Below are 53,598 nucleotides of genomic sequence, written 5' to 3'. Positions count from 1 at the left end.
AAGAACATGACGCCAACTTCGCCCTTTTCTACCGGCTTCCGGTGAAAGGGCTCACTATCGGTGGATTTTATACCGATCTGGCTATGGAAACGAACCCTGAAATTGAGGGGTGCGAAGACGCGTCAAGGTACGGTATCGGTCTCGACTTCGAAGCGGACGGGATAGCGGTAAGAACAGAGGTTGTAAATGTAAAAGGTATAATGCCGGGAATGCGTCCGCAGGGCTGCACGGATACAGGTGAAAACGTGGAGAACAAGTGTCTGCTCGCCCAGGCCGGTTACAGCTTCAATACCGGATCGGAAGAGATTCCTTCAATTACACCGTATCTCAGTTACCAGAGCTGGGATCGCTGGAGCAATGCCGATTCAGGAGATTACGAGTTTTCATGGCTTACAGGTGGAGTGAAAACCTGCATAGGCAGTCCGGACACCTACATCACTCTGGATTACCGCATTCCGTCCGCCACTCCGGACGGATCAAGTGAAGATGCCTCTGTATTAACCGCAAGGTTCGGCCTGGCGTACTGAAAGGATACAAAATGAAATATATAGCAGTTGTTCTTTTAATTCTTTCCGGATCCGGTTTAAGCGATACGTTCGACCTGTTGCCGGTAGCGGATACGTACACACTCCCTTCCGGCGGCTGCTACGGGGCTCTGAACTACATGCAAATCGCGAATAAACCCGCCAGCGGGCATCCCGACGAGAGAGCAATGATGCTTTGGGATCTCTCTGAATACATGGGAGCGACGTCGACCAGTGCTACACTCTTCATAAACATCTTCTTCCAGTGTCCTTCAGCTGCCGGAACGTACACTGAATTCTATCATGCGACGGAATCCTGGGACGAGAACTGGAGCGGGGCCCATGTTCAGCACGGTTCAACATCCTGGCTGTCGTATCACTATTCCAATCCTGGATGGGTCGGAGTCGATGTTTCTGATCTGGTTCAGGCATGGCTGGACGGGACAATCGAGAACCACGGCATTGTCCTGCAGGTGGCAGGTGTGTATCCATGGACCAAGTTCCACTCGCGGGAAACCTCAGCCAACAGCCCGTATCTCAGACTTGTATTTCCCCAGGCACTGAATCCGGATACATGGGGAGCGATAAAAGCAGCGTTCTGATGTTCATCGTGATAACTTCCCGGTGAAAAATCAGGGAAGGTGAGATTGAAAGATGATATTTAAAAGCATATTCACGATTCTATGGCCGGGCAATGGATTCGTTAGAACGCCAACGGCTGTTACTATCAAATTGGATTGTTGGAACAGTTGAAGACTTAGCCTGGACAATACTATATATTATTAATACCTAATAGAGGAAAAAATGATGGTTGAGCACTTCGATCTGTAGTATGAGGATTATATTAAGAGAACGATGAGAATAATCCCCGGGGTTTACTGAGAATACGAGCCCTTCACCGATCACGCATCGGACTATTCAACTGAGGTGGTACGAAGGAAAAGGGAAAGGTAAAGTTGATGAAAAAAATCTATCTAAAAACGTTCCTGATTACATTGGCTGCATTCGGAGCAACCTATATGCTTCTTGTGTTCTCCTCAAGGATATCATCCGAATTCTATTCCGTCGTTGGGGTCCTGTTCGCGATTATGGCTCCTGCCGCTCTTGTCCTTTCGGGAAGAAGGAAATTCAACACCTTTACCCGAAATATGTTCGGGATAATATCAGGGCTGTTCCTCTGGGGATTTATCGGCGAATTCCTTGAAGTGAGAAGCCACCTGGTAATTGCTGATTCAAGCTATCTGCCCATACTGCTTGTACTGGTTTCAATGCTTGTTGTAATACTCCTTCAGAACGGCATTCGGAAGTCATACGGTTTCGCGTTCGGGCACTTTGCCGGTATCTGGGGGCTGCACATGTGGATGATTTACCAGTACGAACATCTCTCGAGAACCCACTGGAGTACATATGCGTCGGCAGGCGCCGCGCTTACCCTTGGGATACTGGCAGTGCTTCTCTCCGGAAAAACTCATAGAACAAGCCGGAAGATGGCTCTGTCTGTTGCTTCTCTTCTTCTATTCTGGACTGTTCTGGAGTACGTATGGGGATGGAGGCTCATTCCGGGACCATACTCTATCTGATAAACGAACTATTCCTTCACTCACCCGCTATTTCAAATGAAAGCATATCTTCCCTGCTGGAACAGGAACAGCCTTTGCACGAACCGGACGCGGAGCATTCTGCGGATACAGCCCGGATCCTTCCCTTCCGCATAAGAACATCAAGAATCGGCTCCAGCGCGGCCGATTCTATTACAAAGTAACCTGCCAGTTCACGGAGGGAGAGCCTTCCGTGCTTCTCGAGCAATTCAAGTACTTCTGTCAGCATTACGCGGAAACTACCATTCTTCTGGACATGAATTTCAGACTGACGTAAATCAGTCCGAGGGTTCCAATGGCTATCGATATCCACATCGCGGAACCGGCCGGATTGTCAGTAAACGTTCCTATCTGGTAGAAAAGAGTGCTTACCACCCATGCGAGAATACTGAGGTAGACCGTGGAGAACATCGCCCAGCGGAGATTCGTCTCGCGGTAGATAGCCGCAATAGCTGCCACGCACGGCGCGTAGATAAGTATGAACAGAAGGTAAGCGTAAGCTCCCACTTTTCCGTTGAAGTGCTCCTGTATGGCGGCAAGAGTACCGGTTTCAATCTCTATTTCTTCCGCGGCTTCTTCCGTATTGCTCAGATCATCGCTTATCTCAACACCCATCGGATCTCTCAGCGCTCCTCCGAAATTCCTGAAACCGTCCGGTATCGCGGCAAAGGATTCAGCGATTCCAGCCCAGAAATCGAAAGGTTCTTCTTTCTTCATTGACGGCGGAGGAGTTCGAGTAGTATGGTCAGTTTTGTATAGTGAAATTGGTTGATATTGGGTCGGATATGCTGTTTTGTGTGATTTTTGTGAAATGGTGATAATCCAGTATCCTTATGTTTATGCAGGAGTATCGGCAGAGTAAGGATTGTGAGGTTATTTATATCAAGGTTGATGCTGAATGAAAAAGTATTCAATGGATGCATTAGTTTATTTTAATATTTGCTGTTCAGTTCTCATCCAATCAATCTTGAATTCTTAGTAAAGAGGTTTAGAAAATCTATGGCATACTACAACAATCAGAATGATGCGTACGAAAGGATATTTGATATTGTCGATAATGCTCTACCTGAGCTAGAAGGAGCACTACTAAAACTCGCTCTAATAAGAAAAGAAGATGGATCAATCTATATTTCCAATGGTAGGATTGTGTTTCAACAAGAAGTTGAGAGCAAAGAACAAATTTTTGAATATCCCAAGATGATATTGTACAGCAAGTGGTTAACCATTCCGGAGATCAAGAAGACTCTTCGATCAATTCTAACTGGGAAATGGCAATTTCTAGATCAAATTATTTCTAGAGAGTACGCTTTATGGGATGATAATGTGAGACTTCCGGACCAGAATTCTGTTTCTGGATGGAGAGAATTCGCCTTCGTAGGAAGATCACAAAACAGGGAGAATTCAGATTATAATTATCAACCGCTAGTTGCATTTGGAAAACCTGCATATGCATCTGAACTCCTTGCGGTAGCAGAATGGATTTATGGTGACTCAAACAAAGAACAATTCGTTCGGGGTATGGATCAGCTTGAAATTGTGATACCGGACAAGCGAGGGAGGATAGAGGCTGCGATGTGGGGACCAGACTCATTAACTGTTGACGTAAATACAATTCTCTCCACAGGGGATTTATCGCTACAGATTATTGAGAAATCAGGTAGTGGCCTTCGAAGGAACGAGGGTGAACTCAGTAATAGTAATGATACACTATCAAAAAAAAAGTTTTTTGCCGAAATTGATGACTCAACTGATTCGGTTGAACTCTACCTTATTCATCGGGATAATTCGCTTTTAGATTTTGCCAAGATGCAAGTGAAGGGCAAGGATTACGAAGCTGTGGATGGAGAAAGAACTATCGAGGATATTGCCATAGATGATTTTGAGAATGGCGAGGGAGATACAGTTGAATTCAAGTCGTGGATCGAAAAGGGTCATAAGAAGGAAAACGAGTTACTGAGAACTGTTGTCGCATTCTCAAATACATTGGGAGGAAGAATTTACATTGGTGTGAGAGATGATGGAAGTGTGCAGAATGGAACCATGCTAAAAAATGCATTCAAATGTGCCTACCAGGATGCATTGAATCTTGCGGTGAAGAGGGTAAAAAAGCTTATTACTGAGAGTCTTAAACCCTTACCTGAATTCCAAGTTCTCATTTTGCCAATGGCTGGAGAGAATGTAATTGTAATCGAAGTTCAGGAAGGATACAACACACCTTATGCTTTACATGACAATTCCATACTTGTAAGACGGGGTGCAACAATCAAAAAACCGGAGCCTTCGAAGGAACTACTTTATTTGATTCAAAAGAATCCAACCAATCGAGGTATCTTTGTTTAGAACTGTACATATTTAGGAATACAGATTGTGTTTGTTTGATTGGAGGAGTTCTTTAGGGATAACGTGAAGAACTGGATTGAAATAGCGTGTTATAAGAAAGGAGTTGCATTATTATGGTTTTTAACTGGGAGAGCATTTCAACAGAAAGAAAGATAATTAAAGGTATCAGGCGTCTGGTCGATGTTTTTGATTTTGAGTTAGAAAGATCGCCTATGTTTAAGGTGAAGATATTTGAGTATCCAGGTTCAAGGTTTCTTGCTTCTTCAAACTGCAAGATATGGGGACCTGATCAAGGTTCTCCTTACAGCCATTGTTCTTTGTATGGAACGATTGAGGAAACTGTTTCTGCTCTATTAACTGGATACGAGAACTACTACAGCCCAGAGTGTCCCGATGAGTTACTATTTTGGGTATTCCCTAACGAAAGTCATGATATAGCAACATTTTTGTACATTGACGGATCAGGCGAGTCTGTACCGTATGAGGAAGTACTGAGAAGAAGAGCGTTGAGAAAATAGCGATTAACCTTCATCTATAACCTTAGAGAATGAATGCAGGGAATAGCAACCGGCAGTGTAAGGCTTTTAAGGTGATATATATTAGAGCAGGCAATGAAGGGGGTGTAAATGAGTAATGCATTAGACCGGCTGACCATCAGAGGTTTCAAATCAATAAGAGAACTGAATGATTTCAAGCTAGGAAATTTGAATGTCTTTATCGGGGGAAATGGTGCTGGTAAAAGTAATCTCATCGAATTCTTCCGAATGCTGCAGAAAGTAATGACTGGCAACTTGAACGAGTACATTCGATCAGGTGGTGGTATTAGTGATTTTCTATTTAATGGTCCTAAAATAACCTCAGAAATGCATTTTGAAACTCGTTTTGGCATACGAGGTTATCGCTTCAATATTAAACCAGGTCTCTCTGAGAATTTTGCTATCGAGGATGAGGCTCGTTATTACGAACCTGGAAGAACTGGTTGGTGGGAATTAGGTAGCAGTGCTGACGGTAGCTCTTTGCTTGTTGATGAGGCTCTGAGCGATTCACGAGACAGTAAATACAGCAAACCTGTATATGAGGCAGTAACTTCGTGGAAGATCTACCACTTTCACGATACAAGCGTTACAGCAGGAATGAGACGTCTCGAGATTGTTCAGGATAAAAAGTATCTGCGTTTTGATGCATCCAACATTGCTCCTTATTTGCTTCGGCTAAAGAAGCAGCATGCAGGCATATATCAGGAAATTGTAAATTCTGTACGATTGGTTATGCCTTTCTTCGATAAGTTTCTATTAGATGTTGAGATTTTTGGAGAAAAGCAGAAAGTGAACTTATCCTGGTTGCAGAAGGGATCTGATTATCCAATGCAACCACATCTTTTTTCTGATGGTTCAATTAGATTCATTTGTTTAGCCACTGCACTTCTTCAGCCTAATCCTCCAGCGGCTATTATTATCGACGAACCCGAGCTTGGGCTGCATCCATCTGCTATTTCTGTACTGGCTGAGTTGATTCAGGATGCTTCTCGCCGCACACAAATTATTGTTGCTACACAATCTCCAGCTCTGGTAGATCATTTTGAAGTAGAAGATGTTGTCGTGGTTAATAGAGAAGACGGTGCATCCACTTTTAAAAGGCTGCGACTCTCTGACTTCAGCTCATGGCTGGAAACCTATTCTGTTGGTGAGCTATGGAGCAAGAATGTCATTTCCGGTGGACCTGTGTATGAATAAATCAGCGGAGATCATCGCCATCGTCGAGGGAAAAACAGAGCAAATATTCATACAGAGTATGGTTAGCCCGTATCTTTATACTAAAGGCGTTTACATTACGCCAATTATTGCTTCCAAGCCGGGACAAAAAGGTGGAGACATTAAATTCTCCAGAATAAGAAAAGACATTGAACTCCATCTCAAACAGCGTAGTGATACTTATCTGACTTTGTTTTTGGATTACTATGGTCTTAAACGTGATTGGCCTGGTTACTTGGAATCAAGAGAAAAAAGGACTTCAATTGAGAAAGCAAATGTAATCAATTTTGCAACAATGGATGCGGCAAAGAAAATGTTTGGTGAATACGTCACCGGGAAACGCTTCGTCCCGTACATATCCATACATGAATTTGAAGCTCTGTTGTTTAGTGATCCTTCAGTACTTTCTTCTCATCTCAATGTATCCGAGTCTCAAGTTACTGATATTGTTACGGCTTGCGGGTCACCGGAAGAAATTAATGATTCTCAGCAAACTGCTCCTTCCAAGAGATTGCTCAATCTTTCAAAGCGATTCAAGAAAACCACTACCGGAATCACTGTTGCCAATGAGATTGGTTTAAAAAAGATCAGGGAATGTTGTCCGATTTTCAATGAGTGGCTTACTGTTATTGAGAGTATTGGAGAGGGCTGATGATCCGGTTAGCAGTTTTGTTTTTTTACATCAATGCCAACTGATAATAACATTGGAGTGATTTAATCAGTGTAGTGTTAATTGATACAGTCCGATACTGATGTAAAATGTTTAGTAAACTTATTTACCTGATGTTTTACAACAAATTCAAATTCAGATGAAAAAAGTTCGGTGACTGAGAGGTTCATCATCAACAGGTAGAATTGATGATTAACCGGATATGTTGTTTTACATAACTACTCCGCTATCTCGAATGAAAGCATATCTTCCCTGCTGGAACAGGAACAGCCTTTGCACGAACCGGACGCGGAGCATTCTGCGGATACAGCCCGGATCCTTCCCTTCCGCATAAGAACATCAAGAATCGGCTCCAGCGCGGCCGATTCTATTACAAAGTAACCTGCCAGTTCACGGAGGGAGAGCCTTCCGTGCTTCTCGAGCAATTCAAGTACTTCTGTCAGCATTACGCGGAAACTACCATTCTTCTGGACATGAATTTCAGACTGACGTAAATCAGTCCGAGGGTTCCAATGGCTATCGATATCCACATCGCGGAACCGGCCGGATTGTCAGTAAACGTTCCTATCTGGTAGAAAAGAGTGCTTACCACCCATGCGAGAATACTGAGGTAGACCGTGGAGAACATCGCCCAGCGGAGATTCGTCTCGCGGTAGATAGCCGCAATAGCTGCCACGCACGGCGCGTAGATAAGTATGAACAGAAGGTAAGCGTAAGCTCCCACTTTTCCGTTGAAGTGCTCCTGTATGGCGGCAAGAGTACCGGTTTCAATCTCTATTTCTTCCGCGGCTTCTTCCGTATTGCTCAGATCATCGCTTATCTCAACACCCATCGGATCTCTCAGCGCTCCTCCGAAATTCCTGAAACCGTCCGGTATCGCGGCAAAGGATTCAGCGATTCCAGCCCAGAAATCGAAAGGTTCTTCTTCTACTTCGGAACCCCTCTCCCGCGAGTTCATTCCACTGTACAGTGTATCGAGTGTACCGACAACGGCTTCCTTCGCGAAAATGCCCGTGAACAGACCGACGGCCGCCGGCCAGTTTTCAGAGGTAAGTCCCATCGGGTAGAATATGGGAGCTATTGTTTTACTGATCGCGGATAGAACAGAATTTTCTGAATCCTGGTTGCCGAAGCTGCCGTCCGTTCCAATTGAGCCGAGGAAGCTGAGTACAATCACAACAATGATGATAACTCTTCCTGCTCTCAGTATGAAACTCTTCAAACGGTAGATCGTATGGTACATTATTCCCTTGAATGTCGGGAGATGATACGGTGGCAGCTCCATAACAAAGGTTGATGTCTCGCCCTGAAGGATCGTTCTCTTGAAGAGAAGCCCCGTTCCCACGGCCAGAAGGATTCCCACCATGTACAGACTGAAGAGCACAGAACCTCCGTTTCGCGGGAAGAACGCCGCTACGAAAAGAGTGTAGACCGGCAATCTGGCTCCGCAGGACATGAATGGATTCATCATTATCGCGAGAATCCTGTCCCGATTGTTCTCGAGTGTACGGGTTGCCATTATCGCAGGTACATTGCACCCGAATCCCACAAGCATTGGAATGAACGCTTTACCCGGAAGACCTATCACCCTGAGAGACCGATCCATTACGAATGCGGCTCTCGCCATATAACCTGAATCCTCAAGGAGAGAAAGGCAGAAGAAAATAAGGAAAATGGGTGGAATGAAGGTCGCGACTGTCTGAATACCGCCGCCTATGCCATCTGACAGAAAAGTTACAAGGATTTCCGGCAGTTTGAATATTTCAAGAAGAACCCTGAATCCGTCCACAAAAATGGTTCCCGTTAAACCGTCGAAAAAATCAATGAAAGGAGCGCCTACATGTATCGTGATGACGAACATCATGTACATAACCCCGAGAAATATGGGTATCCCCAGAATTCTGTTGAGAATAACCATATCGATTCTATCGGATACGTTTCTCCGGACTTCACTTGTCCGATGCACCACATCCTTTGAGAGGCCGTGTATGAAACCGTATCTTCCATCAGCCATGATGATATCCATATCATCACCAACATGCTTTTCAACCTGTTCTATCTCGGATTTAAGAGAGTCACAGGGAACGGAATCACCGCACAATTCAATCGCGTACTCATCGTCTTCGAGTAACTTGATAGCAAGCCATCTGGGATCTACTTCGTTCTCTTTCGATATCTGTTGCACTCTGTTCTGAATGATATGTATTGCCTTTTCAAGTACCGAGTCGTAAGCAACCTTCGTTTCAGGAATGGAGCGATTCACACTTTCCCTGTTAATCATATCCTTCAGTTCATCGATTCCCTTGTTTCTGGAAGCAACGATAGGAATAACAGGACAGTCGAGATGCCTGGATAGATGTTCAATCTCGATCTTTATTTTCCGTTTTGCCGCCAGATCCGTCATGTTGAGCGCGACAATCATTGGAACTTTCATCTCAAGCAGCTGGGTTGTCAGGAAGAGATTGCGTTCCAGATTGGTAGCATCAAGAATATTTACTATAAGGTCCGGGTGTTCTTTGAGAATGTACTTCCTTGCAATTGATTCATCTATTGAGAACGCGGTAAAGGAATAGATACCGGGCAGGTCTGTTACGTCAACTTCCACATCATCATGTTTATAGCTTCCTTCAATTCGATCCACTGTTACGCCGGGCCAGTTGCCGACTCTCTGTCGGGATCCGGTTAAAGCGTTCAGAAGCGTTGTTTTGCCGACATTCGGATTACCTGCTATCGCGATTTTAATATTTCTCATTTTTCTCTCCGTGTATTCAGTCTACGGTGTCGATGATAAGAACGTCAGCTTCGCTTTTTCTCAGCGTGATCTTCTGGCCTTTCAATTCGATTTCAACAGGATCCCCCATGGGCGCTTTCCTTAGAAGCCTGAGCCTGCTGCCTTTCACGAGTCCCATTCTCAGCAGTTTATGACGGTATTCCCTGCTGCCCTGTTCGTATCCCGTGATCTTCGCTTCTGAACCGATATCAAGATCGCCGATTTTCACAATGTTTCCCTTCGGTGTTCAAATCAGAATATTTAGTTAAATCTAAATCCTGTGTTAAAAAAATTCCGATCATTCAAGTCGCAAGAGTATCTTATGTGCCATTCCATGTCCTATCATCAATCGTGTATCGCCGGTTTTGATTAGAATCATTCCATTAGTTCCGGTTGACTGGAGCACTTCCATTTCACTTCCTATATGCAACCCCATTCCGCTGAACCGCTCACGGAATCCTCTGCCGCCCCTTACCGCGATTATCCTGGCTTTCTGACCCTGGCGCAGTTCATTCAAGCTAACAGAATGGCTGTGTGCTCTACTTCTTCGTCCGTGCATCTTTTTCCTGTTTCTCTTTACATTCCTCGCATGGATCAATCTCATCGGGTATTTCTTTGTGTATGAATCCGATTCCTTCAACCCACTTTTTTCCACCATATTTGCATTCTCTCTCGAAATCGAGGTACTGGACGAATCTCTTAACAACCTCGTCCGGAATAATATGCTCTATGCTGCATGCGCATTTGTTGGCAATATCACAATCTATCGAGAGTACGGTAGTGAAGAAGTCACGGAACACCTCATGCTTCCATGCGATTTGCTTCGCTATTTCCCTGCCTTCGGGCGTCAATGTGATTATATCGTACGGAGCATGATTAATAAGACCTTTATTAACAAGTATCTGAAGGGCATTTGTAACCGAGGAATTAGCTACATCGAGTACCTTCGCGATGTCGGTAGCTCTTGCCGCAGTTTTTACTTTAATCACATTGTAGATAGCCTCAAGATAATCTTCAAGACTGGAACTGAGTTCCATTTTAATCAATACCTTTCGAATTAGTTTTATGTAATATCTTTAGCCTAATCTAACTTACTGAATCAACGGAAAATGTCAAGCTGTCTCTTTGGGGTCGGACGTAACTTCTGGTCACTCACCAGCTCTAAATTGATCGCAAAGGGGCCAAGAAGTACCTACTATGGGTCGAACAGCCAGGTCGAGCGAAGGCAGGTGTTTTACCTACAGAACCGATAGCACAGAAGCCTGTTGCTTCCACGATAGTTCGACCGTCAAGCGTCCGTTTCGGGAGACATCAGAAAATCTTGACTGCTATTGAGAATTTGCAAAACGGAGTGCTATTCTGTTTCTGGAATCTTTGTCCATATCGTTGCCATAGAATCTCAAAAACAATTCTTTTCTAAGGTCATCAGGAGAAATATCACTGTTTCTCTGCAGAATCGAGGCTCTGACTATAGTTCTGGCGAAGGTAAACATTGAGCACCCTATTACTAATCTTTCTTCCCGGGGCTTCTCCATCATCATAGCTCTTGTCTTTGCTTCCATCACCGGATTTGTATCAAGCATCAATTGCCTTTCGGTAAATGTCCTGCAGGTTCATCTCCTCTACCCAGTGGTCTATATAAGGAATATCAAGATTGTCTACAGAGGACAATATGTTTTTTACATCACCTATCTGCAGCTCTGATTGGGTATCCTTTGCCCACCAGAGTTTTGACAAAATCAAATCCTCGGGGCTCACAATCCGCATTGACATTCCCTCAATAACAACCTGCTGTCTTCTTTGAAACTCTGTGAGTCGATATGGAGACGGTTTTTTTACTATGAAATCAAGTTTCACCACATATTTATTATGGATGATATTAAACATCTCGTGATTGATTATGGCTTCCTTTATTGAATCGGGATAAAGGAAAAAATCATTTTCAAAAAGATCAATAAACACGGAAAGATCTTTTCGATGAAGTTCAATCACGATATCAATATCTCTGGTCATCCTTGGGAAAGCATAGTAGTTCATGGCAACGGATCCTGTAATCATGTATGCGATTCCCGCCCCATTCAGAGCATGCGTAACAATACTCAGTACCTCTAACTCCTCATTCATATAATCCTCATTGAGCAACGGGATAATTGATTTTCCGCAATTCCATGACCTGCTCACAAAGCAGCCCAGTCGTCCCAATAAATCTCCAATTCCTGCCTGAAACTGAGCATACCACCTGAGAAACCACCAGTCAAATATCGTCCTGCCATGGAATGTAATCCGCTTCGGGCTTTTCCAAATCAAATAATTTTGAAAAATATCTCAGACGATGCTAGGCAATCCATGTAATTCTCTGGATGGATCCGGACAATACCTGATTATACTTTACATCTCTGCCGATTCCTGGATAAATATCCAGTGAAATTATTTATACTTCGGAACTTTGCTTACTGAATCAATTTTACAGGTAATATATACTTGACATTTTGTATGAAATATATTACATTCGTCTTTGTGTTACCGCACTCTAGAAAAACGGAGGTCTAAGATGTTGAACAGGCACGAAAAACTTGCGATTTTTAATCTCTCTATTCTTGCAGTCGCCATTCTGCTTTTCTTCCTTATCTGGCAAAACATGGGAATCAGCCGGGCATATGCTGGGTTCGCGGTATTTGGTTTTCTGGGCATTGGTCATCTGATCTTCCTGCGAAAGAAGAGTCCTTCGGAGGTAATAGAAGATGAACGCGATGCCTCTATAAAGCTAATGTCTCTAAAAGGTGCGCTTTCCTTTGTCTTTGGGTATTTCGTTATCACATCCTTGGTGATTTACTACAGCCATCTTGATGCTGGAGTTGTCTCCATTGATTATTTCCCTTTGTTTGTATGGATTGGTTGGGCTTTACTGGTTCTGGTATCTTCTATTATTACCCTAACACAGTATCGACGAGGCACAAACTGTGGAATCTGCTAAACTACAAAATCAAATCCGACGTTTACGTTTTGAGCACGGTGAAATGACACAGCAGAAACTGGCTGATCTCGCTCATGTTACACGACAGACCATCATTGCCCTTGAGGCATCCAGGTATAACCCATCTCTCCTGCTTGCCCTGAGGATTTCAAAAGTGTTTGGAGTGTCTGTTGATGATGTGTTCCAGTATCACGAATAGGCAGTTGTATCGAAAAAACCCTTGTGATTGAAGGCATGGAATACTATCATCTTCGTGGTAAGCTTGAAATTAGAACATAAAGCAATACAAAACAATTGGCTGTAGAAGAATTTCGAAAGAATACTGGCTTTAGTGATGCAATCTGCAAAGCCCAAGTGTTAGTTTAATGGAATAGCTTTAGATTAATCCAACTTATTGAATCAACGAAATAAGGTCAAGTTGTCACTTTCGATCTTCTCCTAACTTATCAGCCTTTCGTTTTCTTGACGGCTGAATTCTATTGTTAAATTGATGCAGATTGATTAGAATATCTGTCACGGTTGAAGAACAATCAGTATGTATGTAAGATATGCTATAGTCTTTAGATAGCGCCAATTAAACTGGAGGTAAGTACTATGTCCGCTAATACTCTGGCGTCTGTTGAGGAAATCGTCGGCAAGTACGATAGGAATCGAAGTCAATTGATGAATATTGTACGCGATGTACAGGATGAAATGGGGTACATCTCCGAACAGGCGCTCCAGTCTATAGCCGGGGAGCTGGGAATACACAGGGTGGAAGTCCAGGATATGGTAAGTTTTTACCACTTGCTTTCCAGGCGGCCTCAGGGGAAAACGGTAATTCGTCTCTGTAACGCCGTGGTGGAGAAAATGCACGGCATGGAGGATGTTGCTGTCGCCTTTGAGAAGGCAGTTGGTGTGCCCTTTGGATCAACCAGTGATGATGGCGCTATTTCACTGGAATATACATCGTGTATAGGTATGAGTGATCAGGCACCTGCGGCCCTGGTGAACAGTACCGTGGTTCCCAATCTGAAAGTAGAAGATGTTCCGGGTCTGATTGAGTCAATCCGCAAGGGTGATTACGCGAAGAGAATGGAAGAAACTCCGCTGTACAACCGGGTTGAGAATAATCTTATCAAGAGCGGAGAAGTGATCTTCGCTCCCATGGAACATGGGGCAGCTATCCGTGCAGCAATTAACAAATCGCCTGAAGATGTGATTAACGAGATAAATATCTCCAGGTTGCGTGGAAGAGGAGGGGCCGGTTTTCCCACCGCCATGAAGTGGGATTTCTGCCGCAAGGCAAAAGGCGAAGCCCATTACGTGATCTGCAATGCCGATGAGGGCGAACCGGGCACCTTTAAAGACCGTGTAATCCTTACCGAGGTCCCTGATCTGCTTTTCGAAGGCATGACCATTGCCGGCTATGCAATCGGAGCTGAAAGCGGCACGGTTTATCTTCGCGGGGAATATGAATACCTTTATGGTCACCTCCAGCAGGTACTCTATCGCCGTCGCCATCTTGGTCTTTTAGGAGAAAATATCTGCGGCAAGGAGGGTTTTAACTTCGATATAAGTATTCAGCTCGGTGCCGGCGCCTACGTGTGCGGCGAAGAATCCTCTTTGATCGAATCTTTAGAGGGAAAACGGGGAGCTCCAAGAGATCGTCCTCCCTTCCCGGTGACCAGCGGTTACTTCAATCAGCCTACCTCGGTCAATAACGTGGAAACCCTCTGCTGCGCAGCGCGTATTCTGGAGAAAGGCGGTGAATGGTTCACTGAACTGGGAACCAGAGATTCCACCGGCACGAAGCTGTTGAGCATTTCCGGTGATTGCCCGCATCCTGGAGTATATGAAGTTGAGTATGGCTTAACCGTGGATGATATCCTTTCCATGGTCGATGCGGAAGATGCCCAGGCGGTACAGGTGGGGGGAGCGTCCGGAAGCTGTATTGCCCCAAAAGACTACGGACGGAGTATTTCTTTTGAGGATCTGCCCACAGGCGGCTCGATTATGGTTTTCGGCCAACAGCGCGACCTTCTTCAGATTGTTAGAGAATTCACCGAGTTTTTTGTTGAGGAATCGTGCGGCTGGTGTGCTCCCTGCCGGGTGGGCACTACACTTCTGCTTAAATATCTGGATAAAATCCTGCAAGGCCATGGAGCCAGGGAGGATCTGGTAAAGCTGAAAGAACTGGGAAATACTATTACAATGATGAGCCGCTGCGGGCTGGGTCAAACAGCGGCTAATCCAGTACTCACTACGCTGAAGGATTTCGCGTCTCTTTACAATACAAGAATAAACGATACCGATGCTATTCCGCTTTTTGATTTTGAAAAGGCAATTGCCATGTCCAGCGAAATAACCGGGCATCAGTCCACGGTGGAGGTAGAATAGGTATGAATGAAAATACCGTAACGATGATTATCGATGGTCGGGAGATTCAAGCCAATGCCGATCAGACAATTATGCAGGCCGCAGATAACGCGGGAATCTACATTCCCCGCCTTTGCTATCACAATGATCTTGAACCCGGAGGCCACTGCCGCATATGTACAGTCAAGGTAAACGGCAGAGCTTGCAGTGCCTGCACCTTTCCGGTAGCTGACGGGCTGGTAATTGAAACCGATACCGATGAACTTAATGAGGCACGTCGGAAGGTTGTTGAGATGCTCTTCGTGGAGGGGAACCACTTCTGTCCCTTCTGCGAGAAGAGCGGTAACTGTGAGCTGCAGGCACTGGCTTACCGTTTAGGCGTTATGGCTCCCACCTATCCCTATCTCTACCAGCGGAAAAAGGTGGATGCTTCACATAAAGATGTCTATATTGATCGTGATCGTTGTGTTCTCTGCGGGCGGTGTGTCCGTTCTTCCAGGGATCTGGATAAAAAGGTGGTTTTCGGCTTTGAGGGCCGCGGTATTAACACCAGTATTGCCATCGACACGGAATATAACCTGGCCGCAACAGTTCTTGAAGCGGCTGATAAGGCGACTGAAATGTGCCCTACCGGCAGTATTGTGATCAAGCGGAAAGGCTATGAAATGCCTTACGGCACCAGACTTTACGATAAAGAGCCTATTGGCTCGGACATCGAAAAGAACAAGGCAATAAACTAAGGTAAGGATGGAAATATGTCTAAACCGAAAGTAGCAACAGCTAATTTGACGGGATGTTTTGGTTGTCATATGTCACTTTTAGATATTGACACTCGAATACTGGAATTGATCGAGCTTGTTGATTTCAACAAATCTCCGATAGATGATATAAAAGAGTTCTCCGGACCAGTCGATATCGGTCTCATTGAAGGAGGCTGCTCTACAGATGAAAATGTAGAAGTGCTGCGTTCCTTCCGCAAGCATTGCAAAGTGTTGATAGCCGTTGGGGAATGCGCTCTAACCGGCGGCATACCCTCAATGCGTAATATGGTGCCTTTGAAGGAGTGCCTCGATGAGGCTTTCCTGCAAGGTCCTACAGTCGTGGATGGCGTTATTCCCAATGATCCGGACATCCCCTTGCTTCTGGACAGGGTATATCCCTGCCATGAAGTGGTCAAGATAGATTATTTCCTGCCGGGATGCCCCCCCAGCGCTGACGTTTTCTGGGCCGCTCTAACTTCCCTGCTGAAAGGCGAGGAACCGAGCCTGCCATACGAACTGATCAAGTACGATTGATTTCGTAGTCATAGTATAATGGAGGTCGTTTAATGACAACTATGAGTAAGAAAAGAAAAATTGTAATTAATCCGGTAACCCGTGTTGAGGGACACGGCAAGGTTACCATTCATCTTGACGAAGCAGGTCAGATAGAGCGGTCCCGGTTCCACATCGTTGAATTCCGCGGTTTCGAGCGCTTTATACTCGGCCGTCTTTACTGGGAAGTTCCTGTGATAGTTCAGCGACTTTGCGGAATTTGTCCTATAAGCCATCTGCTCTGCGCCGCCAAGGCCATGGATGTAATCGTTGGCGCGGATAAGCTTACTGCTACCGGCGAAAAAATGCGCCGCCTTATGCATTACGGACAGATCTTTCAGTCCCATGTGCTCCACTTCTTCCATCTTTCTTCGCCTGACCTGCTCTTCGGGTTTGATGCTCCGGTGGCCAGGCGCAATATAATCGGCGTGGCCATGGAATACCCGGAGATCGCTACAAAAGCGGTGCTCATGCGTAAATTCGGTCAGGAGATCATCAAAGCCACGGCGGGAAAGAAGATACACGGCAACGGCGCTATTCCAGGTGGAGTGAATAAGAATCTTTCAATACCCGAGCGTGATGAGTTCCTGAAAAAGATCGATGAAATGATTGAATGGTCCATTGAGGGGTTGAACCTCTTCAAGGATATATATAAGAAGGATGAAGCCAGATTATCATCTTTTGGAAGTTTTGAGTCAAATTTTGTCAGCATAGTAAGAGAAGACGGCGCATTTGATCTCTACGACGGAAATCTGAGGGCCAAGGACGCGGACGGTAATATCATTTTTGATCAGGTTGAACCCAAGGATTACCTGGATTATATCCGCGAGGGAGTGCGCAGCTGGAGCTATATGAAGTTCCCCTTTATCTATCCTCTTGGTCAGGAAAAAGGCTGGTACCGGGTGGGGCCACTTGCAAGGATAAATAACTGCGACTATATGGATTCGCCTATTGCTGAAAAAGAGCGTCAGGAGTTCATGGAGCTGGGCAACGGCAGACCTGTTCATTCTACACTGGCCTACCACTGGGCACGTCTGATCGAAACTATCTACTCCGCGGAAAAGATGAAAGAACTTCTGAATGATCCTGATCTTCAGGGTAATGATCTGGTTACAAGGGGAGAACGCCGAAATGAAGGTGTGGGTTTTCTGGAAGCTCCCCGAGGAACTCTCTTTCATCATTACAGAGTTGACGACAATGACCAGGTGACGATGGCGAATCTTATCGTTTCCACAACCAGTAACAATGAGCCCATGAACCGGGCGGTAAAAAGTGTTGCAGAGGAGTATCTGGCCGGACAGGAGATAACAGAAGGCCTCTTGAATTGTGTAGAAGTGGCCATCAGGGCCTACGACCCTTGTTTGAGCTGCGCAACGCATGCCCTGGGCCAGATGCCACTTGTGGTGAGTTTATTCGATGCTGAAGGAAAAGAGATATCGAAGAGGATTAAGGATTGAGCAAAAACCTTATTGAAGCTGCGCCTGAGGGCAAACGCGGGAAAATACTGGTTTTGGGCTATGGGAATCCAGGCAGGGGCGATGACGGGCTTGGCCCTGCCCTGGCCGACAGGATTGAAAGCCTGGACCTTACCGGTGTAACTGTAGATGCGGCATATCAGTTGAATATTGAGGATGCGGCAGCAGTAGCAGATCATGATCTGGTCATATTTGTCGATGCCGCAGCAACAGGTAAGGAACCTTTTTCTGTCAGAAGGCTGACTCCGGCAGCTGATATAACTTTTACCAGCCATCTGGTTAGCGCGGAATCAATTCTGGCTATAAGCCAGGAGGCCTTCAGCAAAGCTCCCGAGTGCTGGCTGATCGGAATCAGGGGTTATGAGTTCGATCTTTATGAGGTATTTAGCGAGAAGGCTGAAAGAAATCTGTCTGCAGCTTTCTCTTTTATCACCCGGAAAATTGAAGGGTGGAAGGGAAGTGATATGAGTAATACTGTGGAAAAAGTAATATTGATTATTGATGATGATTCGGATATTCGTTCATCGATGAGGATAATGCTGGAGGCCTCCGGATTTTCAGTTGGCGAAGCCTCAACGGGCGAGGAAGGTCTTAAAATCGCCCAGCGAATTGAGCCTGACGCAGTGATCGTTGATTTGATGATGGAAACCGTTGACGCGGGCAGTAAATTCTCTCAAAAGCTCAAATCCTCCGGTTTTGAGGGGCCGGTCTATCTGTTAAGCTCTGCCGGTGATTCTGTAAGGTTCAATCTCGATACCAGAGAACTCGGACTGGCCGGGATATTTCAGAAACCCGTAGATCGAAATACGCTGGTTACCACCTTGAAAATTAAACTGGGAATTAACTGAATACACAAAACTATGCGCATGGAAGAAGCATCTGTCCTTTATGAACAGTAATATTAAAATATCGGGATTCACATTCGTAAGGGATGCTGTCCGCCTTGATTATCCCATAGAGGAATCCATCAGATCAGCGCTTCCCATAGTCGATGAGTACATAGTCAATGTTGGCGACTGCAGCGATAATACACTGGAAGTGATCAGAAGTATCCCGGATCAAAAAATAAAAATAATCGAGACCGACTGGAACCCAGACAGATTTGTGGATGGCGCAACAATTGCCGATCAGACCAATATCGCCCTCGATCAATGCCGGTATCCATGGTGTTTCTATCTTCAGGCTGATGAGGTTGTTCATGAAGATGATTATGAAAAAATAACAGGCACCATAGAGAAGTACGACTCAAGAGACGATGTGGATGGGCTTCTTTTCCAATATAACCACTTCTGGGGTGATTACAGCAGGGTCCATAGAAGCCACAACTGGTACGACAGAGATATCCGGGTTATCAGGAACAGCAGAAACGTACGAAGCTGGAAAGATGCGCAGAGCTTCAGAATAGATGGTAAAAAACTCCGGGTTGTCGATTGCCGCGCACGGATATACCACTACGGATGGGTTCGTCATCCAGAGGTGATGAGAAAAAAAACGATAGTAATGGACAGTTTCTACCATGATGATGAATGGATGAAAAAAAAACATTCAGATTCAGGTAAACCCTGGGACTACGGCCCCTTGAGCAGAATTCCTCTTTTTAAAGATACACATCCTTCCGCGATGCAGGAGCGGATCAGAAACAAGAACTGGAAAGCGGAGGATTACTCCGACCAGAACAACCCGCCTGACCACGAACACCTCCGACTGTTGAGCAGGGTTCACTCGGCCATCGAAAGACTGATAGGAAGAAAGATAGGCGGCTATTCCAACTGGATACTGGTTGAATAGCACGTAATCCATGCTTGGATAGGTTAACATACTGACCGAACAGATATTATATAGTAGATTACCGAAGACAAATCAGTTCTTAAATCCACACGGAGGTAAATCGATGTCCGTACCATTCCTTGACCTGAAGACACAGTACAAACAGATAAAAGGCGAAATCGAAAATGAACTCACTGAAGTTCTTGATACCTGCTATTACGTTCTTGGCCCCAAGGTTGCCTCTTTTGAAGAGAAGTTCGCTGAAATAACCGGAACCAGGTTTTGTGTCGCTGTATCCAGCGGCACCGCAGCCGTGCATCTTATGATATGGGCAGCAGATCTCCCCACTGGAAGCGGTATCATCGTTCCTCCAAACACTTTCACCGCATCTACAGAGGGGATTGTGCTGGCCGGACATATTCCTGTATTCGTGGACGTAGACAGAGATACATTCAATCTTTCCCCTGAAAAAGTTGAGAGTTTTCTTGAATCCTGTTCGGAAGGAGGCAGACCCATCGATCCGAAAACGGGAGCGGAGATCAGGGGTATTCTCGCGGTAGACCTTTACGGACAGCCTGCCGAACTGCCGGAGCTTGAAAAAATCTCAGAGCATTACGGTCTTCTTCTTTTTGAGGATGCCTGCCAGGCTCATAACGCCTCAAGAAACGGAAGACCCGCGGGCAGTTTCGGCACAGCCGCGGCATTCAGTTTTTATCCCGGGAAAAACATGGGAGCTTTCGGTGAAGGCGGAGCTGTAACCACAAACTCCGAAGCTATCGCCGCGAAAGTAAGAGCACTGCGGGATCACGGTTCAAGGGAAAAATATTACTACGATTATATAGGACACAACTACAGAATGTCGGCCTTCCAGGGTGCAGTTCTGGGCGTAAAAACCAAGTATATCTCACAATGGAACGACAGAAGAAGAGAAGCCGCGTCAAGGTATAACGAACTCCTTTCAGATCTTCCCGTTGAGCTTCCTGTAGAGAATGGAGATGTAAGACATGTGTACCACCTCTATGCCATTCATTTACCGGAAAGAGATTCCCTGAGGAACTTCCTGAGTGACCGGGAAGTTGCTTCCGGTCTTCACTACCCACTCCCACTGCACGTGCAGAAGGCTTACAGCTACCTGGGATACGAAGCAGGTGATTTTCCAGTAGCGGAATACAACAGCACGAACAATGTTACACTGCCCATGTTCCCGGATATTACGGAAAGCCAGCAGGATACTGTGGCTGCGGCCATGATATCCTACTTCTTGAAGAAGGACTGATTTGCCTCTCAGGCGTACTTGCTATTTAAACCGCCTGTACTACTTCACACTCCTGATAAGCGATTGTCTAATAATCGCTCTATCGATTCTGTTCGCGATACTGATACGCTTCGGCTCTCTTGATACAGCAACAGTGTCATTCTCGGCAATTGCTGGAACGTGGGTATTCCTGACCATAGCTGAAATACTGGCCATGATGGTGGAAGATCTTTACGTGATTAGAACAACCGTCAACAGGACAATGAACATCTTCAGGACGATAAGAACGATAATTACGATTTCAGTTCTTTTCATCGTTGTTCTCTTCCTCGCACACTTCCCTACAAACGTATTCATCTGCAGCAGACTGGCGGTTTTCATATTGATGATACTGTGGCTTACGATGACAGTAATTGACAGGCTGCTGATTATCCCAAGAATTTTCCCTCGCCTGCTGAGAACTCTGGGGTTCGGAAAGATAACGATAGTACTATTCGGCACGAATACTGTATGTAAGAAGATTAGATCAACATTTCTGAAATCTCCTGTTTACCAGCGACTGTTTGAATTCAAGATATATTCACAACCTCTGCCGGACAATCCAGACGAACGATACACCAGATGTATGGAGATTCTGAAAAATGAAGGCGCCACGGAACTCATCATGGTGTTCAATGAGGAAGACTTCGATTCAATTGCCCGTTTTTCACTGCTTACAAGGCGTGCCGGAATTCCTTTCTCAATATACTCAAGGAAAATACTGGAATTGGGTTACTTCGATCCATGGATAACAATCGACAGGTACGCCGCTCTTACATTCTGCAGCAGAAAATGGACAGGAATTGCAAACGCTCTCTGGCGCGCAAACGATATTCTAATTGCCTTTGTGGGTCTGCTGGTCTTCCTGCCTTTCATTGTTGTCATTGTTCCCGCCATTGCGCTAACAAGCCCCGGCGGGGTTCTTTTCAAACAGACAAGAATCGGCTACAGGAAAAAACCCTTCAGTTTTCTGAAGTTCAGATCGATGCGTATCGATGCTGATGACAGGAGGAGTGTACATAAAAAGTATTTCATGAAGTACGTGAACGGAGACGCAGCCTCAAAATCGGAAAACGTTGAAGTATTCAAGACCATCAGTTCGAAGGCTGTTACTTCGATTGGAAGAATTATCAGAAAAACATCAATGGATGAAATCCCGCAGATTCTGAATGTGCTCAGGGGTGAAATGAGCATCGTGGGTCCGCGCCCTTGCATAGATTATGAGATGGAACACTATACCAGCGAATGGCTCCAGGAGCGGTTTACAATAAAACCGGGCCTTACGGGAATATGGCAGATATACGGCAGAAGCAGGCTCGATTTTAAGAAATCCCAGTTCCTTGATTTCATCTACGTTCTGTCCAGAACGGACGGCACAAATATAAGGTTTATTCTGAAAACTTTTCCCGTAATACTTTTTGGCAAGGGTGGTCTGTAGCCTGCTCCGCAGCTAATCTGACTCCGGCCCCCTGATAACCCTGGTATGATTAAGAACCCATTCGGCAATGGATTCATCATCAGTGGTTTCTGTAATCCATAAGAACATCTGTGTCATATGGCGTTTTTGAAAAACCAGCGTGGCTTCATCCAGTTCAACAGCTATCCCGATAATGTCCCACCCGGCAACTATACTGTCCATCGCTGCAAAGAAAACACCTCCGTAATGCTTCAGCAGGGAATCACCTTCTGCCAGAGAACCTGACATCGAAACTACAAGCATACTGTCCTGCAGAAAAGCTGAATGAACAGGAACGCCAATTGCCTGAAGATCAGAGCATATTTCGCATGCTGCTACTGATGTGATCAGTATGGTAACGAATATAGCTTTCAAACTGAAACTCTTTTCCAGAATGGGTCAACTCAACTCGGTTGTTAATCTACCAATACCTTTCCAATCTGAAAAGACCCTTATCCGTGATTCTTGAAACTCCTTCGAAAAACTCCTATATTCCAACTACGATGAAAATATTATTTTTTGCATTGATTCCTGCTATTGTACCTTATCCGTTAAACGCGGTTGGTCCCCGGTTGCCCGAACCGCAGACTATGCAGCTTATAATGAATCTTGACAGAGAAATATCCGGGCTGCTCGACGCCTACCTTGAAGCAGTACCGGAGTGTCCTGTTTATCCTGACACACCTGTCAGGCTTTGGGTTCTGGATCTTGCCTGGCTCCGGGCGGAAGCGGCCATTGACGAATTTGAAAAACTCAACACAGGAGCGACATTCTCGGACAGCACCGCAGAAGCATGGTCGGCTTATCTGCTTTCTTCAAAGGAATACCTTAGAGTGTTTTCGGTAATCCAGGGTACTTACCATCAAGCGGGTGTACCTGAAAGCACTGTCTGCATAGAACTTGAAAGCGAACTTCTTAGTATCGACTCTCTGTGGCGCATCAATGAAACTGAATTATTAGAATTATTCGTGGAAGAGGAAGCTAAATGAAAAGTACGAAAAAAGAGGGAACCTGGGAAACTAAAACAGGGCTCGCCCGGATGCTTAAAGGCGGCGTGATAATGGACGTTGTCACTTCGGAGCAGGCTTCAATCGCACAGGAAGCGGGAGCTGTAGCAGTTATGGCGCTTGAAAGAGTGCCCGCGGACATTCGTGCCCAGGGGGGCGTGGCCAGAATGTCAGACCCCGATATGATAAGAAGTATCCAGGAAGCAGTTGATATTCCTGTCATGGCGAAATGCAGGATAGGGCACTTCGTCGAAGCCCAGATACTTGAAGCTATGGATATCGATTACATCGATGAATCTGAAGTCCTGACCCCGGCAGACGAAAAATTCCATGTGAACAAACACAATTTCAGTGTGCCTTTCGTATGCGGAGCCACCAACCTTGGCGAAGCTCTTAGAAGGATAGGTGAAGGCGCGGCTATGATCCGCACGAAGGGTGAGGCGGGAACAGGCAATGTGGTTGAAGCTGTCAGGCATGCCAGAGCTGTAACCGGAGCCATCGCCAGACTAAAAGTTGCACCACCTGAAGAATTGATGACCATCGCAAAGGAAATGGGTGCTCCATACGACCTTGTAAAATATGTCCATGAAAACGGATGCCTCCCTGTTGTGAATTTCGCGGCAGGAGGAGTAGCTACTCCAGCGGATGCGGCTCTGATGATGCAGCTGGGGCTGGATGGAGTCTTTGTTGGCAGCGGTATATTTAAAAGCGGTGAGCCTGAAAAACGCGCAAGAGCAATTGTAGAAGCGGTAAGCCGGTTCGATTCACCGAAAGTGCTTGCTGATATTTCCAGAAATCTTGGCGAAGCGATGGTGGGCATTAACATTTCCACAATCCCCGATGAAGAACGAATGGCTGACAGGGGCTGGTAAACCTTGCCTTCGGTTGGAGTCCTGGCTCTTCAGGGCGGAGTAGCGGAACATATTGCAATCCTCACAAAACTGGGGTGCGAAGTTCGTGAGATTCGAATCCCGGCTGATCTGAAATTAATTTCGGCTCTTTTCCTTCCAGGGGGAGAATCAACCACACTTATCTCTCTCATGAACAGGTGGGAACTTACGCTCCCATTGATAGAAATGGGAAACAATGGTTTTCCCATCTTCGGCACCTGCGCTGGAGCTGTTCTGCTTTCCGGGGAGATAAGCGAAAAGGAGCATACTGTTAAACAGGATAGCCTCAGACTTGCCGATGTTAAAGCTGTCCGGAATTTTTTCGGCCGTCAGGCAAGCAGTTTCGTTGAATCCATAGAAGTTACAGGCCTTAATGAACCTTTCAAAGGAGTTTTTATCAGAGCTCCCCTTCTTCTACCTCTATCCAAAGATGTGAAAATTCTGAGCCGGATCGAAGATGGCCCGGTTCTGTTACAACAGGATAATCTGTGGTTGTCATCGTTCCATCCGGAATTGACTCAGGACAGCAGAATACACAGGCTCTTTCTTGAAAGTAATGGAATTCTGAAAGGAAAGAAATAATGCCTATTTACGAATATCTCTGCACTCGATGCAATACGATTTTTCAGTTCCTCGTCAGACATCCCTCAGATAAAACATCTCCAGTCTGCCCCAAATGCGATAGAAACGACAAAATGGAAAGGGTTATGAGCGCATTCTCCGTGAAAAGCGGATCATCCTCAATTGAAAGTATGGCTGATGACCCTTCAATGGCGGGACTTGATACCGAAGATCCAAAAGCCATGGCAAAGGCCATTCGTCATATGGCCGATGAAATGGGAGAGGATCTGGGGACTGAGGTTAACGAAGCTCTATCAAGACTGGAAGCCGGAGAAGATCCCGAAAAAATCGAAAGGGATCTTGAGGAATCGGGCTTCGATACGGGGGAAGGTGGTTCTCCTTCAAGAGCACCGGGCCTTTACGAAGCCTGAACCGTATTCAGTATATCACTGAAAACAACCGAGCCTTTCCGGGATCGGGATAATCCCACCACTGCCATACATATACCATTCTTCCATTGAATCCTGCCGGCAGATGAAATTCGCAGTTCCGTAAGCGGGAGTGCCTGTTAAGTCATCAGGACCTATGAAAATTCCAAATTTTCAATAGCCATCCATACACTATCAACGGGAGAATATTAATAGTAAGAAGGCTGTTCCACAGGATTGCTACAGGCAATTAATATCAAGATTGGAACAAGAACCAAACATATTACCGTAAAGGAATAATTTCTGTAATATTGACAATCTTTTTTATTGTTAACCACCTTTGATCGCTATATCATAACTGAATAAAGTGATCGCGGAAAATCCACTTTCCTATTATTCAGTCAGGACGAACCTAAGGCTTTCATGAAAATCCTCACCATTCAGCACGCAAATGTAGATACCGGGAGGGATATTCTGAATACGAACAGTGCTGATTCCAGCTTCGTACTGTTTCTCCGGAACGTTAAGGACCCTTCTTCCCGAGAGATCATATACGGAAAGTGCCATGGTCATCGGATTTTCACAAGTCAGTATAACTGAGGCGAGGTCTGAGAGGGGATTGGAGGAAACCGAGAGTATTCTCATGTCCTCTAGGTCACCTTCGCCGATTCCCAGCTCATCCCAGGTCAGCTGTACGAAGGAAAGCCAAGGGGTAACGCAGAAATCCGTAGTTTCCATGTTAACTCTGTACTGGAAGTATTGCTCCCCGTTTCCCACCACAGCACCCACCTGTACAGGGGAGGTATAAAGTGGTTCAGACCAGTTACCCATCTCGGTATGGTCATCTGAAGTTCTTATCTGCAAGTAGAGTACCGTTCCTGCAGGGACCTCGGATTGCCATGTGAGGGTCTGATAGTCGGTCGAGATTACATCGGTATCAAGAATACTGGATTCAAGATAACCATCGGATGAATAACCGTCCTCACTCAGATCCCACCATGTTATTTTTCCGGACAACTTGCAAGTAACCAGGTCATTCTTTCCGTCTCCATTGATATCGGACGGATGAACTGACCATGGAGAATTTGCAGCGGGTGCGAATGTGTGTATGGCCCAGCTCTCTCCGATCCCATCCATATTTTCGCACCAGAAAACCCATCCGCCTGAACAATGAACCAGGGAACAGATGTCGATGTCACCATCCGCGTCGAGATCAGCGGTATGAACATCAAACAGTGCATTGCCCCAAGGTATACTGAGGTGAGCAACGGCTACTTCCGTCCATGCACCTCCAAGTCCATCGTCGTTCCTAAACCAGACAACATCGTCATCCGTTGCGGATACTGCGGCAACATCGAAATCACCATCACCATCGATATCTCCCGCATGCATTGACTGTGGATTCACTATAGAAGTGCTGATGACATGCTCTATCCATGTCGTACCTGTGCCGTCCTCGTTTTCCCACCAGTACAATTTATTATTGAGACATTCCAGTCCAATGAAATCCAGGTATCCATCGGAGTTTATGTCGCATGGATTCCCGCATATGGCACCTAGCATGTTATGGGCGATACCATGTTCCACCCAGGTTTCCCCGATTCCATCGATGTTCTCACACCAGAGGAAAGTGTCGAACCACCATGAAGCCAGAGCAAAATCGGTATCACCATCCCCATCCATATCAGCACACTCGACCCATTCGGCCTTATCGCAGGCGAGGTGTTCTTCCCATTGGGTTCCAGTACCGTCGGTATTGGACCACCAGCACACGGATTCATCTCGGCCACCGGCAGCGACATCCATTGTACCGTTGCCGTCGATATCTCCAGAAACCACGGATTCACCTAAAGGAAACCCAATATCGATCACGTGTTCGTCCCATGAGGAGCCTGCCCCATCGAGATTCTCCCACCAGAGTACCTGTTGAGTTCCGCCCATGTAACCGAAGAGAGCTATGACATCCTCATCTCCGTCACCGTCGATATCAGAGGAAAAAACGGAAACGGGTTCGTCATTTGATACATCGATTAGAGTTCTCTCTGCAGCCGATAGAAGAAGCTTGGGGAAACTCGAATCACCGTCACACCAGAAGCATATGCCGGATGACTGATAGAAAGTGTGACCCCACCAAGTCAAAACAGGGCCCGGAACTCCTCCGCCATTACGCCAGCTGATCTGCGTCGTATCTGCACCAGCAATGCCTGCGACTAGAAAAAGAATGCTTGTAACAACAAAATACTTGTACATCGGTTACCTCTTTTCAAATACCTCGAACCAACCGTCTGCCAATGACCAGTGAGTTTCTCCCTTTCCGAATAGTAGGAAAGTGGATTTTCCTCAATCCCATACCTGCTTCGTTCCCTTCCTGGGAATATGGGTAATTAATCGATTGATCTCAATGACCGGGGTCGTGACTCGATACAATTACCAGTGTTCCGGGTACTGTATTTCCGATTCGCTGATTTCTTCCGAAAGCAGTTTATTCCTGAGTATTCCAAGGGAATCATCAATTGAACTTCTCCTTCAAGAGCACCGGGCCTTTACGAAGCCTGAACCGTATTCAGTATATCACTGAAAACACCCGAAGCGATCATTTTCGCAACAGCTTCTATATCTTCTGCGAACTGCCTGTCCTCCCGTAGTGGTTCTACCTTCTCCCTTATGGCTTCGTATATCCTGCCTGTTCCTCGCCCATGCTTTCCGCGGTGAATGAATTCCGCCGCCTGGGCAGCGCATACAAGCTCGGTAGCTAAAACGTAGGTTGAGTTTTCGACAACATTCAAAGCCTGGTAAGCAGCTGTAGTACCCATGGATACATGATCCTCCTGAGAGCCGCTCACCGGAATGCTGTCCACACTGGCTGGATGGGATAGAACCTTATTCTCGCTTACGAGGGAAGCTGCGGTGTACTGGGCTATCATGAATCCCGAATTAAGACCGGGATCAGGCGTGAGGAAAGCAGGTAACCCGCTAAGATCAGGGTTCAGCAGCCTCTCAATGCGCCTTTCGGAAATGTCAGCAAGCTCCGCCACTGAAAGGGCAAGGTGATCCGCGGCAAAGGCCATCGGCTGTCCGTGGAAATTGCCTCCGCTTACGAAGGTGCCGTCCTCCATCAAAAGGGGATTGTCAGTAACAGAAGCCAGCTCAATTGACAGGGTCGATTGGATGTAACGCAAGGCGTCTCTGGTGGCTCCGTGAACCTGAGGAACGCATCTCAGAGAGTAAGCATCCTGAACCTTATCGCAGGCTTTATGAGATATCAGTATCTCACTGTCCCTGATTAACGCCAGAAGGTTGTCAGCGGTTTCTATCGCGCCCATATGTGGCCTGAGGCCTATCAGTTCCCTGCTGAAAGGCCGTGTAGTGCCCAGGAGAACTTCAAGGGACATCGCAGCGGCGGCATCCGCGGCATCTGCCAGCCGGCACGCTTCAATGTATGCGAGTGATGTAATGGCTGTCATTGTCTGAGTACCATTTATAAGGGCCAGCCCCTCCTTGGCTCCCAGAGTAACAGGATCCAACCCGATTTTGTCAAGGGCTTCCGCTCCCGAAATGATTTCATCGTTATCCACACACTTACCCTCCCCTATGAGAGGAAGACTCAGATGAGCAAGGGGAGCAAGATCACCGGATGCCCCGAGAGATCCCTTGATTGGGACTGCCGGATAAATATCACTGTTCAGGATTGCAAGCATCTGATCAAGGGTTTCCTCGCGAATGCCGGATCTTCCCCTTGCCAGAGAGGCGATTCTAAGGAACATCATCACTCTGGTGACGGATCTGGAACATATTGGGCCTGTTCCACAGGCGTGACTCAGCAGCAGATTTTTCTGCAGGAGATCAAGTTTATTCGGACTCACTATTGAATTGGCAAGCCTTCCGAATCCTGTATTTACACCGTAAACAGGCTTGCCGCTGCTGACTACTTCTTCAGTTCTTATTCGTGAATTCCTTATAGCAAATCTTGCGTCTTCCGACAGTTCTGCAGACGCTCCCCCGGCGATTCTGAGAACCTGACCCAGTTCTGTTCCTTCTGTTCCGATAATTATCCTGTCCATACATACTCCATCAGCGCGAAAATTATGCGTTTAATATATCAATTTGAATATACCGCTTTCCTGATAGTAATAATATACCGCTCACGCAAATGTGTCATTCTGACTCATGAGCACCTGCATCCAGTTCTTCCCTTGCTGTTACCGATCTCAGCCATACCCATATGACACTGTGCTATAAGTCCTTTTACGATTCGTTTTGTAATAGTACACCAGTTGGCATTTACCTTGCTTAATTTGTGACTGCGAAATTTCGAAATATCCATTAACCAAATCAAGGATTGGAAAGAAGGGAGAAAACACATGGGTAAAAACGCAATTCACCCGCTCTTCGACCGTGTACTGATCAAACGGGAAGAGCCGAAGGAAATGGTAAAAGGTGGTATTGTTATTCCCGATACCGCAAAGGAGAAACCACTCGAGGGTACCGTTGAAGCTGTCGGACAGGGTAAAAGAAACGATAGCGGAGACGGCTTCGTGGCCCCTATCGTTAAAAAGGGAGATCACGTTCTTATAGGCAAATACTCCGGTACGGAAGTTAAAGTACTGGACGACGAGTACGTTATTGTACGCGAGGATGATATTCTCGCAGTGCTTAGCGAATAATTAAGGAGGTATAAAGTATGCCAGCTAAAGAACTCAAGTTCGATCAGGACGCAAGGCACGCCCTTCTTTCAGGGGTTGAGAAACTCTCCAGGGCTGTCAAGGTTACCCTTGGCCCCAAGGGAAGAAATGTTGTCCTCGAAAAGAAGTGGGGCAGCCCGACCATAACGAAAGACGGCGTTACTGTCGCTAAGGAGATCGAGCTACCTGACAAATTTGAAAATGTCGGTGCCCAGCTGATCCGCGAAGTTGCCAGTAAAACCAGCGATGTTGCAGGAGACGGTACTACAACCGCTACACTTCTTGCCGAAGCTATCTATCGCGAGGGGCTTAAGAACGTCACTGCGGGCGCTAACCCGATGTCCCTCAAAAGAGGTATCGATGAAGCGGTTAAAGTAGTAGTCGAAGAACTCAAGAATCTCTCCCGCGATGTTTCCGGTAAGGATGATATAAAACAGGTCGCTGCCATATCAGCCAACAACGATGATATGATCGGCGATATTATCGCTGAAGCTATGGATAAGGCCGGGAAAGACGGCACTATTTCTGTTGAGGAAGCCAAATCAATGGAGACAACCCTTGATGTTGTTGAGGGTATGCAGTTCGATAGAGGATACCTCTCTCCATACTTCGTTACAGACGCTGAGAATATGGAAGTCGTCCTCGAAAAACCTTACATTCTCATTCACGAGAAGAAGATATCCAGCATGAAGGATCTCCTTCCCATACTTGAGAAGATAGCACAACTCAGCAAGCCTCTTCTTATCATAGCCGAGGATATTGAAGGCGAAGCCCTCGCGACACTTGTTGTGAACAAGATGAGGGGAATGCTCCAGGTCGCTGCCGTGAAAGCACCAGGATACGGAGACCGCCGCAAGGCGATGCTCGGTGATATAGCCGTTCTCACAGGAGGCAGGTCTATTACCGAAGATCTGGGAATCAAGCTTGAGAACATTACACTTGATGATCTTGGATCAGCTACCAGCGTCCGTATAGACAAAGATAACACGATCATCATCGACGGTAGCGGCGAGACAGTCGACATCCAGGGCAGGATCAGTCAGATCCGCAAGCAGATAGAAGATACAACTTCCGACTACGACAAGGAGAAACTGCAGGAACGCCTTGCCAAGCTCGCGGGTGGAGTTGCCAGGATAAACGTCGGCGCGGCAACCGAGACCGAAATGAAGGAAAGAAAAGCCAGAGTTGAGGATGCTCTTCACGCTACCCGGGCAGCCGTTGAAGAGGGTATCGTTCCCGGTGGCGGAACAGCCCTGCTCCGTTGCGAGAAGACACTTGACGGGCTCAAGCTCAAGGGTGAAGAGGCTGTAGGTGTGGACATCGTCAGAAAAGCGTTGTCCGAGCCTCTCAGGCAGCTTGCCATTAACGCAGGTCTTGAAGGCGCAATAGTCGTTGAGAAAGTCAGAAGCCTTTCGAAGGATCAAGGTCTGAATGTACAAACGAACGAATACGGAGACATGTTCAAACAGGGCATTGTCGATCCGACAATGGTCACAAGATCAGCTCTTCAGAACGCCTCGAGTATTTCGAGCCTTCTGGTAACAACCGAATGCATAATTACAGAAATACCAGAACCCGAACCACCTGCCCCTGCCGGTGGCGGCGGTATGGGCGGTATGGGCGGAATGTACTAAAAGACGTTCTACCGTTAATAAGAGAGAACCCCGGGCAAATGCCCGGGGTTTTTCTTTATTAATGATGGACGCAAAATCCTCCGTCACTTATTTTCTATTCCGGCGGCACCAGGTTCATTGGTACGCTCATGGGAATATTCTCAACCTGTTCACTTGATGCTCCGAAGCTCAGGGACTGTACTGCAGCCCTGACAGCAGGTTGTAATGAGGACAAGCTTCCAGCTGCTGAAACACTTATTCCAACAACAGATCCGCTGGGTGTAATTGAAAAACTTATACTGATAGTCCCACCGGCCGAGGGATTGTTTCTCAGAAGATCTTCGTAAGCACGCTTTACCCTCATGTTGATCATATTGATCTTCCGCCTGATATCTGTCATGCTGCGACCCTGAACACCGATTTCTGAACTCGATGAATGGGTGGAGAAGGATACTTCAGCTGCCCTGTGAACTGCTTCAACTTCGCTGGAGGATACTCCTTCAATACTTGCGCTGGGGCCGCCGCCACTACCAATAAGACCACCGATACCCCCTGAACCGCCTCCGCCGGCTCCTGCAATCACTGCTTGCCCGCCTCCTCCGGACGCGAGCCCGGCTCCGGTAGCCGCAGCCGACTGCAAATCACTTGCGATGCCTGCGGAGCCGCCGGTGCTTCCGGTTCCGTATGCGGCAAACCCTATGCTCTGAAGAACGGCTTCACCTGCGGCCGTACCGTCAGATACACCATTTGATTCACCGCTTCCGGCTCCTCCGCCGCCTCCGGAACCAGCTTCAACAGTTTCCTCGCCTATGGTCATGTCTGTTACTATCTCCTCGCCAACACCCTCGGTCTGTCTGGTCTGGCTGGCAAGTGTAGCTACCCTGGCGGTTGGAGCTCTTCGAAGCTTCTGCTCTTTGGTTTCTCGGATCACGGTAACAAATCTGTCAAAGACCGAGCCTGTTAGAAGGGCAATCGCAAGACCAAGCCCGAATACTACCGCAATTCTGTTTGATTCCTCACGGTTCCCCTTCATCGCCAGCCCATCATGAGGTCTGGATGCAAAATTGTCCCAGTCGTATTCAGGGGCAACGTACTTCTTCCTGGGAAGTTCGGCTTTGGGCTCAGGTTTTTTCAGAACTTTCGGAGGTTCTTCGAAACTGAAGAATACCTCTGTATTTCCAAGGGTGAAGACGCCACTCACATTCTTATCGAAAACCCATGTGTAGGAATCTCCCTGTTTCTCCTTCTCCATGAGGTTGCGCTCAATTAGTGTATGGAAAGGTATGACACTTCCTTTAACTTCTACTCCGCCTTTGATTCCGGGGATTAATCTTAAAAGATACTTGCTATTATGAGGCTCAAGTAAAGTATGAATTCTTGGAAGTTTAATGTTCTTCACCGTTACGGTGTTGTAGTCGGCTTCGCCAACTGTCATTAAACCAGCGTTGGGTACAAGTTCTGTTTTTCCATTAGTATCTTCAATGGTAATTTTAAGAACCCTGTTATCGGGTTTTTCCGCCTTTATACTCGCAGCCTTTGCGGCTTTAACCTTCTTCTCTATTTTTTCCTGCGGTTTAGCTTTCGGCTTCTCCGGGGGAACAATGAACCCGAAATGGATCAGAAATGGGCCTACATTGATCTGCCCCTGGTCCAGATATTTGATATTGAGAAGATATAATCCATCAGGGTCAACAGGGAATATTCCCAGATCCCGCATATCAGCGAATTTGAGAACCGCGCCGTCCCCGGATTCGATTGAAGCGTCCATATCGTCTGAAAGCCTGAGAATCCAGGTTTGAGTATCTTCGCCAGGTGTAATGAATAGCATACTGTCAGGGAGGTTGGCTCCCTCAACAATAATGTTATTATTGTATCCGGTACCAATCCTAACGGATTCCCTGCCTGGAATCAGCTTGTTAACAATTTTGCCATCCTGCATAATGGCAATCGCGAGTACTTTTTTTGCTTTTTCCTTTTCAGGTGTCATTCTTCATCGCCACCTTCCACCTTGATTACGGTCAGATTCTGGGTGGCGTAACCAGCCTGGGCGCAGCTGCTCATGACCCTTTGAAGAAGAATAGCCTGCGTCGCAACGTCTCCCTGAATGTTGACCTTCATTTCCTCCGTATCTGTTATACCACGCATCTGCCTGGTATATTCCAAATGGTCGGAAAGTCTATCCACAAGGATTGGAATGGGATTGCCTTCACGCATTATTGATTCGTCAACGAATACAATAGGTTCTCCGTCTACGACTATAGCATCATTGGTCACAATTATCTCCAGATTCAGCTCAATTTTTTGCTCTGCTCTGGACTCGGGCAACGTAAGTGCGTCACTTACGGTAACAATCTGCCCTTCCGCGCTGTAACTCTTAAGCAGGAAAACTACAAGAATAGTGAACATATCTATCATTGATGTAAGATTCAGTGTTACTTTCTTATCCTTACCCCTTATAACTGCCTTGCTTTTTTTGTATCCGAGCATGAGAGGAAGATGCCGTTTGGTTGGCGCACTACTCATGTTTACTCACCTCCAGCTCCGGCAGCAATCGCTCTCTGAAGCACGTTATACGCTGCCACCTGAAGACCGGGCTGATCAAAGCCGTGATCAGCGCATACATCTATTGCCATCACGATATTGTCGTAGCGGACATCATCGACGGTAAGTATTGTTATCTTGTGAACCGGAATGGACGGGAAAGCTTCGTTAATATCCTCCCTGAATTCTTCAAGAGCTTCAGCTAGAGAATCATAATCGTAGCTGTTTACCATTTCCCCGCCTCTTTCCTCAAGATACACTCTTCCTATGGATCTGGTTCCGAATACTGTACCCAGGAACATTTCCTCATTTGTTATGATTACTTTGGGTTGAAGCTGCTGTTCCTCCGACTGGGCCAGACTGGTAGTTCCGGCTCCCGAACTGATACCTTCGGTTGGAGACATCTCAATGATCGATATCTCCAGAAATGACGCACTCAGTAGCAGGAATGGTATTATCACGCAGAACAGGTTCATAACCGGGAGGAGATCAAGCTCCGGCGAATGCCTGATTCTATGACTTCTACCAGTTGCTGCTTGTGCCATTAGCCTTCCTTCCTGGCCTGGGCAAGCATATTGATGACCATGACCGAGTACCTGTCTATGTCATCTATAAGAGCATCGGTCTTGGCTGTAAGGAAAGAGTGTGCTATCAGAAGCGGTATAGCGGAAATCAGTCCGAATGCGGTTGTACTCATTGCCATAGAGATACCGTTCGCGAGCATTATACTCTTCTCTGCGGGATCAGCGGCAGCAACCGATTCGAAAGCGGCAATCAATCCGAAAATGGTACCCAGGAGACCAACCATGGTTGAAACATTCGCAAGCATTGCCAGATACCCGGTACGGGCATTGAGCCGTGGCAGTTCGGCAAGTGCCATCTCATCAACAGCATTCTGTATGTCACGTTCAGTATTCCTGTAATTCCTGAGAGCTGCTTCTATTATTCGGGCAAGAGGAGCGTTCTTATCCGCGCAGGAGGCGATTGCGCCTTCAATACTGCCCTTTCTTATCAGTTCAGCTATCCTGCCCATGAATTTTTCAGGTTTCATATCCGCAATACCAAAAAGGAAAATGAATCGTTCAACTATTATCGCTATACCTGCGGCAAGGAATACGAGAATAGCCCACATCGCCGGTCCACCATCGCGGAAGAACGCAGCCATGTCGGAAAGCAGACCTCCCTTTTCAAGCTCCTCAGCTTCAATCTCGGCAGCTTCAACAATTTCCGGCTCAACCGGTTCTTCTTCTACAGGTGCAACCGGATCCTCCTGAACGGCGGTTGAATCAACCGCGGTAGAATCGGTTGCCGTACTGTCAGCAGCTTCTACCGGCTGCTGTGCGAACAGGGATCCTCCTATCAGAAGGATTGAAATAGCGAGTAAAATTGGAAGTGTTATCCGTTTCATCTATGATCTCCTCTCGAATAACAATCTAGTTTCAATTTCCAACAAGATCAAGTATAAGATTACCAATAAGGTCAAGACCAGCAACTACACCAAAAACCAGCCCCTGTTCGTCGTCTCCCTGATAATATCGATATCCTGATATACCACCAAGTACCGCAACTGAGCCGTATCTTACCCACATAGGTAAAACTATCATTTCACGCCCGGCTCCAAGATCTGGTTCATCTGCGAATGCGCCTGGATAGACGGGTTTGATGATATCTTCAATAAAACTTCTTTGTAAAAGCACATTGCTGAGATCCGGGGTAGCCTTCAGCATCATGAAAAGAGCCTGGGGAGTTCGAAGCTCTCCTCTGATAGTTATTTCCTCAAGAACGAGCCTTCCCCCTTCCCAGCTTGCTCCTTCACTTTCTTCTACGCCTTCCTGGGCATAAACAGCGGTGACGGCCATTGTAACAACAACGAAAAGAAGAATCATTCTTCTTGCAGTTCCCACGGATCCACAGCTGACTGTGTTTGTTAGAAGGGCCACAGGAAGCACCCCCCTCCACCGTCATCCGACTGTTCATCGGATTCAGATTCAACTGCGGGGATTTCCGTATCGCCAGAATCGGGAAGTTGCGAATCATCTGTGGTTCCGGATTCACCGGTATCGTCACCGGTTTCAGGAGAAAACCCGTCATCAATTACAGTACCGGTACTGTCCGGAGTTGCTGCCGGTTCCTCAATAATCGTCGTTGAGGAGGAATAGCCTACTTCAGCGCCAGCTCCGGGAAGAAGCAGATCGAGATTAGTAGCTATCGTATCCGTATATTCGGTTCGAATACCGTTGGATACCGCAAGCTGAAGACCGTTTCTATATGTTCCTATGGCACGCTGAATATAATCGTCATACACAATCATGAGAGTAGTGTAAAAGTCCTCCTCATCCTCAGGTGAGTAGCCTTCCGGCGGGTCCATGAAACCTACTGTGTTCGCAAAATCCTCCTGTAGCTTACCGATCTTCAGAACGGCTCTGAACACGTAATCATCATCAAGGTACGAGAATGTTCTGTTATAATTCGCAACAGTTCCATTGAAAAGCTGTGTTTTGTATTCTACATTATCAGTATTTGTAAACGTCAGAGCATAATAATCTGCTGCGAATATCTCACCAACATGGTATGCTGACATTGCCGGATAGGTTATCCGTCCATCTCTGTACTGATCGTAGATCGAAATACAATTCTCGAAATTGCTCTGCGCAATCGAATAATTCCCTATATCGTAATTGTATTCTCCGATTTTTGCGTACGCTTCGACCACAACGCCTGCAGTTCCGGCGCCCTCAGACGCGATCTGCTGGTAAACCCCGATAGCCAGATCCTGTCTGTCGCCGTCTTCGTAACACTGTGCGGCACTGGATAGAGCTGCGTTCATATCCGGCGCACCGGGGAAAGTATTATAGGCTTCAAGGTACAGCTGTGCGGCCCTTATATACTGCTCATCCTCCCTTAGAAGGTACGCAGCCCGAAGCAGGCCGCCCGGAGCATTTTCGTTGGCGGGATACGATGTGGCAAGCTCCTGGAACATCCTTACCGCGTTATCGATGGAGCCAGCTTTACCATAGGTTTCAGCAGCATCGAACAGTGCCACCGGAGCTACATCTGACCCGGAGTGTTCGTGTGCTGTTTGCTCCCATCTTGCCGCTGCGGCCAGCAAATCATCCGTATTTTCGCTTTCGGCAAGCGTAGCAGCATCGTTATACGCTGAAGAAGCAGCCAGATACTCGATGTCAGCGCCAAGATCCTCTCCGCTGATGGCAGCGGCCTGTGATGCCAGTCCGTACCATTCCTCAGCTTCAGCGTACAGTTCTTCCTGCTGGTAGGAATCAGCGATGAACTTGGCTGAACGCGCTTCGTAACCTGAACCGGAATAGTTGTTATAGATTATTTTGAACATCTCCCTGGCATTTTCGTACTCCCCTGCGTTGTAGAATTTCGGAGCCGAGGCCCACAGGAAGAACGAGACATTCTCGTCATCGGGGAACAGGTCGGAGTAAGTAAGAGCCGTTTCACGCAGATTTCCCCTCAATGTCAGGCTGTCCACACCCGGTACTTCTTCGTAAGCGATGAGATAGGATGAAAAAGCATTGTTGAAAGCATCTTCCTGTCTCTGGAAGGAACTGCTGTCCATCGCAACTTCGAAATACACATCCCCAGCCTTTACGTACTGTTCGGTATGGTAGTAAGCATCACCAAGGTGGAACTGATACTCGTAAGCCTTGGGTGAAGAGGGATACTGCTGAAGATAATTCTCTATTCTCTCAATTAGAGCTATGTTGGCCTGCGTATACAAAATGGGATCATCCTTTGAAGTTACCGTCTGCTCAAGGTAGTACTGTATCGCTTCTTCGAATGAAGAGCCTCGCAGGGAGTCGGTCAGGGCCAGTACAGATTCATCTCCCACGTTGTTGTACCAGTCGCTGTTCTCTCCATAAGTGGAAACAAGCGCATCGCGGGCATCAGCAGCAAGAGCGAATTCTCCGAGCTCTTCGTAAGCCTGTGCGATCCTTAATTGAAAAACAGGTGCTTCGGTACAGTACGGATTCTCGGAAAGCAGGGCATTGTACGCCTCTATCGAGGTTTCCCAGTTGGTCATTTCTGAAGAAACCTCTGCCATTTTTCCAAGAACACTTACAGTAGTAACTGAATCGTCGAAATCTGTAAGAAAGCTGACAGCAGCAGGTATAGCAGTAACAGACATGTCATGCATTTCGAGGAAATCGTACGCCATGTATTCCCGAGCTTCGTTAAGGATCCTGATATCACCCTTTCTTTGTATTCCCAGACTGTCAATGGCCTGGTCATCCCTGAGCAGATAAGCGAAGGTCGCGACGGACTGCCTGAAATCCTTGGTCAGATATTGAGTCCAGCCAAGCTTGTAAAGACCATGCTGGTAAAGATTCGGGCTGCAGCTGGGATAATCCAGAATATTCTGGAAATAAACCAGGGCTGAATCGTACTGGATTATATCGAAGTAATAATTGCCCACGCGGATGTTGCATTCAGCAGCGAGGTCGCTTTCAGGATATTCCTGCAGCAAATTTCTGTAATTCTCAACTGATCCCTCGAAATCCATCATCGATTCAAGGCAGTATCCAAGTGAATAGAATGCGATGTCCTCGACTTCGCTACCGGGAAATTCAGTAAGAATATGCTGATAAAGTTCTATGGATCGGGAGTAATCCTCCGGTATGAATTCCTCTATTCCTGCTGCCGCCTGCCGTTCGCTGTGCTGAAGATTATCTATGTCATAGTAAAGTTGAGCCAGCCTGACCAGAACATCGGATATAAATCTTGAATCCGGGTAGCTGGCCAGATATTCCTCAAAATGCCCCGCGCACTCAATGGCTGATTCATCTATTCTTCTATTAAGGATGTTGATCTCGCGCGTTCTTTTACTGTCAAGCGCTACCGCCTCAAGAGAATCTCCCTTTTCCAGCGCTTCCTGTATCCTGTTCCTGTAATAAGCACCAAGATAATCGATGGAATCGCGTCTCAGTTCGCGTTCCATGAATGTTGCCACGGCTATTCCGTACTGGGTTTCCTGAACCCAGTCATGTTCAGCAGTCATCCCTCCCCCGAACTTCGAGGAGAGATCCTGAAGAGAAAGCTTTATTCTTTCGATTTCCTTTTCAAGCTCGATAAGGTCCTGGCGGTCCTGTTCGGTTCCCGCGGATTCCGTCAGTGCATGCACTTCTCCTGCTGCAAGGGAAAGAACCTCCGTATTGCTTTTGCTCCGCTGGATAAGAATGCTCAGTTCACGCTCCAGATCCTCGGTGTCCATTTCAACCGGCAGAGAAAGAACTGTCTCGAGATAACTGATTTCTGTGAAAAGCTCCCTCATAAAAGCTTCTTCTTCTTCTATCATCTCAACAAGCTCCATGTCGCCCTGGGTATAGGCTTCCTCCTTAAGTTCAGCCAGCCCCAGTCTGATTCTATCAAGGCGTTCCCTTTCAAGTTGGTACTCCTCATGGGTAAGGGATGATCCTGAAAGGAAAAGATCGTAGTAATCCTCAGTTTCGCTGTGCTCGGCGAGAAGATCTTCGTACATCCTGATGGCAATAGCCAGGTCTTCAGCTCCCAGGGCACAATTAGCCTGGGCAAGTTCAAACTCCGATATCAGTTCCGAATTCGGAACATCTTCAATTACCTGTTCAGCAAGGTTGTACGCATCCTGATATTTCTCAAGACGCATCAATGTCCAGACTTTTCCAAGCATGGCGACATCGTAATAGGAACTGAAGGATGATACTCTGGAGTAATGCTCAAGGGCAGTTTCGTATTCTTCCTCTTTATCAACAAGTATCTGCGCAAGGGCGATCCTGGCTCTGTCCGCAAGGTCAGCGTTATCCGAAGAAACTCCGGTATCATCGATTATCGCACGGAGGGCAACCATGGCAGCATCAATATTGCCCTCTTCAACGTACGAAACTGCTTCCAGGTATTCCGACAGTATAAAATATTCACTTGAGGGAAGTACTTTGTTGTAGAACAGCCTTGATTCTGAGAAGTCCCCCAGATTGTATGTTGACAGGCCAGCAGCTATGTATGCCAGATCGATGAATTCAAAAGCGGGATTGGCTTCCAACAGGCTGTTGAAATACTCGATCGCTCCTTCATAATCCTGGAGTTCGAATGCAATAAGCTCAAGCCTGAACAGCGCGTCAGTGTAGTAGATCGAACCGGCAAAATTGTCAATTATCGATTTGTATGCGTCTCTTGCCCATACTATCGAACCGGACGTGTAGAGTTCTTCACCGAGAAGAAAAGCGCTTTCAGCATTGGCCAGCATTGCATGCTGCCTTCTAAGTTGAATCAGCTCGGTCATAATCCGTTCAAGCCGCTCTTCTTCTCTGAGTATCTGAACTTCGAGTTCAGACAGTTCCAATGAAGCTCTTTCCAGGAGAACACTTGTAACTTCGGTCGTATCTGCCGGCTCGGCAGTCTCGAAGGAATCGTTCTCCGTCTGACCATATGTAGCAAAAGAGCATGTAAACAATACCAGTACTATTAATGATGAATGGATATTCATATTATTAATAAACCGTTTCTTCAGCGGTTCTCAAGAAGATCCCGGAGTCTCTGGAGTTCGGCCTCTGCAGCTCTTCTGCGAGCTTCGAGTTCCTCAAGTCGACCCCTTGCTCTTTCAATTCGCTGCTGTTCACGTTCAAGGACAATCCTCTGGGCACCTAAAATGGGACCAAATCTTGATTGAATTCCAATCGTAACCTTTGAATTTTGCATGATATCGGCTTTGTTCTGGTTTTCTGCGGGGAATATCGTCTGTTCGAACTCAGCCCATGCCATCTGAAGAATAACGTGTTTGTTGATCTCGTATGAGGCTCCGAGATTTAGATCGCGTCCATCCTGTTCAATAGAAACTGTAAACAACCGATCCGAAGAGTCCGTGAGCCACAGAACTTCCAATACCCATAGCGCCGGAATCCACTATTCCCACAAAGCGCCCTATTCCAATACCAAGGTTAACCGTAGCGGGAATACCCAGCAGAAAACTGAGATCTTTGGATACAACACCGTATGCTGACCAATTTTGTGAATGATCGTAGGGGTACATTATTTCCACACCGGCTGAATCAATCTTGAAGCAGTCAACGTACTTTTCTCCTGTAATATTCTCAAGGCCGATCGCAAATGCGGGAACCGAAATTCCTTCGTGCAGTACAGCAACTTTCATGTTACCAACGACTCCGCCGTCGCCCAGAAATGAGATTCCTATCTGACCGTAACGAAAAAGCCCGATGTCAAGGTGTCCGGTAACCATAAATTCACTGTTCGAAACACCAGTGGAGTCTTCGACAGAATATGCCGAGGCTGCAAGCCCAATTTCTATTTCAGTATGCTGAAGCACGTATGCATCAGGACAATCCAGAACGCCGGCACGGGAAAATGGAAGAGATCCAGCCTGAACAGTAGCAAACAATAAAAGTAGAATAAAAAGTGTACCGTATTTCATAATTTCTCCTGTTCCCTTCTCGCAAGCCGGTAATAACGCTCATTACCTTAAATACGATTATTCAATATATCTTCTCACGAGTCAACCTCTACTATGGTTTTCTGAATTAATACAACAAAAATGCAGAGTTGACTTCAAGGTATTACTGCGACTAGTATAATGTATATTGATCGAATTGCAATTGATGATTTTGGAGGTAATGATGTCTCTGGTTTTTCTTCTGTCGGCAGCATTCCTGATGCAGATGCCCGAATGGGAAACAGATATTGGCTATTTGCCCCTTAGCAATCCTCTCCTGGCCGAAAATGCTTCAGGATCAATGGACATTTTCATCTCCCTTGGGGATCATGGCCTTGGCGGATGGAACGGATCAGGTCAGATGCTGGAGGGTTTTCCGGTTTCCTGCGATAGAGGTGTATCAAAAAAGCCAGCTGCTTTCTATTCCCCCCTCACCGGTCATGTTGTAATTTTCGCAGATAATACCGGTTACATTCATATGATCGATCACAGCGGGTTTGAACAGCCAGGCTGGCCAGTATTTGCCGGACCCGGAATAATCACGGGTATTTCAGCAGTAGATCTTGATGATGATTCCTATCCGGAGATATCTTTTGGTTCAGCCGATTGCAAAGTACATCTTCTTGACATTTATGGCAATCCACTTCCGGGCTGGCCTATGGAGTTCCCTGCAAAATTGCAGTGGCAGCCCTCCCAGATATCACTTGGCGGCAATCATGGATACGGACTCGTATGCGCTCTTGTAACTACAAGGGTATACGTACTTTCACTGGATGGTTCCACCCTTCCGGGTTGGCCTATCAACACAGGGTACTCTTCCGGCAGTATTCCCATAACAGCTGACATAGATGCTGATGGGCTGGGAGACGTTATTTTCGCTACATACAATGATAGATTGTATGCGGTAAGCTCAAGCGGAAGCGGTATCGATGGATGGCCTTTCTTTCTTGATGACAGGTCAACAAGGGGAGCGGTAGCCATAGGTCATCTTGATCCTGACATTCCGGGACTTCAGCTTGCCATATCATGCCTGGACAGTTCAGTAACTTTAATCAACGGGAATGGAAGCATTGCCGGAACGTGGAGATGGCCAAACGTTACAGGCGGCATTCCAACGTCACCGATTATTGCAAGAACAAGCGGAGGATTGGGTGTCATCGTTGGTTCCGACAACGGTGATGTCTATGCTTGGAATGCGGAAGGAAGAAATATCGACGGCTTTCCAATTCATTTCGGTCAACCGATATCCAGAACCCCTGCATCCGGTGATATAGACGGTGATGGAAGTCAGGAACTCGTTGTTCTGGGCAGATCAGGCAGGCTTGCAACTTACACTTTATCCGGCATCGGCATGGCTGCAGGTTCATGGGCTCAGATGCTTTGTGACGAATCCAATTCAGGCAGTTACGGACTATCCTACCTTCCCGTTGCTCATGCTGGCGAAATAACATCCGAATCCTCAGGTGGCGTAACATTAGCCTACAGCGTAAGAGGCAGCAGTATCACAGGAATTTCCCTCGCATATTCAACAAACGCGGGGTATTCATGGAACGAGACCAGCAGTTTCCGTGATAACGGAGGCAGTATAATATGGTTCAGCGACGAAGACCTTCCGGGCCAGGATATCAGAGAATGCGTCCTTAAAATCACACCGTACTGCTCCTATGGCCCTGGTATCAGCGGACTGTCTAATATTTTTCACGCGGATAATAATATTCCGCCCACACTCTACCTTTCCACATCCGAAGAAGAATCCGACGGATGGTACCTTCTTCAATATGCAGTGGAAGATCCCGAAAGAGATATAATACAATTGCAGGCACAGTATTCAATCAATGACCAGGTAACCTGGAACAACGCCCACCTGACAGGCAGCACATTCGAAATTCCTTCCTGGTTTTACGGAGAACCCTTCAGCTGGAACGCTAAGAACGATATCGGTCATTTAGATATAGAGAATGTTGCTCTGAGGGTAAGAGCGGCGGACACCGACCCGGGTCCCTGGAGCGTTCTCAGCAATCTTCATCTTGATTCCGACCGGCTTCCATCGGGTCAGATACTGGCTCCGGAGCAAGAAGTTTCAGGCAGGATTACCCTTGGCGTCAGGCTTTCCGATCCAGAGCAGAATCCTCTTGATGTCCGGTACGAATATTCCACCGACGCGGGAAGAAACTGGAGAACCGCAACAGTGCTGGAGAGTTCCATTCCCGCTACAGGTACATATCAATACGAAATAATCTGGGAATCGGAGACGGATATACCCGGATTCGACGGTTTTCAGGTCAAATTCAGAGCTGTCCCTGAAGACCTTGATATAGGAATCGCAGTCCCCTCCTCCCCATTCCACGTTGACAACAATAGATACCCTTCAATCACTATTACATCGCCTGCCAAATGGGGTCACTTTGACGGCTCCGTTCCAATCTCATTCACTATCTCCGATACCGAAGGAGATGATATATCCCTTGAACTTCAGTACAAACTGGAAGGTTCGTCCACATGGATTTCCGCTGCGGGTCTGAACGCGCACGAAAGCTATCTGCCATCTTCATACACTTCAACAGCAAGCTGGAACTCATCGGAAGATCTTCCTGGAATCGAACCTATCGAATTAAGTATAAGACTTGGTGCCATTGATGGAGATACAACCTTCTCCGAAATCATAGGTCCTCTCTCGATTGACAATTCCAGCATACCTTCTGTAATGCAGGCAGCGGTAAGTGATGTTTCGCTGGAAAGCAGCACCATTACCATTTCGTACGAACTGTCGGATCCCCGTGAACGTTCCATCGACCTTCAGGTTACTTTCAGCATGGATAACGGTAAAACATGGCATGAAGCAACAGTCGCCGGAGATCTGTTCGGAAGATACAGCGGCAACTACGAAGGCAGGCTCACATGGCACTACGAAATGGATCTTGGCGGCAGACCGGGCCAGGTTCTCCTGAAAATAACACCTGTCTCTGGATCAATTATGGGAACACCAAGAATTCTGGAGATGGCTCTCAGGTAATCCTTTCAACATTCTGGTTTACGGGCTCCAAGCCTGGCTGGCTTCAGAATGTCCATAACGATTGATAGATTCACATTTAGCCTATTTTTTACATATTGACGAGGCGGAGGAATGTGTTATTATAAATTTAAGCAACATTCGAAAGGAGAGAGAATGAAATTTTCAGTTCTTGCTACAGTGATTCTTGTTTCGTTTGCTTTCGCAAATGATGCATACGATGACGCAAGTTCAGTGGTCCCGTCCGATGGTTTTCTCAATGCGGCACCAGGCCCGGTATGGTTCGGACCTCTCGCTGAGATGTACACCAACGGCGCCTGGTTCAACAGCGCAGGCACAGGTTCCGGCGGCGCTGACGAGTCGATACTTGAAACATGGGGAACCATCTATGGCTTCGGATGCCAGCTCAATTATGATAACCTTGTTGCCGATGACTTCGTAGTTCCCTCAGGCGAAACCTGGGATATCACCTCCGTTACGGTTGCGGGGTACCAAACCGGTTCATCAACAACACCAACTATCAATGGTATGTACATCGCCTGCTACGATGATCCTCCTACAACCGGAACACTGGTATACGGCGATCTCAGTACGAACGCATTCTCAAGTGCCGCCTGGAGTGGAGTCTACCGTGTTAACGAGGCAGGCTCCGGCACAACGACCAACAGACCCATTATGGCCGTCACCGCAGATAATGCAACACCCTGGACTCTTACAGAAGGAACCTACTGGCTTGTATATCAGCTCAATGGAAGCCTCTCTTCAGGCCCATGGGCTCCTCCTCTTGCGATATGGGGAACTCAGGTTACCGGAAACGGCCTTCAGAGTACGGATGGCGGCTCCACTTACGTGCCTGTTGTAAACGGAGGAAACGGGCAGGGCTTCCTGTTTATTCTTGAAGGAGACCTGGTTCCTCTTCAGCGGTCAACATGGGGATCTATCAAGACCGAGTTTTAAGTTATAAGTACCTGATTCACATTTAAGTGAACGGAATGAGGGCATGAAAATCCATGCCCTCGTTTTTTTCGATGACCCTCAGATAATCCTTTCATTTCAACAGATCTGATACTTCGGATTTACCGCCGCTAATCATGAAGGTAAGGGGCGCCTTCTCTTTCAGGATTAACATCATTCTATGAGCGATCTCTCTGATGTCCCACTGAGCGTGGGCATCTTCCCGAAGTCTTGAGAAGTGGTGAAGCTCCCGGCCGTTCATGCTCAGTATCACTCTTCTTCTATTCGCATTGGTCAACATATACGGATACAGTTCTTCCAGTGTGCCTGCCGTTTTTTCCGCTTCTTCTGTACCTTTTAAAAATTCCTCTTCGAGACCTGCATCGGAAATGCTTTGAGGAACGGTAACACCCAGAATGGGATCGTACACCGAAACCAGCCTGGTGCATAGTCGATGGCGTTTAAGCTGGGCGTAAGCCGTAGCCGAAAGAATCAGCTGGAACTCCGCCCTGAAAAACTCCCAGATTCTGGGTAACGAATCATGAATTCCAATCCCGGAAAGGACTTCAGCGAAAAGCCCCTCCCTGCCCTGTTCGCCAAGTTCAGCCCATTTCTTACCGGCGGTCTTGATGGACAAGCCGCTGTTCCACTGAACAAGAAGAGGTCCCACCTTTGAATCGTCATCGCAATCAAGAAGAACTACGCTATCCGATTGCGGGGATTCAACCGGGGACATCGAATGAGAAAATAAATCCATGGCTGTGGGCTCGAGAAACAGGAACAGTGATGGAGCAGCATCCATGGCGAGTTCCAGAAGTTTGCCGGCAATCATCCTTACTTCAGCAAAGGGATGACACGACAGTCTCCGCACCATGTGTTCCAGTTCCCTTGCATTCACTGTCATGCCCATCTGGCATGAGGTGGCAAGGGGAAGAATGTATCTGGCATCCTCTTTCGCATTGTCCTTTTTCAAACCGTTTCTGAGAAGACCGTCGTAAAGTTTGTTGTAAAGCTGGAAAAGACCTGAAGCGGTTTCTCTGAAACCTGACGAATCATCAAGTTCCGGGGGCAGTATCAGATCCTCACCTATGCGGATGTACCTCTGTGACTTCTCTGTAAAACTGGCAAGGCGGAAACTCTGAAGCTCCTCGGCCGCGAGCCTTGAAACATCCAGAATATCAAAATTAAAAACGGCATGCTCTGCGACGGACCCGTGGCCGTAATCGAAGATGATGCGCCTGTTTGAAGCACGGGCTTTTTTCACTTCACCGGCTGCTTCCTTCCGAAGAACATTGATCGGCCTTGGATCCCGGCTTATCCGCGCATAGGAAGCGGAAAGTGTTTCAGGCGTATTTCCCCCGTTCTGTACATCGGTGTTGTATCCAGCCAGCTGGATATTCATTGTTCCCCTTTTCTGTTGTTCGTTGAAAGCTCCGCGGTAATCATTGAGAGTGGATGATCAAAAGGAAGCCTTTGAAACATGAGATATGTAAGCCTTGAGATTCGCTCTGAAGGGGATTGTAGCTCAAGCGCATCTTCCCACCAGCCGATGATCTTCTTCACATCAGCAACATAAGACATCAATTCAAAGCCATCCTCGGTTTCCCCCAGAGAATCGATGAATCTGCCCAGAATACAGGACATGTACCTGAGTTCTGCGATCAGCTGTTCTGAAGGACCTTCAGAAACGGCGTTTTTGAGTTCCCCCAGCAGGGATTCAGTCCTGTTATCCGTATGCCAGGGAAGATGGTGAAATCCACTGATGATTTTCCAGGCCTCCGGCATATCACCCAGTTCCGGAAACCATCCGCAGCTGACGCCTGAAGCCTTAAGAAGCATATAAACCGAATGAAGAGCCACCAGAAAACATGAGGAAGGATTGAGGAAGTACGAATAACCTTCCGGTATCCTTCCCTCCAGGCCGGCAAGGTATATTCTTCTAAGACAGTAATCGTCAGCCAGGAGATTATCCCATAAAATCGGCTTCCCGCCCAGCAATTCCTGTGCTGCCGTTAAAGAGTTTTTGTCAAGCTCTTTTGAGATCACTCCGTCCCCCGTCCAGAATGTGTGCCATTCGCGGGGTATATTGTCCCTCCAGGCCGCAAGGTATTCACCGCCATCGTACCTGTCCAGAAGTTCCATGCAGTATATTGAAGGACAGAGATATATCGTGCAGTCGAAACCTTCCAGAGCTTCTTCCGCCAGTTGAAGCTGGCGGACAGCAAGTGACGCGTCCGCTCTTTCGGGTATGTCATCAAAGAGAACAGCTACCCCCGCTGCTCCTGCGTCAACAGCCCTTTCAGCCTTACTTCTGAGAGTACCTGAATCTCCACTTCGGAATTGCCATGGACTTATACCGAATATGAACTCCAGTCCGCGGCTGACGGCGGCATCAATCGTTCCCGACAATTCCGACCATTCATCTTCAGGATAATGCTCTCTCCACCTGAGTCTGTGAAAGGCATCGTTCTTGGGAGCGTATACGTATCCGGCTTTATCCAGCATCGATAGATAATCGATTAAGATGCTCCTCCTTCGTGGATTATACGGCCTGCCATAAAAACCTTCAACGATTCCGCATAACATGAATTCCCCATTCAAAACTCGTTGACTTCAAGGGTACCTTTTCCTAGCTTTGATACTTGAATCTACATGAAATTTTCGTTCTCAGAAATACCGTCAATCTCAGCAGGAGGATTAGATGTCCAGAAAAATAGTCGAATCCGTTCCTAATATTTCGGAAGGACAGAATAAAGAGCTTATCGATGAAGTTGTAAAAGCCGCATCCTCTGTAGCCGGCTGCAAGGTTCTCGATGTCGATCCGGGAGCCGCTACGAACAGAACAGTAATAACAATAGCAGGCAACCCCGAAGCGGTAATGGAAGCATCATTTCGGCTTATAAAGAAGGCCGGAGAACTAATCGATATGCGAAATCAGACAGGTGAGCATCCAAGGCACGGCGCCACCGACGTCTGCCCCTTCGTACCCGTTTCAGGCGTAACGATGGAGGAGTGCGCCGAACTCGCCAGGAGACTCGGCAAGCGGGTTGGCGAGGAACTTGGAATACCTGTTTACCTTTACGAGAAGGCTGCTTCAAAACCGGAATGGGAGAAGCTTCCCAACATCCGGGAGGGTGAATACGAGGCTCTTCCGGAAAAACTTGGCAAACCCGAATGGAAACCGGATTTCGGCCCCAACGAATGGAATGAAAACATCGCGAGAACCGGAGTTTGTACAATAGGAGCAAGAAATTTCCTCATAGCTTACAATGTGAACCTCAACACGAAAGATCCCGGCGTAGCCCGGGACATAGGCCTTACCATCAGAGACAACGGCAGATTTCTTCGTGACAGTAACTGGAAATTCATCCGTGATGAAAACGGTAACAAAACGAAGCAGCAGGGCAAGCTCCGGTACTGCAAGGCAACAGGCTGGTACATAGAGGAGTACGATACGGCCCAGGTTACAATGAATCTCACGGATATTTCAGTTACTCCCCTTCATATGGGTTTCGAGGCTGTAAAGGATGAGGCTGAGAAGCTTGGTGTGAGAGTCACGGGCTCAGAAGTGGTCGGACTTCTGCCTCTCGAAGCTATGCTTGACGCTGGAAGGTTCTATATCGAAAAGCAGAACAGGGGGCTTTCTTCGACCGGAAGACAGGGCAAGACAACCGGCGTCCCTCAGAGGGAACTGATTGAAACCGCCATCAAGTCAATGGGTCTAGGGGATGTCGCTCCCTTCGATCCTGAAGAGAAAATCATCGAGTACATGGTCGCCGAGAAGAACGTGAACCTTTCGGGCATGACATGCAGGGATTTTGCTGACGTACTGTCGACCGACTCTCCCGCTCCGGGGGGCGGTTCAGCCGCGGCGCTTATGGGAGCCCTCGGGGCTTCACTGGACGCGATGGTAGCCAACCTGACGGTAAAGAACAGAAAGTGCCGGAGTGACTGGGATCTCATGCGGGAGATCGCCCCGGAAGCTCAATCCCTCAAGGATAATCTGCTTAACGCTATCGATGATGACACCGCCGCCTTCAACGCCTGGATGGACGCGGCCAGGCACGGAGGAGACGTACAGACAGCCGTGAAAATGGCGATAGAAGTTCCCCTCAGGGTACTCATGCAGTGCCCCGATATTATAAAAATGGCTTTATCACTTGAAGAAAAGGGAATGCAGGCCTCGGTTTCCGATGCTGGTGTGGCCGCTGCGGCAGCCAGGGCTGCAGCGGTGAGCGCGTACTACAATGTGCTTATTAATCTTGGAGAGATCGAGGATACGAAGTTCGCTGAGAGTACAAAGAAAAAAGCGGAGGAATACCTGGCGAAATCATTGAAAAGCGCCGACAGCGTATTCAATCAAGTTCGGGAAAAACTCATTCAAAAAATGGAGGACCGGAACTCTTGAGCATTATAGAGCGAACACAGTTTAAACCTCTTGATATTTCATCCAGTACACAGAAAACCCTGAAGGAATTCTGCCGGAACGCCAGAGGCGATATTATAAAGATGACTACACTTGCGGGAAGCGGCCATCCCGGCGGTTCGATGTCTTCACTCGAAATCTTTGCCCTGCTATGGTCCCAGGCCAGCGTAGACCCTAAGAAACCTCTGAAGGACGGCCGGGACAGGATAATCGTGAGTCACGGGCATACTTCCCCCGGAGTCTATGCCACACTTGGCGGACTGGGGTACTTCGATATCGAGAGGGCTGTCGCTACCTTCAGAAAAGCCGGAAGCCCTTTTGAGGGGCATATAGAAAGATCAATCCCGGGAATCGAGCTGACAACAGGTAACCTCGGCCAGGGAGTATCGGCCGGAGCGGGAATGGCGCTCGCCGACAGGACCAGGGGCATACATAACCATGTATGGGTTGTCACCGGTGACGGAGAACAGCAGAAGGGGCAGATAGCTGAAGCCCGGCGATTCATTCGGAACTACGGGCTGAACAATATTACAGTTGTTGTGGACTGCAACGGCCTTCAGATATCCGGACGCACGGACAGAGTGATGTATACGGATATAGCCGCCGGATACAGGGCTGACGGATGGGATGTCACCGAGGTTGACGGCCACAGCCTTTCCGCGCTTTACAGGGCGCTGAGACCGGATGAGACATCCAGAGAACCCAGGCTTGTCATGGCGATGACCGTCATGGGAAAAGGTGTCTCATTCATGGAAAATGATGCCCAGTACCATGGTAAAGCCCTCACACCCGAGCAGGCTGGATCAGCGTTGTCCGAACTCGGGCTGAATAACGATCTTGATGAACTCGCCAGATTAAGAGAATGCGGCTGGAAGAACAAGGAAGACTTCAACCTGAAATTTTCCTGCAGGGTACTTGATAATGAAGGAACACCTATTATCTACGAAAGGAATCACAAAGGAGATAACAGAAGCGCTTTCGGCGCCGCGCTTTTAGACCTCGCAAAGATGAACGCTGATAACCTGCCGATTGTTTTCGACTGTGACCTTGCCGGATCTGTAAAAACAAAGCAGTTCGGAATCGAATATCCAGATCATTTCTTTCAGTCCGGCATCATGGAGCATAATACCGCGACCGCTGCCGGTGCCGCCTCAATATCAGAGAAAGTTGTTTTCTGGTCGGATTTCGGGGTTTTCGCTGCCGACGAAACCTTCAACCAGCACAGGCTCAACGATATCAATTTAACGAACCTGAAGGTTGTTGCAACCCATTGCGGGCTTGATGTCGGAATGGATGGAAAAACACATCATTGTATTAATTACATAAGCCTTATGGGAACGCTCTACCATTACAACACTGTCGTACCCGCTGACCCTAACCAGACCGACAGGGTGATCAGGTACGCGGCGACACATCCGGGAAATTTTTTCATCGCCATGGGAAGATCGAAACTCCCGGTTATCACGAAAGAGAACGGAGAACCATTCTTCGGCAGGGATTACAGATTCGAATACGGCCTCCACGATCACATCGGAGAAGGTTCCGATATTGCCATTGTAGCCATGGGCAACATGGTCTATAGAGCGATAAAAACAAGAGAAATGTTGCGTGATAGCAGTATTTCAGCGGCCGTCTACGCTGTAAGCTGTCCCCTGTGCATTAATCCTGGACTGCTGGATGAATTATCGGACTACAGACTTGTCCTGACGCTTGAGGATCATGATGTGGATACCGGCATGGGATCGAAGATGGCAGTCGCCATCTCCCGCTTCCAGAAAACGATTAATCTCAGGAGAAAAGGCATAACGCAGTACGGAGCATCGGGCGATTCCGAAGACCTTTACAGGATGGCAGGGCTGCTCCCCGAACAGATAGCGGAGTACATACTGACTGAACTATCCTGACAAGCCCTGAAACCATCTTATCAGATATCACACTATCGAATTTCCTTTTGGGTGATAATTTTGATGTATATTTCTTTTTCCATACGAGCGCTTCCAATGTATCTGGATCGAGGTTCTGAGCTCACATTCCCTACCCCTGAGAAGTGATTTGCCGGAATTATTTGATTTTTTCGTTTTTCGCCCCCAATTGGCTTCATTCAACTACCATTCTCATTCCAGAATGTACTCTGCCCTTCTGAGAGTGTGTGGATCCCCACAGGAAGCCATTTTCAAGGTGTTTCGAAGGTCTATCTTCATAATGCTAACCGTACTGTCACATACCTGGTATTGTGCCGCCTTAGCCACTGGAACTTGTCTGTGAGCCATGCGCGGACTACGTTCCATGGCAAGACGATGTTCCTGAAATAGAGGTTGGGTAAGTTGTCATTGATCCGGCTTCAGGGGGTAGTGCACCATGATGCGGTGCTTCCAGTGAAAATCAGTGAAAACCTGCGGGAAGACATGTTTGACCAGGCTTGTTTCGGGCTGCATAGTCAATTTCTGGCATATATATTGGGTGATATTGAGACAGATATGCTGTTTCGGGACAATTCCTGGAACGGTTTGAAATCAAGATTCCTATTGTTAGTTGCAAATGAATGTCTTAACGTATGAATGCTAGCATGTTTAGCTATACCTGAACTCCTGACAGCATTTCGCATGGCTCTCTGAATTCCTGATCGGTGTAAATGATGTCTTAATACTACACCGGTTATTGGATCAACTGCTGCATTTCCTGACGGAAATAAATACTGCCATTTCCATTCACGACCAGCATTTGGATATTTTCTTCCAAGAACACCTGGCAGAGATACGGGGATTTTTGATTCATTAGACATACTCCGAGATTTTTCAATCTGATTCTCTAAATCCGGGATGATTCTGGAACTGAGAACTGTGATTCTGTCTTTATCTCCCTTCCCGCTTCTTACATCGGTGCGGTTCCCACTGCCACATTCTCTTCAGCAGTGATTCTGTCTTTATCTCCCTTCCCGCTTCTTACAGTAACCGACTTTCTTTCAAGGTTCACATCCTGAATTCGTAATCTTAATGCCTCAGATAATCTCAACCCACTTGAATAGAGCAATCTAATAACCAGATTCGCTATACCATCAGTTTCCAAAATTACCTGTCCTACTTCTTCCCTGGATAGAACAACAGGTAATCTTGATGGTTTTCTTGCGCAAACAGCGTCTATTTCCTTCGGTTCTCTGTGAAAAACATTCCGGAATAGAAACAACAATGAATTGAACGCCTGATTCTATGTTGATGCTGCAACTCTTCTTTTCAAAGCAAGATGGCTAAGAAAATTCCTGAAGGAAGAATCTGATCTGGTATCAATACTGCTCTCTTCACAATAATGAACATATCTGTAGACCCAAGATAAATATGCCTTTCTGTACTTTTCGCATAATGCTTGATCCTCATATGCTCTTTCATTCGCCTCAAAGGATCATCTCCATCAACCCTCTGTTCATTATTGCCTTTGGGAAATACTTCATGAAACAACTTAACTGCATCAAGAGCCTGCCGAATTTGCCAATCCTTTTTTCCCTCTTCAGAAAGAATATCGGAATATTCAGCATCACTTGGCTGTTTTAAGTCATTCAAGTCGTACTTCATGTATATTGAACCTCCCTGATATATAGAGTCGACATATCCACTGAATTCACCAGGTTTAGTGTACATATGTTTACTCCTTAAGTCAACCCTGTGCTGAGAATACTGCTTGACTCATGATTACTATGAGCATATTGTAATAATATTCTACATCGTAGAACTGATTGTAGACTCTACAGAATCATTGTT

The 53,598-nt window shown here is 46.9% G+C and carries 51 protein-coding genes and 1 pseudogene; 27 read left to right on the top strand and 25 right to left on the bottom strand.

Features of this window, described 5'->3' with window-relative positions; genetic code table 11:
* From K8S15_04450 to K8S15_04440, 3 genes are all read left to right on the top strand, one after another.
* Positions 1 to 527: hypothetical protein (locus tag K8S15_04450; protein MCD4775286.1), on the top strand; the 527-nt coding region annotated here is incomplete at its 5' end.
* A gap of 11 nt (positions 528 to 538) precedes the next feature.
* Positions 539 to 1,126, top strand: a complete 588-nt coding sequence (locus K8S15_04445; GenBank protein ID MCD4775285.1) for a DNRLRE domain-containing protein — start codon at positions 539 to 541, stop codon at positions 1,124 to 1,126.
* Positions 1,127 to 1,483: 357 nt separating this feature from the next.
* Complete coding sequence (locus K8S15_04440) at positions 1,484 to 2,104, top strand: hypothetical protein (GenBank protein ID MCD4775284.1); 621 nt, start codon at positions 1,484 to 1,486, stop codon at positions 2,102 to 2,104.
* Between the two features lie 16 nt (positions 2,105 to 2,120).
* On the opposite strand, the gene K8S15_04435 is transcribed toward K8S15_04440, so the two are convergent.
* Complete coding sequence (locus K8S15_04435; GenBank protein ID MCD4775283.1) at positions 2,121 to 2,351, bottom strand: FeoC-like transcriptional regulator; 231 nt, start codon at positions 2,349 to 2,351, stop codon at positions 2,121 to 2,123.
* Positions 2,351 to 2,839, bottom strand: coding sequence for a hypothetical protein (locus tag K8S15_04430; protein ID MCD4775282.1), 489 nt, complete (start codon positions 2,837 to 2,839; stop codon positions 2,351 to 2,353). Before K8S15_04430 ends, K8S15_04435 begins: the two co-directional genes overlap by 1 nt.
* Positions 2,840 to 3,121: 282 nt before the next feature.
* Between K8S15_04430 and K8S15_04425 the strand changes: the two genes are divergently transcribed.
* The 4 genes from K8S15_04425 to K8S15_04410 all read left to right on the top strand — a co-directional run bounded on the left by K8S15_04425 (position 3,122) and on the right by K8S15_04410 (position 6,865).
* Positions 3,122 to 4,462, top strand: coding sequence for an ATP-binding protein (locus K8S15_04425; protein ID MCD4775281.1), 1,341 nt, complete (start codon positions 3,122 to 3,124; stop codon positions 4,460 to 4,462).
* A 113-nt stretch (positions 4,463 to 4,575) separates the two neighbouring features.
* The gene (locus K8S15_04420) at positions 4,576 to 4,980 is read left to right on the top strand and encodes a hypothetical protein (GenBank protein MCD4775280.1); all 405 of its coding nucleotides are present in this window, start codon (positions 4,576 to 4,578) and stop codon (positions 4,978 to 4,980) included.
* Between the two features lie 108 nt (positions 4,981 to 5,088).
* Complete coding sequence (locus tag K8S15_04415; protein ID MCD4775279.1) at positions 5,089 to 6,195, top strand: AAA family ATPase; 1,107 nt, start codon at positions 5,089 to 5,091, stop codon at positions 6,193 to 6,195.
* Positions 6,188 to 6,865: a DUF4276 family protein gene (locus K8S15_04410; GenBank protein ID MCD4775278.1), complete on the top strand. Its 678-nt coding sequence runs from the start codon at positions 6,188 to 6,190 to the stop codon at positions 6,863 to 6,865. Before K8S15_04415 ends, K8S15_04410 begins: the two co-directional genes overlap by 8 nt.
* 236 nt (positions 6,866 to 7,101) lie before the next feature.
* Here K8S15_04410 and K8S15_04405 read toward each other — a convergent pair whose 3' ends face one another.
* From K8S15_04405 to K8S15_04375, 7 genes are all read right to left on the bottom strand, one after another.
* Entirely contained in the window at positions 7,102 to 7,329 is a 228-nt protein-coding gene (locus tag K8S15_04405; GenBank protein MCD4775277.1) for a FeoC-like transcriptional regulator, read from the bottom strand.
* Entirely contained in the window at positions 7,329 to 9,635 is a 2,307-nt protein-coding gene (gene feoB / locus K8S15_04400; protein MCD4775276.1) for a Fe(2+) transporter permease subunit FeoB, read from the bottom strand. The genes K8S15_04405 and feoB overlap by 1 nt, the downstream gene beginning before the upstream one ends.
* 16 nt (positions 9,636 to 9,651) lie before the next feature.
* The gene (locus K8S15_04395) at positions 9,652 to 9,882 is read right to left on the bottom strand and encodes a ferrous iron transport protein A (GenBank protein ID MCD4775275.1); all 231 of its coding nucleotides are present in this window, start codon (positions 9,880 to 9,882) and stop codon (positions 9,652 to 9,654) included.
* A 69-nt stretch (positions 9,883 to 9,951) separates the two neighbouring features.
* A complete protein-coding gene (locus tag K8S15_04390; protein ID MCD4775274.1) occupies positions 9,952 to 10,212 on the bottom strand; it encodes a ferrous iron transport protein A in 261 nt (86 codons plus the stop codon).
* Positions 10,193 to 10,699, bottom strand: coding sequence for a metal-dependent transcriptional regulator (locus K8S15_04385; GenBank protein MCD4775273.1), 507 nt, complete (start codon positions 10,697 to 10,699; stop codon positions 10,193 to 10,195). Before K8S15_04385 ends, K8S15_04390 begins: the two co-directional genes overlap by 20 nt.
* 282 nt (positions 10,700 to 10,981) lie before the next feature.
* Positions 10,982 to 11,236: a hypothetical protein gene (locus K8S15_04380; protein ID MCD4775272.1), complete on the bottom strand. Its 255-nt coding sequence runs from the start codon at positions 11,234 to 11,236 to the stop codon at positions 10,982 to 10,984.
* Positions 11,229 to 11,855 carry a hypothetical protein gene (locus K8S15_04375; GenBank protein MCD4775271.1) on the bottom strand — a complete coding sequence of 209 codons (627 nt, stop codon included), beginning with the start codon at positions 11,853 to 11,855 and terminating at the stop codon, positions 11,229 to 11,231. Before K8S15_04375 ends, K8S15_04380 begins: the two co-directional genes overlap by 8 nt.
* Positions 11,856 to 12,204: 349 nt before the next feature.
* Here K8S15_04375 and K8S15_04370 point away from each other — a divergent pair, with 349 nt between their 5' ends.
* From K8S15_04370 to K8S15_04325, 10 genes are all read left to right on the top strand, one after another.
* Positions 12,205 to 12,627 carry a hypothetical protein gene (locus K8S15_04370; protein ID MCD4775270.1) on the top strand — a complete coding sequence of 141 codons (423 nt, stop codon included), beginning with the start codon at positions 12,205 to 12,207 and terminating at the stop codon, positions 12,625 to 12,627.
* Positions 12,614 to 12,826, top strand: coding sequence for a helix-turn-helix transcriptional regulator (locus tag K8S15_04365; GenBank protein ID MCD4775269.1), 213 nt, complete (start codon positions 12,614 to 12,616; stop codon positions 12,824 to 12,826). Before K8S15_04370 ends, K8S15_04365 begins: the two co-directional genes overlap by 14 nt.
* Positions 12,827 to 13,221: 395 nt before the next feature.
* On the top strand, positions 13,222 to 15,006 hold the full coding sequence (locus K8S15_04360; GenBank protein MCD4775268.1) for an NAD(P)H-dependent oxidoreductase subunit E: 1,785 nt from the start codon (positions 13,222 to 13,224) through the stop codon (positions 15,004 to 15,006).
* A gap of 2 nt (positions 15,007 to 15,008) precedes the next feature.
* Positions 15,009 to 15,725, top strand: a complete 717-nt coding sequence (locus tag K8S15_04355; GenBank protein MCD4775267.1) for a (2Fe-2S)-binding protein — start codon at positions 15,009 to 15,011, stop codon at positions 15,723 to 15,725.
* Positions 15,726 to 15,740: 15 nt separating this feature from the next.
* Positions 15,741 to 16,280 carry an NADP oxidoreductase gene (locus K8S15_04350; GenBank protein ID MCD4775266.1) on the top strand — a complete coding sequence of 180 codons (540 nt, stop codon included), beginning with the start codon at positions 15,741 to 15,743 and terminating at the stop codon, positions 16,278 to 16,280.
* 41 nt (positions 16,281 to 16,321) lie between these two features.
* Positions 16,322 to 17,755: a Ni/Fe hydrogenase subunit alpha gene (locus K8S15_04345; protein MCD4775265.1), complete on the top strand. Its 1,434-nt coding sequence runs from the start codon at positions 16,322 to 16,324 to the stop codon at positions 17,753 to 17,755.
* Positions 17,752 to 18,621, top strand: a complete 870-nt coding sequence (locus K8S15_04340) for a hydrogenase maturation protease (protein MCD4775264.1) — start codon at positions 17,752 to 17,754, stop codon at positions 18,619 to 18,621. The genes K8S15_04345 and K8S15_04340 overlap by 4 nt, the downstream gene beginning before the upstream one ends.
* Positions 18,622 to 18,661: 40 nt before the next feature.
* Positions 18,662 to 19,561: a hypothetical protein gene (locus tag K8S15_04335; GenBank protein MCD4775263.1), complete on the top strand. Its 900-nt coding sequence runs from the start codon at positions 18,662 to 18,664 to the stop codon at positions 19,559 to 19,561.
* A 103-nt stretch (positions 19,562 to 19,664) separates the two neighbouring features.
* Positions 19,665 to 20,816, top strand: coding sequence for a DegT/DnrJ/EryC1/StrS family aminotransferase (locus tag K8S15_04330; GenBank protein ID MCD4775262.1), 1,152 nt, complete (start codon positions 19,665 to 19,667; stop codon positions 20,814 to 20,816).
* Position 20,817: 1 nt separating this feature from the next.
* Complete coding sequence (locus K8S15_04325) at positions 20,818 to 22,272, top strand: sugar transferase (protein ID MCD4775261.1); 1,455 nt, start codon at positions 20,818 to 20,820, stop codon at positions 22,270 to 22,272.
* 12 nt (positions 22,273 to 22,284) lie between these two features.
* Here the strand turns inward: K8S15_04325 and K8S15_04320 are convergent, their stop codons facing one another.
* Positions 22,285 to 22,665, bottom strand: a complete 381-nt coding sequence (locus tag K8S15_04320) for a hypothetical protein (GenBank protein ID MCD4775260.1) — start codon at positions 22,663 to 22,665, stop codon at positions 22,285 to 22,287.
* A gap of 227 nt (positions 22,666 to 22,892) precedes the next feature.
* On the opposite strand from K8S15_04320, the gene K8S15_04315 reads away from it, so the two are divergent.
* The 4 genes from K8S15_04315 to K8S15_04300 are packed head-to-tail and all read left to right on the top strand — an operon-like array spanning position 22,893 to position 25,179.
* The gene (locus K8S15_04315) at positions 22,893 to 23,279 is read left to right on the top strand and encodes a hypothetical protein (GenBank protein MCD4775259.1); all 387 of its coding nucleotides are present in this window, start codon (positions 22,893 to 22,895) and stop codon (positions 23,277 to 23,279) included.
* Complete coding sequence (gene pdxS, locus K8S15_04310) at positions 23,276 to 24,169, top strand: pyridoxal 5'-phosphate synthase lyase subunit PdxS (GenBank protein MCD4775258.1); 894 nt, start codon at positions 23,276 to 23,278, stop codon at positions 24,167 to 24,169. The genes K8S15_04315 and pdxS overlap by 4 nt, the downstream gene beginning before the upstream one ends.
* 3 nt (positions 24,170 to 24,172) lie before the next feature.
* A complete protein-coding gene (pdxT, locus tag K8S15_04305; GenBank protein MCD4775257.1) occupies positions 24,173 to 24,769 on the top strand; it encodes a pyridoxal 5'-phosphate synthase glutaminase subunit PdxT in 597 nt (198 codons plus the stop codon).
* Positions 24,769 to 25,179 (top strand): zinc ribbon domain-containing protein, encoded by a 411-nt coding sequence (locus K8S15_04300; GenBank protein ID MCD4775256.1) that lies wholly within the window; start codon positions 24,769 to 24,771, stop codon positions 25,177 to 25,179. The genes pdxT and K8S15_04300 overlap by 1 nt, the downstream gene beginning before the upstream one ends.
* 390 nt (positions 25,180 to 25,569) lie before the next feature.
* Here K8S15_04300 and K8S15_04295 read toward each other — a convergent pair whose 3' ends face one another.
* Complete coding sequence (locus tag K8S15_04295) at positions 25,570 to 27,426, bottom strand: T9SS type A sorting domain-containing protein (protein ID MCD4775255.1); 1,857 nt, start codon at positions 27,424 to 27,426, stop codon at positions 25,570 to 25,572.
* A 293-nt stretch (positions 27,427 to 27,719) separates the two neighbouring features.
* Positions 27,720 to 29,237: a histidine ammonia-lyase gene (gene hutH / locus K8S15_04290; protein MCD4775254.1), complete on the bottom strand. Its 1,518-nt coding sequence runs from the start codon at positions 29,235 to 29,237 to the stop codon at positions 27,720 to 27,722.
* 300 nt (positions 29,238 to 29,537) lie between these two features.
* Between hutH and K8S15_04285 the strand changes: the two genes are divergently transcribed.
* Both K8S15_04285 and groL read left to right on the top strand, forming a co-directional pair.
* Positions 29,538 to 29,840, top strand: a complete 303-nt coding sequence (locus K8S15_04285; GenBank protein MCD4775253.1) for a co-chaperone GroES — start codon at positions 29,538 to 29,540, stop codon at positions 29,838 to 29,840.
* Positions 29,841 to 29,857: 17 nt separating this feature from the next.
* A complete protein-coding gene (gene groL, locus K8S15_04280; GenBank protein ID MCD4775252.1) occupies positions 29,858 to 31,492 on the top strand; it encodes a chaperonin GroEL in 1,635 nt (544 codons plus the stop codon).
* Positions 31,493 to 31,586: 94 nt separating this feature from the next.
* Here groL and K8S15_04275 read toward each other — a convergent pair whose 3' ends face one another.
* The 8 genes from K8S15_04275 to K8S15_04240 are packed head-to-tail and all read right to left on the bottom strand — an operon-like array spanning position 31,587 to position 41,438.
* Entirely contained in the window at positions 31,587 to 33,458 is a 1,872-nt protein-coding gene (locus K8S15_04275) for a hypothetical protein (GenBank protein MCD4775251.1), read from the bottom strand.
* On the bottom strand, positions 33,455 to 33,994 hold the full coding sequence (locus K8S15_04270) for a biopolymer transporter ExbD (GenBank protein MCD4775250.1): 540 nt from the start codon (positions 33,992 to 33,994) through the stop codon (positions 33,455 to 33,457). The genes K8S15_04275 and K8S15_04270 overlap by 4 nt, the downstream gene beginning before the upstream one ends.
* Before the next feature lie 2 nt (positions 33,995 to 33,996).
* Positions 33,997 to 34,557 (bottom strand): biopolymer transporter ExbD, encoded by a 561-nt coding sequence (locus tag K8S15_04265; GenBank protein ID MCD4775249.1) that lies wholly within the window; start codon positions 34,555 to 34,557, stop codon positions 33,997 to 33,999.
* Positions 34,557 to 35,420 carry a MotA/TolQ/ExbB proton channel family protein gene (locus tag K8S15_04260; protein MCD4775248.1) on the bottom strand — a complete coding sequence of 288 codons (864 nt, stop codon included), beginning with the start codon at positions 35,418 to 35,420 and terminating at the stop codon, positions 34,557 to 34,559. Before K8S15_04260 ends, K8S15_04265 begins: the two co-directional genes overlap by 1 nt.
* A gap of 31 nt (positions 35,421 to 35,451) precedes the next feature.
* Positions 35,452 to 35,961, bottom strand: coding sequence for a hypothetical protein (locus tag K8S15_04255; protein MCD4775247.1), 510 nt, complete (start codon positions 35,959 to 35,961; stop codon positions 35,452 to 35,454).
* Positions 35,940 to 40,496, bottom strand: a complete 4,557-nt coding sequence (locus tag K8S15_04250) for a tetratricopeptide repeat protein (protein ID MCD4775246.1) — start codon at positions 40,494 to 40,496, stop codon at positions 35,940 to 35,942. The genes K8S15_04255 and K8S15_04250 overlap by 22 nt, the downstream gene beginning before the upstream one ends.
* A gap of 20 nt (positions 40,497 to 40,516) precedes the next feature.
* Positions 40,517 to 40,855 (bottom strand): hypothetical protein, encoded by a 339-nt coding sequence (locus K8S15_04245; GenBank protein ID MCD4775245.1) that lies wholly within the window; start codon positions 40,853 to 40,855, stop codon positions 40,517 to 40,519.
* Positions 40,836 to 41,438: a hypothetical protein gene (locus tag K8S15_04240; protein MCD4775244.1), complete on the bottom strand. Its 603-nt coding sequence runs from the start codon at positions 41,436 to 41,438 to the stop codon at positions 40,836 to 40,838. The genes K8S15_04245 and K8S15_04240 overlap by 20 nt, the downstream gene beginning before the upstream one ends.
* A gap of 202 nt (positions 41,439 to 41,640) precedes the next feature.
* On the opposite strand from K8S15_04240, the gene K8S15_04235 reads away from it, so the two are divergent.
* Positions 41,641 to 44,469, top strand: a complete 2,829-nt coding sequence (locus K8S15_04235; protein ID MCD4775243.1) for a hypothetical protein — start codon at positions 41,641 to 41,643, stop codon at positions 44,467 to 44,469.
* A gap of 153 nt (positions 44,470 to 44,622) precedes the next feature.
* On the top strand, positions 44,623 to 45,423 hold the full coding sequence (locus K8S15_04230; GenBank protein ID MCD4775242.1) for a hypothetical protein: 801 nt from the start codon (positions 44,623 to 44,625) through the stop codon (positions 45,421 to 45,423).
* A gap of 91 nt (positions 45,424 to 45,514) precedes the next feature.
* Here the strand turns inward: K8S15_04230 and thyX are convergent, their stop codons facing one another.
* Positions 45,515 to 46,822, bottom strand: a complete 1,308-nt coding sequence (gene thyX, locus K8S15_04225; GenBank protein MCD4775241.1) for an FAD-dependent thymidylate synthase — start codon at positions 46,820 to 46,822, stop codon at positions 45,515 to 45,517.
* Complete coding sequence (locus tag K8S15_04220; GenBank protein ID MCD4775240.1) at positions 46,819 to 48,006, bottom strand: beta-N-acetylglucosaminidase domain-containing protein; 1,188 nt, start codon at positions 48,004 to 48,006, stop codon at positions 46,819 to 46,821. The genes thyX and K8S15_04220 overlap by 4 nt, the downstream gene beginning before the upstream one ends.
* A gap of 115 nt (positions 48,007 to 48,121) precedes the next feature.
* On the opposite strand from K8S15_04220, the gene ftcD reads away from it, so the two are divergent.
* Positions 48,122 to 49,828 (top strand): glutamate formimidoyltransferase, encoded by a 1,707-nt coding sequence (ftcD, locus tag K8S15_04215; protein ID MCD4775239.1) that lies wholly within the window; start codon positions 48,122 to 48,124, stop codon positions 49,826 to 49,828.
* A 35-nt stretch (positions 49,829 to 49,863) separates the two neighbouring features.
* Entirely contained in the window at positions 49,864 to 51,750 is a 1,887-nt protein-coding gene (locus K8S15_04210) for a transketolase (protein ID MCD4775238.1), read from the top strand.
* 533 nt (positions 51,751 to 52,283) lie between these two features.
* On the opposite strand, the gene K8S15_04205 is transcribed toward K8S15_04210, so the two are convergent.
* The 3 genes and pseudogenes from K8S15_04205 to K8S15_04195 all read right to left on the bottom strand — a co-directional run bounded on the left by K8S15_04205 (position 52,284) and on the right by K8S15_04195 (position 53,203).
* Positions 52,284 to 52,691 carry a tyrosine-type recombinase/integrase gene (locus K8S15_04205; protein MCD4775237.1) on the bottom strand — a complete coding sequence of 136 codons (408 nt, stop codon included), beginning with the start codon at positions 52,689 to 52,691 and terminating at the stop codon, positions 52,284 to 52,286.
* Positions 52,692 to 52,717: 26 nt separating this feature from the next.
* Entirely contained in the window at positions 52,718 to 53,032 is a 315-nt protein-coding gene (locus K8S15_04200) for a tyrosine-type recombinase/integrase (GenBank protein MCD4775236.1), read from the bottom strand.
* 18 nt (positions 53,033 to 53,050) lie between these two features.
* Positions 53,051 to 53,203: pseudogene (locus K8S15_04195) on the bottom strand (phage integrase N-terminal SAM-like domain-containing protein).
* Positions 53,204 to 53,598 lie beyond the last annotated feature (395 nt).

It is taken from the genome of Candidatus Aegiribacteria sp., assembly GCA_021108005.1.
Lineage (GTDB): Bacteria > Fermentibacterota > Fermentibacteria > Fermentibacterales > JCC-6 > Aegiribacteria.
Note: the sequence above shows the minus strand (reverse complement) of the source record. Positions and strands in the feature narration are given on the sequence as shown.

What these genes read in the sequence shown, in the direction of transcription:
- K8S15_04390 (MCD4775274.1), bottom strand. Translation starts at nt 10,212, where the DNA reads ATGCACGGACGAAGAAGTAGAGCACACAGCCATTCTGTTAGCTTGAAT.
- K8S15_04355 (MCD4775267.1), top strand. Translation starts at nt 15,009, where the DNA reads ATGAATGAAAATACCGTAACGATGATTATCGATGGTCGGGAGATTCAA.
- K8S15_04430 (MCD4775282.1), bottom strand. Translation starts at nt 2,839, where the DNA reads ATGAAGAAAGAAGAACCTTTCGATTTCTGGGCTGGAATCGCTGAATCC.
- K8S15_04275 (MCD4775251.1), bottom strand. Translation starts at nt 33,458, where the DNA reads ATGACACCTGAAAAGGAAAAAGCAAAAAAAGTACTCGCGATTGCCATT.
- feoB (MCD4775276.1), bottom strand. Translation starts at nt 9,635, where the DNA reads ATGAGAAATATTAAAATCGCGATAGCAGGTAATCCGAATGTCGGCAAA.
- pdxS (MCD4775258.1), top strand. Translation starts at nt 23,276, where the DNA reads ATGAAAAGTACGAAAAAAGAGGGAACCTGGGAAACTAAAACAGGGCTC.
- K8S15_04235 (MCD4775243.1), top strand. Translation starts at nt 41,641, where the DNA reads ATGTCTCTGGTTTTTCTTCTGTCGGCAGCATTCCTGATGCAGATGCCC.
- K8S15_04345 (MCD4775265.1), top strand. Translation starts at nt 16,322, where the DNA reads ATGAGTAAGAAAAGAAAAATTGTAATTAATCCGGTAACCCGTGTTGAG.
- K8S15_04270 (MCD4775250.1), bottom strand. Translation starts at nt 33,994, where the DNA reads ATGAGTAGTGCGCCAACCAAACGGCATCTTCCTCTCATGCTCGGATAC.
- K8S15_04295 (MCD4775255.1), bottom strand. Translation starts at nt 27,426, where the DNA reads ATGTACAAGTATTTTGTTGTTACAAGCATTCTTTTTCTAGTCGCAGGC.
- thyX (MCD4775241.1), bottom strand. Translation starts at nt 46,822, where the DNA reads ATGAATATCCAGCTGGCTGGATACAACACCGATGTACAGAACGGGGGA.
- K8S15_04445 (MCD4775285.1), top strand. Translation starts at nt 539, where the DNA reads ATGAAATATATAGCAGTTGTTCTTTTAATTCTTTCCGGATCCGGTTTA.
- K8S15_04265 (MCD4775249.1), bottom strand. Translation starts at nt 34,557, where the DNA reads ATGGCACAAGCAGCAACTGGTAGAAGTCATAGAATCAGGCATTCGCCG.
- K8S15_04410 (MCD4775278.1), top strand. Translation starts at nt 6,188, where the DNA reads ATGAATAAATCAGCGGAGATCATCGCCATCGTCGAGGGAAAAACAGAG.
- K8S15_04335 (MCD4775263.1), top strand. Translation starts at nt 18,662, where the DNA reads ATGAACAGTAATATTAAAATATCGGGATTCACATTCGTAAGGGATGCT.
- K8S15_04440 (MCD4775284.1), top strand. Translation starts at nt 1,484, where the DNA reads ATGAAAAAAATCTATCTAAAAACGTTCCTGATTACATTGGCTGCATTC.
- K8S15_04230 (MCD4775242.1), top strand. Translation starts at nt 44,623, where the DNA reads ATGAAATTTTCAGTTCTTGCTACAGTGATTCTTGTTTCGTTTGCTTTC.
- K8S15_04220 (MCD4775240.1), bottom strand. Translation starts at nt 48,006, where the DNA reads ATGTTATGCGGAATCGTTGAAGGTTTTTATGGCAGGCCGTATAATCCA.
- K8S15_04330 (MCD4775262.1), top strand. Translation starts at nt 19,665, where the DNA reads ATGTCCGTACCATTCCTTGACCTGAAGACACAGTACAAACAGATAAAA.
- K8S15_04370 (MCD4775270.1), top strand. Translation starts at nt 12,205, where the DNA reads ATGTTGAACAGGCACGAAAAACTTGCGATTTTTAATCTCTCTATTCTT.
- K8S15_04260 (MCD4775248.1), bottom strand. Translation starts at nt 35,420, where the DNA reads ATGAAACGGATAACACTTCCAATTTTACTCGCTATTTCAATCCTTCTG.
- groL (MCD4775252.1), top strand. Translation starts at nt 29,858, where the DNA reads ATGCCAGCTAAAGAACTCAAGTTCGATCAGGACGCAAGGCACGCCCTT.
- K8S15_04315 (MCD4775259.1), top strand. Translation starts at nt 22,893, where the DNA reads ATGAATCTTGACAGAGAAATATCCGGGCTGCTCGACGCCTACCTTGAA.
- K8S15_04420 (MCD4775280.1), top strand. Translation starts at nt 4,576, where the DNA reads ATGGTTTTTAACTGGGAGAGCATTTCAACAGAAAGAAAGATAATTAAA.
- K8S15_04415 (MCD4775279.1), top strand. Translation starts at nt 5,089, where the DNA reads ATGAGTAATGCATTAGACCGGCTGACCATCAGAGGTTTCAAATCAATA.
- K8S15_04425 (MCD4775281.1), top strand. Translation starts at nt 3,122, where the DNA reads ATGGCATACTACAACAATCAGAATGATGCGTACGAAAGGATATTTGAT.
- K8S15_04350 (MCD4775266.1), top strand. Translation starts at nt 15,741, where the DNA reads ATGTCTAAACCGAAAGTAGCAACAGCTAATTTGACGGGATGTTTTGGT.
- K8S15_04405 (MCD4775277.1), bottom strand. Translation starts at nt 7,329, where the DNA reads ATGCTGACAGAAGTACTTGAATTGCTCGAGAAGCACGGAAGGCTCTCC.
- K8S15_04380 (MCD4775272.1), bottom strand. Translation starts at nt 11,236, where the DNA reads ATGCTTGATACAAATCCGGTGATGGAAGCAAAGACAAGAGCTATGATG.
- hutH (MCD4775254.1), bottom strand. Translation starts at nt 29,237, where the DNA reads ATGGACAGGATAATTATCGGAACAGAAGGAACAGAACTGGGTCAGGTT.
- K8S15_04435 (MCD4775283.1), bottom strand. Translation starts at nt 2,351, where the DNA reads ATGCTGACAGAAGTACTTGAATTGCTCGAGAAGCACGGAAGGCTCTCC.
- ftcD (MCD4775239.1), top strand. Translation starts at nt 48,122, where the DNA reads ATGTCCAGAAAAATAGTCGAATCCGTTCCTAATATTTCGGAAGGACAG.
- K8S15_04360 (MCD4775268.1), top strand. Translation starts at nt 13,222, where the DNA reads ATGTCCGCTAATACTCTGGCGTCTGTTGAGGAAATCGTCGGCAAGTAC.
- K8S15_04250 (MCD4775246.1), bottom strand. Translation starts at nt 40,496, where the DNA reads ATGAATATCCATTCATCATTAATAGTACTGGTATTGTTTACATGCTCT.
- K8S15_04240 (MCD4775244.1), bottom strand. Translation starts at nt 41,438, where the DNA reads ATGAAATACGGTACACTTTTTATTCTACTTTTATTGTTTGCTACTGTT.
- K8S15_04285 (MCD4775253.1), top strand. Translation starts at nt 29,538, where the DNA reads ATGGGTAAAAACGCAATTCACCCGCTCTTCGACCGTGTACTGATCAAA.
- K8S15_04300 (MCD4775256.1), top strand. Translation starts at nt 24,769, where the DNA reads ATGCCTATTTACGAATATCTCTGCACTCGATGCAATACGATTTTTCAG.